This is a genomic window from Roseomonas populi (genome assembly GCF_024594815.1).
Lineage (GTDB): Bacteria > Pseudomonadota > Alphaproteobacteria > Acetobacterales > Acetobacteraceae > Roseomonas > Roseomonas populi.
Genome location: NZ_JANJOU010000023.1, coordinates 54,604 through 109,528, shown reverse-complemented (window position 1 = coordinate 109,528; position 54,925 = coordinate 54,604). Strand labels below are relative to the sequence as shown.

Sequence of the window (54,925 nt, the reverse complement as noted above, 5' to 3'; positions counted from 1 at the left end):
GCGCTCCCGCGCCGCCTCGGTCTGCTTCACCGTCTCGCGCAGCACCTTCTCCAGCTGCGAGACATCGTGCTTCACCGAGTAGAGGTGCAGCCCGGCCCCCGCGGCCGCCACCAGCGAGAGGAAAGTGAGGGGTCGAATCATGCGGCCAGCCTCTCGATGGCGCGGAGCCTTGCGGATCGCGCTCGTGGATTCGTGTCTGTCTCTGCGGTTGATGGCCGCAGGGCGGTGTTGGTGAGCAGGCGGAATTCCGCCGGCTTTTGGGCATGCACGAGGGATGCCGGATCGAAGCGGGACGCGCCCGGCGTCCGCCCCGCCGCGTCGCGCATGAAGCGCTTCACGATCCGGTCCTCGAGCGAGTGGAAGGAGACGACAACGAGGCGCCCGCCGGGGGCCAGCAGCTTCACTGCCGCCTCCAGCCCGCGCTCCACCTCGCCCAGCTCGTCGTTCACGCGCAGGCGCAGGGCCTGGAAGGAACGCGTCGCGCTGTCCATGCCCGAGGGGTCGCGGGGCATGACCATGTGGATGGCCTCGGCCAGCTGCAGCGTCGTCTCGAAGGGGGCGTCGCCGCGGGCTGCCACGATCTTGCGGGCGATCCGGCGGGAATGGCGCTCCTCGCCCAGCTCCCACAGCAGGTCGGCCAGCTCGCGCTCCGGCAGCGTGTTCACCAGGTCCGCCGCGCTGGGGCCGGACTTCTCCATGCGCATGTCCAGCGGGCCGTCGGTGCGGAGGGAGAAGCCGCGATCCGCCTCGTCGATCTGGTAGGAGGAGACGCCAAGGTCGAGCACCACCCCGTCCAGCGCCGCCACGCCGCGATCCGCCATGAGGGAGAGCATGTCGCCGAAGCGCCCCTCCACCAGGTGCAGCCGGCCGGGGAAGCGGGCCACGAGGGAGGCGCCGCGGGCGATCGCGTCGGGGTCGCGGTCCACGGCGTAGAGGGTGCAGTCGGCGGCCGAGAGGATAGCGGCGCTGTAGCCGCCGCCGCCGAAGGTGCCATCGAGAAGGGTGGCGCCGTCGCGGGGAGCGAGCGTCGCCAGCACCTCGGCCAGCATGACCGGCACGTGGCCGCCCCCGGTGGGGTCCGGGGCGACGATGGGGGTGAGGGAGGTCTCGCTCACGTACGGCCTCCCGCGGTGGCGGGAACGGTCAGGGCGCGGTCGCGCGCCCGCTGGCGGGCCAGCTCCACGCGCTGGCGGGCCGCCTCGGGCTCCCAGAGCTGGAAGGCGCGCCCGGCGCCGAGGAAGGTCACGGCCTCCGTCAGCCCGGCATGGGCGATCAGGTCCTCGGGCAGCACCACCCGGCCCTCGCCATCGGGCCGGAGCGGATAGGCGCCCGCGAAGAGGCTGAGGGACAGGTCGTCCAGGTTGTCGGAGAAAACGTCCAGCTGCTCCAGCCCCGCTGCCATGGTCTCGAAAATCGGCTGAGGCCAGGCCTCGACGCATGTGTCGCGGTGGGAGGAGCGGAGGATGATGTCCTGCGTGCCCAGGCGCTCCAGGGCGGCACGGAACGCGGCCGGGACGGAGACGCGCCCCTTGCGATCCAGCTTGCCCGTGAAGGTGCCCATGAAATGGGTCATCCGCTGGACGTCCGCCCCCTCGCGGCCGCACTGGGCGACTGGTGTGGTTCCCCCATCAGATGGCCGGCGAGGCCCCCCGACCCCGCCGGCTCACCCGACCATCCCGCCAGCCCCTCGCCCCCCTCAGGTCCGGGCCCTTGCGGGATGGCTTGGGATAACATGGGCCATTATGGGTCAACAAGCGCGATTGCGTGTGGACGACAAACTGTTGCTGCAAGGCAACGCAGGCGAAAGCTGAGCAATTCAATCGGTTAAACGCCGGAGTTGGAAGATACTATTAGGAGGAAGAGGCCAGACGGCCTGTAAGCCGGGTTCTGTCAGCCCCAGACTCTCGCCTGGAACCGGACGACCATTCCTCTGGAACCCCTGTTGCCAGGGGCTTCTCGCGGCCAACCCGGATGGCGGGGCGGGAAGCCCCTGGCGGCGAGTCCCGAAGGATTCCCGCCGGCCATCCCTATTCGGCCTTGCTCCCGGTGGGGTTTGCCGTGCCGCCCCTGTCGCCAGGGGCGCGGTGGGCTCTTACCCCACCGTTTCACCCTTGCCTGGAAGGCTTTTCGGCCGTCCGGGCGGTTTCTTCTCTGTGGCACTGTCCCTGGGGTCGCCCCCGCCGGCCGTTAGCCGGCACCGTTTTCCCATGGAGCCCGGACTTTCCTCCACCGCCCCTTTCGGAACTGGCAGCGGTCGTCCGGCCGTCTGGCCGGCGGGGTATGCGACTCGGCGGAACGAGGGTCAACCCGCGGTTCAGCCCTTCTCCGCCAGCTCCGCCTCGGCCAGCGCCGCCACGGCCTCCAGCCGGGCCAGCGTCCCGGCATCGGCCCGCCCGCCCCATTCCTCCTGCCGCCAGTGCCGCTGGAAGGCCACCAGCGCCACCTCCGGCCGCGCAGGGTCCACGGGATAGCCGATCCGCCGCAGCAGCTCCGCCGCCCGTGCCATGCCGCCTGGCACGGTGGAGAGGTCGCCTCCGTCCACGCCCTCCGGCCACAGCCCCACCCCCAGCGAGGCCAGGCCGCGCCAGTCGAACAGCTCCCCCGGGTCCCGCTTGCGGTCCGGTGCCACGTCGCTGTGCGCCACCACGTTGCGCGCGGGGATGGGGTGGCGCGAGAGGATCTCCAGGCACAAGTCCGCCACCGCCGCCATCTGCAGGGCGGGGAAGGGGCGGTAGCCGCAGGAATGGCCGGGGTTCACCACCTCGATCCCGATGCTGCGGGCGTTCAGCGCCTCATGCCCCCGCCAGTGGGAGATGCCGGCATGGGCGGCTCGCCGCTCCTCCGGCACCAGGCGGAAGACCTGCCCGTCCTCCTCCACCACGTAGTGGGCGGACACCTTCGCCACGGGATCCCGCAGCCGCTCGATGGCCGCGGCGCCGCTCTCCATGTCCGTGTAGTGCAGGATCAGCGTGTCGATCGGCACGCCCGGCGGGCGGTCGTCCTGGTTGGGGCTCGGCAACTCCCTCACGGCCAGCCCGCCCTCGGTGGGCACCAGCGGCAGCCCGCCAGCCCCGCCCTTGCGGGCACCGGGCCGGAGGCCGGGGAGGGGGCCGCGCCGGGCGGTCACGGAGGAAACCTCATATCCCGCGCTCCCGCTTGATCCGGTCCCAGGCGGCGTTGATCTCCGCCACCTTGTCGGTCGCCTTCCGCGCCATCTCCGCCGGCACCCCGCGCGCCGCGAGGCTGTCCGGGTGGTTCTCCCGCATCAGCCGCTTCCAGGTGGCGCGCACCTGCTCATCGGTCGCGCCGCGGGGGATGCCCATCACCGTGTAGGGGTCCGGCCCCTCGGGCGCGAGCGCCGGCGAGTTCGGGTTGGGCCGGCCCAGCCGCGCGCGCTCCCAGGCTGCCGCGTCCAGCCCGAAGCGCGCATGGACCCCGCCGAGGAAGGCCAGTTCCGCCCGGTTCGCCGGCCCGTCCGCCTCCGCGATGCGGAACAGGGCGCCCAGCACGTCCTCCAGCACCGGCCGCTCCTCCGCGAAGGCGGCGCCCAGGCGCTCGGCATAGGGCTCCGCGCCCTCCGCATTGTCCCGCGCCCGGTCGAAGAGCTGCGCCACCTCCCGCATGTTCTCCGGCGGCACGTGGAAAACGCGCTTGAAGGCGTCGATCTCCTCGCGCTTCACCGGCCCGTCGGCCTTGGCGAGCTTCGCCGAGAGCACGACGACGGAAACCGCGAAAAGGCTCTCGCGCGAGCCGAGCATGGCCGCGATCCGCGCCCCGTCCATGCCGGGCAGCCCCATGTTGAGGCCGCGGCCCAGCGTGCCCTCGTCGGCCGCATGGCCCAGCGCACTGCCCAGCATGGCGCCCACCGGCCCGCCCATGGCGAAGCCGACCGCGCCCCCGATGATCTTGCCCCAGAACCCCATGGGTCTGCCCGAATGCGCTCCGTCCACCGAGTCGCCTATGCCTATGCCCGGAAACACGCCGGACCGGAAGCCGCGCTTCCTTGCCCACCGCGCCCGCCTCAAGCATGGTCCGGGGATCAGGGAATCGAGGTCCCGGCAGGGCGGAGGCAGGGTGTCGATCACGGCGTGCATGGGCGGATCGGAACCGGGCGGGGCCCGGCCGGCCTAGGATGCGCCGCCCCCTCCTGGCCGGTGCGGGCCTGACCCTTCTTCTCGCCGCCATCCTCGCCATCCTCTGGGCCGCCCCCCTCTTCACGGACTGGACCGCGCGGCGGGACGGGCTGGCGGAGTTGGCCGCTGCCCGCATCGGCCGCCCCGTCTCGCTGCACGGCCCTGTCCGCCTGCGCCTGCTGCCCTATCCGGTGGTGGAGGCGGAGGGCGTGACCCTCGGCGATGCCGGGGATGGGCTCGGCTTCGCCGCCTCCTCCCTTCGGTTGCGCGTGGATGGCGGCGCCCTCCTCCTCGGGCGGATCGCCCCGCGGGAAATCGCCATCGTCGGCGCGGAGCTGCGCCTGCCCTGGCCCCCCGCCGATGCCGCCAGCCTGCCCGCGAGCCTCTCCGCCCTCTCGGCCCAGCTCGTGGACAGCCGCGTCATCATCGGTGGCGTGCGGTTGGAGAACGTCCAGGCCCGGCTGACGGCGGGCGACGCCACCCAGGGCACGCGGGCGGAGGGCCGCTTCGCCTGGGGCGGGCTGGAATGGCGGTTCGAGGCCGGCATCGGCCGCCCAGGCTATGACGGTTACACACCCGCCGACCTCAGCCTCTTCATGGGCAACGCCGCGATCGCCGCGCGGGGCGTGCTGACGCCGGACGGCGCGGTGGAGGGAAGCGTGGAGGCCTCCGGCCCCGACCTCAGCGCCCTCGTCCCCGGCCCGCCCGGTCCCTTCCGTGCCCGCGGCCGCCTGACGGTGGCGGCCGACCTGCTGGCGGCGGACGATCTCACCCTCGACATCGGCGGCAGCCCCGCGCGCGGCGCCCTGACGCTCCGCCTCTCCCCCCAGCCCAGGCTGGATGCGGCGCTCCTGGCCAGCCGCCTGGACCTGGATCCCTGGCTGGCCGCGCTCCGCGCCCGCCCCTCCGCCCTGCCGCTGGGGCTGGACCTCTCGGCCGAGGCCGCGAACTTCCGAGGCGTGGCGCTGCGCCGCCTCCGCGCCGCGATCTTCCGGGAGGGCGGTGCGGCGGGCGGCCGCCTCACCCTCTCGGACGTCTCCGCGATCCTGCCCGGGGGCACGAGCGTGGAGCTGAACGGCGCCACCGCCGGAGACCGGCTGGAAGCCGCGCTCCGCTTCTCCGGCGCCGACCTACGCGGCACGGTGGAGGCGGTCGCCCCCGCCATCTCCTCCTCCGGCGGGAACTGGACCGCCTGGCTGGCCCCGGGCCGCCTGCGCCAGGGGGAGGGAAGGGCGCGGCTGGTGCTGGAGCCCGGCTCCATCGCCGTGCCGGAACTCTCCGCCACGCTGGACGGCACCCGCATCTCGGGCGCCGGCGTGCTGCGCTTCGGCGCCCGCCCCGCCCTCGGCCTCGGGCTCACGCTGGATGCGCTCGACCTGGAGGGATGGCTGCGCCCGGGCCTGGACTGGCCCACCGCCAGCCGCCTCCTCGGCGGGATCGACGCCAACCTGCGCCTGGCGACGGAGCGCGCCCGGTGGCGCGGCGCGGTGCTGGAGCGCGCCTCGCTGGACGCGGCGCTGGAGAACGGGCGCCTCACCCTGCGCCGCCTCGCCGGAGCCCTGGCCGGAGGGGATCTCTCCGCTTCCGGCACCGCCCTGCTGGGCGCCAGCCCGCGCCTCTCGGACGCCGTGCTGGACTTCTCCGCCCGCGACGGCCGCGCCCTGCTGGCGCTGCTGCCCGGCGGCTGGCCGGACGCCACGCGGCTAGCGGGCCAGCCCATCACCCTCCGCGCCACCGGCGGTGGCCCGCCCGAGGCCCTGGCCCTGCAGTCCAGCGCGGAACTCGGCGAGGCGCGGCTTGAGGCGAACGGCACGCTGGACCTGCCCGGCCGCCGCGCGACGGGGAACCTCACCCTCCGGCACCCCGGCGCCCCGCGGCTGCTGGACGACGTGCTCGGCCTCGGCGGGGATGGATTGGCCCCCTGGACCGGGGACGGCTCGCTCTCCCTCATCGCCGCCGGCATGGCCGGGCCGCAGGGGCTCTCCGCCGAGCGCTTCGACCTCGTGGCCGGGACCCTGCGGGCGGGCGGCGCGCTGGCCCTGGCCCTGGACGGCCCCCGCCCGCGCCTGAATGGCCGGATCGCCGCCGAGACCGTGGCCCTGCCCGCCGCGCCCTGGCAGGGCAACGACCCCATCCCCTTCGGCGCCTTGCGCGCCGCGGATGCGGAGCTGGTGATCTCCATTGCCCGGCTGGAGCCCGCCGGCCTGCCCGCCGCCAGGGACCTGCGCGCCCGCCTGCGCCTGAAGGACGGCACCCTGGCCCTGGACGAGGTGGAAGCCGGGCTGGACCCGGGCACGCTGCGCGGCAGCGCCGCGCTGGACGCCACGGGCGACGCGCCGCGCCTCTCCGCCGGGCTCTCCCTACGCGGTGCCGGCATCACCGGCCCGCTCCTCGGCCTGCCGCTGGACATCATGGCGGGGGAGGCGGACGCGGATCTCCGGCTCTCCGCCACGGGCAGCAGCCCCGCCGCCCTTCTCGGCACCCTGTCCGGGGAGATTTCGCTCTCCGCCCACCGGGGCACGCTGTCCGGCCTGGACGCCGCCGCCGCCGGGCGCGCCGCCGCGGCAGGGGATGAGGCCGCCCTGCGCGCCGCCCTTTCAGCCGGCGAGACGGGCTTCGCCACCCTGTCCCTCCGCGCCGCGCTGGCGGCCGGCCGCGCCACCCTGGCGGAGGGAACCGCCACGGGCGAGGGCGTGGCCCTCTCCCTGCGGGGCGAGGTGGACCTGGCCCGCTCCGCCCTCGACCTCGCCGCCGCCGAGAAGCCGGCCGACCCCGTGCCGGAGGTTGGCATCCGCCTGACAGGCCCCGCCGCCGCGCCCCGCCGCGTGCCGGACCTGGCGGCCTGGCTGCGCTGGCGGGCGGAGCGCTGACAGGCCCTCCCTGAACGGAAATGGGCCGGAGGGGGGTGTTCCCCTCCGGCCCTTCATCGGTCCTATGGCTCGCGGATCACATCCCGATCTTCGCGAAGTTCGCGGCGATCCGCATGTCCAGGAAGTCCTTCGCCGTGATCGGCGGCTCGGACCCGGTCGGCGCCTGGATCAGCGCGTCGCGGTTGGCCTGGCAGAAGAAGGGCAGGGAGTAGCGCGGCCCGAGATACTCGTCCGCGCGCGGCATCCGCACGCGGTGCAGGTTGGACTGCAGCTTCCCGTCGCTCCAGCGCGCCAGCATGTCGCCGATGTTGCAGGTGATCAGCCCCGTCACGGGCGGCACGTCCGTCCAGGCCAGCTCGCCGCCATCCGCCTCCTTGCCCGGGCAGAGCTGCAGCCCGCCCTGGCCGGTGCGCTGGTGCAGCAGCGTCAGGCAGTCGTAGTCGGTGTGCGCGCCGGCGCGCCAGCCCGTGAAGTCCTCCGGCTTCGCGTCCACCATCGGCAGGTAGTGGATCAGCCGCTGGGTGGACTGGTACTCGGGCGAGGTCGGGTCGTGCGCCTCGGTGAAGAAGTCCGCGGGGAAGCCCAGCTTGTCGGCGAAGCAGGACAGCACCTTCATCCCCACCGCCCAGTTCGCGCGCTCGAAGGCCAGCATGCAGGCCTTGAAGCCCGGCAGCTCCTCGCCCGTGGGCCAGAGGTGGGCCATCTTCGGCACGGTGATCTGGTAGGATTCCTTGTTGTCCGCCGTGCCGGTGGAGGGGCGGACCTGCTCCTTGTACTCCCAGCCGTAGTTCGTGCCCTTGGCCATCGGGTACTTCGCCTTCACCTCCTTCGGCAGGGCGAAGAAGCGGGCCGTCATCTCGAAGGCTTCGTCGATCTGATCGATCGGGATCCCGTGGTCGGAGAGCTGGAAGAAGCCGATCTCCGTGGAGGCCTTCCAGAGCTGGTCGGCAATCTCCGCCTTGCGGGCCTCGAAATCCGCGAGGCTGATGACGGGAACCTCGCGATCCTTGGTGGTTCCCATGCCGCCGAACCCGGTCTCCCGGTTCAGCTCCTTCAGCGCGTAGGACATCCTGTTCTCCTATCGGGCGGCGCGCGAGCCGCCGGGGTGATGGAGCAATGTCAGGCGCCCCTCGGGGCGGCCGCCGCTTCTACTCCGTGAGCCGCCCGCCGGGATGGCGCGCGGGATACGTGTGTCAGGCGCCCTGTCCCCCGTGGCCATGGAAAGGCCGCGGTGCCGGATGCGATCCGGCCCGGCTGTTCATCGGAGGGTATGCAAAGGGAGCGAGCAAAGGGCACCTCGACAGGGTCGTCTGCCGGAGCAATGCCCGGGGTCCCGAAGGACCTTGGCCGCTTCTACTCGCGAAGGGAGGATTAAGACGCCGCATGCCGGGGCGGCAAGCAAAAACGGCGCCGCCTAGCCCCGCTGCGCGAGCCGCAGAGCGAGCACGCGCAGGGCGGAGGCCAGCGGCAGCGCGGGATCGTCCCGCGCCGCGTCCGCCGCCAGGACCAGGCGCAGCAGGTTTTCCCCCCGCCGCGCCGCCTCGGCTTCCAGCGCCTCCCAGAACTCGGGCTCGAGCGCGATGGAGGTGCGGTGCCCCGCGAGGGTGAAGGACCGCTTGACGAGATGCCCGGCCATCGACGTCCCGGCGCGCTAACCGACGGGCACGGGCCGGCGGGTCAGGGCGAGACCCAGTCCCAGCGCGACCATGGCAGCCCCCGATGCCTCGCGCAGGCGGCGGACCAGAACGGGCCGCCCCATGGCGCCGTTGCGGACGCGCGCAGCCGCCACGGCCACGGCAAGGTCCACCAGCGTGTTGAGCGCGACTGAGACGAGCCCGAGCACGGCGAACTGGGCCGCCACGTGGCCGGCCGATGGGTCGACGAATTGCGGCACGAAGGCGAGGAAAAAGGCCGCGGTCTTCGGATTCAGCGCCTCCACCAGCGCCCCCTCGCGGAAGGCGCGCCGGGTACCCACAGGCTGTGCGGCGCCCCCCGCCAAGGCCGCCGCGGCATTCCGCCGCGCGGTCCAAACCGTGCGCAGGCCGATCCAGACGAGATAGGCGGCACCCAGCAGCTTCACGGCCGTGAACAACTCCGCGCTCGCCAGCACGATGGCGGAAACCCCGAGGCTGCCCGCCAGGACATGAACCATGCCGCCGATCCCCGTGCCGAGGCCCGACGCGATACCTTCCGCACGCCCGCCGGAGAGGGTGCGGGCGGCGACGTAGAAAATCCCCGGGCCGGGAGTCAGGGCGAGGACGAGCGCGGCAGCGGCAAAGAAAGCGACCTGGCTGAAATCGGGCATGGCCCGAAGCCTACCAGCCCGCCGGACCCTTGCCAGCCCGCGGGCGCGCTGTCCCGCCCAGCCGGCCCGGCGATATGAGGCTCCCGGCCCGCCGATGCCGCGTGCTCAGTGCCACCCGTCGATGCGCGGCCAGCGGGCGACGGCGTTGCCGGCCCCGTCCAGCACATCGTAGGTGCCGTAGCCCCCCGCCGCCGTCAGGCAGGCGTGGTTGGGATAGACGCGCACCAGGGAGCCCACAGGCAGGCGCTCGAACCAGGATTCGTCGGGCACCGGCACCATCCCGTGCTCCTGATAGGCGTGCAGGACGTGCAGCGGCAGCGCCGCCCCCGTCTCCGCCTCCCCCAGCGTGCCGTAGGCGGTGCCGGGGGCGAAGGCGTTGGCCGTCACGTCCTTGGAGAGGGCCAGCGCCCCCGCGTCCAGCACCAGGGACATGGAGGCCCGGTTGTGCCCGATGACCGTGGAGAGGACGGAAAGGGCCAGGTCGTCCCACCCGCACTGCCCGCGCGACATCTGCGCCAGATCCCAGAACAGCCCCACCCCGGCCCGGATCTCCGTCACCCCCTCAAGGTTCCGCGCGTGCAGCAGGGTGGGGGAGGAGCCGACGGAGACGATCGGTGCCTCCATCCCCGCGCCCCGGATGGCGCTCGCGGCCGAGACGGTGGCCACCCGCTCTTGCTCCGCGACATCGGCGATCGAGGCGTGGTCGGCCGAGCCGTAGGAATGGCCGCCATGGGTCATGACGCCGGCAATCTTCAGCTTCCGGGAGCCATGGATCGCCCGCGCCACGGCCAGCGCCTTCTCCGGCGGCACGCCGGCGCGGTGCTCGCCGGAATCCACCTCCACCAGCACCTCGTGCGGCGCCTCCGCGTCGGCGTCCAGCAGCCCGGCCATCTCCGGGCTGTCCACCACCAGGATCAGCCGCGTCCCGTGTTTGCGCGCCAGGGCCTCCGCCCGCGGCAGCCGCGCCGGGACGGCGGTGGCCGCCAGCAGGATGTCCGTCGCCTGGCCGGAGGCGGCCAGCACCTCCGCCTCCTTCATCGTGGAGACGGTGGCGGGCCCCGGCGCCCCGCCATGGGCCACGCGGTGCACCTCCACCGACTTGGCCGTCTTGAAGTGCGGTCGGAACGAAACCCCCAACGCCTCCGCCCGCGCCCGCATCCGGGCCGCATTCGCCTCCAGCCGCGCCAGGTCCAGCAGAAGCCGGGGCGTATCCGCCACGCTACCGCCCGAGGAGGGGCCGCTCACGGCATGTCCCCGTAAGAGGAGATCTCGATCAGGTTCCCGTCGGGGTCGCGGCAATAGACGGAGTTGATGGCCCCCAGCGCCCCGGCCTTCTCCACCGGGCCCTGCTCGATCGTCACGCCGCACTCCTTCAGGTGCGCCGCCACGTCGTCTGCCATGACCGTCACGATGAAGCACAGGTCCTGGCCGCCGGGCAGGGCGGCTTCCCCGGTGAACCAATCCTCCTGGGAGGCGTCCTCCGGCCGCAGGTTGATCTTCTGGCCGCCGAAGCGCAGCGAGGTGCGGTTGTGCGGGCCGAAGCTCTCCCGCTCCATGCCCAGCACGCGCTGGTACCAGCTCGCCATCGTCTCCACGTCGCGGCAGGTGATGACCAGGTGGTCCAGGCGGTCCACGGCGAAGCGCATCGTTCTTGTCCTTATCGGCCCGGGAGGCGGGGAAGGGGGATCAGGGCGCGGGGGCGCGGAAGCGCGGGCGCAGGCGCGCCGTGGCCTCGATCTCGATCTTCATCTCGGGTGTCTGCAGCCCGGCATGGATGAGGGTGGAGGCGGGGCGGATCTCGCCGAAATACAGGCGCAGCACCGGCCAGCACGGCTCCCAGTCCGCCCGGTTCGGCACGATGAAGAGGAGGCGCACGATGTCCTCAAGCGTCGCCCCGGCCTGGGCCAGGGCGGCAGCGACGTTCTTCAGCGCCCTTTCGCACTGCACCTGCACATCGTCCGAGATGGTCATGGTGTCGTAGTCGTAGCCCGTGGTGCCGGAAACGAAAACAAGGTCCCCGTCCACCACGGCTCGGGAATAGCCGATCTCGCGCTCGAAGCGGGAGCCGGATGAGATCAGGCGTCGCATGTCGGCATCCCGTCGCGATGGCCCGGCAGGGATGCCCGGCGGATCAGAGATGCCGGGCAGATGACAGGGCGGGCGGGGGCGGTCAATGGCCGCCATGGTGGCCCGGCGGCCGCGCGGCTAGCCTGACGAATCGAAGCGGCAGGCCACGAAGACCGAAACGATGCCGGATACGACCTGCGGCTGCTGCGGCCTGGGCAGCTCGGGCCGCCCGGTAGGTGGCCGGCGCGGCCTTCTCTGCGCCGGCCTCGGTGGCTTGGCAGCGGCACTTTCAACCTCCGCCCCGGCCCGCGCCGCGGACCCGGTGCCCCACACCCGCCTGACCCCGGACGAGGCCCTGGCCTTGCTGAAGAAGGGCAACGACGAGTTCCGGCACGAGGAGCCCTTCACCTTCCCGCACGGGCACAAGACGCTGGAGGATCTCTCCCGCGGGCAGGCGCCCTTCGTGGTGCTGGTCGGATGCTCGGACAGCCGCGTGCCGCCGGAACTCCTCTTCGGGCGCGGCCTGGGCGAGATGTTCATCGTCCGCAACGCCGGGAATACGGTGGACACCGCGGCGCTGGGCAGCATCGAGTACGGGGTGGGCGTGCTGGGCTGCCCGCTGGTGGTGGTGATGGGCCACCAGGGCTGCGGCGCCGTGGCGGCCGCGCTGGAAATGGTGGAGCGCAACGCGGCCTTCCCCGGCGTGATTGGGGAGATGGTGCAGCCCATCCTGCCCGCCGTGATCTCCGCCCGCCGCCCGGACGGCACGATCGCGCTGGACGACGCCGTGGTGGCGAATGCCCGCCGCGTGGCCGCACGGATCAAGACCCAGAGCGTGGTGCTGCAGGACGCGATCCGCGCCGGGCACCTGAAGGTGGTCGCCGCCCGCTACGACCTGGGCACGGGCGACGTCCGCTGGCTGGACGAGGGGTGACGGCCCGCGGCGCCCTGGCGGGGCGCCGCGGACGGCTGGATCACTCCAGCCCGTCGTAGAAGTCGTTGCCCTTGTCGTCGACCACGATGAAGGCGGGGAAGTCCTCCACCTCGATCCGCCACACGGCCTCCATGCCGAGCTCGGGGTACTCCAGCACCTCCACCTTGCGGATGCAGTCCTGCGCCAGCCTTGCCGCCGGCCCGCCGACGGAGCCGAGGTAGAAGCCGCCATGCTGCTTGCAGGCGTTGGTCACGGCCTTGGAGCGGTTGCCCTTGGCCAGCATCACCAGCGATCCGCCGGCGGCCTGGAACTCCGCCACGTAGCTGTCCATGCGTCCCGCGGTGGTCGGGCCGAAGGAGCCGGTGGGCATCCCCTCCGGCGTCTTCGCCGGCCCGGCGTAATAGACGGGGTGGTTCTTGATGTACTCCGGCAGGCCCTGGCCCGCGTCCAGCCGCTCCTTCAGCTTGGCGTGCGCGATGTCGCGCGCCACTACGATGGTGCCCGTCAGGGAGACGCGGGTCTTCACGGGGTGCTTCGTCAGCTCCGCCCGGATCGCGTCCATCGGCTGGTTCAGGTCGATCTTCACGACCTCCCCGGAGTCCTCCAGCCCCTCCGTCTGGTCGGGCAGGAAGCGCGCGGGATCATGCTCCAGCTGCTCCAGGAACACGCCCTCCGGCGTGATCTTCGCCTTGATCTGCCGGTCGGCCGAGCAGGAAACGCCGATGCCGATGGGGAGCGACGCGCCGTGGCGGGGCAGGCGGATCACCCGCACGTCGTGGCAGAAGTACTTGCCGCCGAACTGCGCGCCGATGCCGATGTTCTGCGTCAGCTTGTGGATCTCGGCCTCCAGCTCCCGGTCGCGGAAGGCGTGGCCCGCCTTGCTGCCCTTCTCCGGCAGCGTGTCGTAGTAGCGGGTGGAACCCATCTTCACCGTCTTCAGGTTCGTCTCGGCGGAAGTGCCGCCGATGACGATGGAGAGGTGGTAAGGCGGGCAGGCGCTGGTCCCCAGCGTCTTGATCTTCTCCTCCAGGAAGGCGAGCAGCTTCGGCTTGTTCAGCACGGCGCGCGTCTGCTGGTACAGGAAGGTCTTGTTGGCGCTGCCGCCGCCCTTGAGGATGAACTGCAGGAAGAACTCGTCCGCGTGGTAGTCGCCGGGCGAGGCGTAGATGTCGAACTGCACCGGCAGGTTGTTGCCGGTGTTCACCTCGTCATACATCGTCAGCGGCGCCATCTGGGAATAGCGCAGGTTCGTCTCTGTGTAGGTGCGGTGCACGCCGTAGGAGAGGGCCTCCTCCTCGTCGCCCTCCACCCACACGCGCTGGCCCTTCTTGCCGAACACGATCGCCGTGCCCGTGTCCTGGCACATGGGCAGCTTGCCGCCGGCCGCGATGCTCGCGTTCTTCAGCAGGTCCAGGGCCACGAAGCGGTCGTTCGCGGAAGCCTCCGGGTCCTTCAGGATGTTCGCCAGTTGCTGCAGGTGCCCGGGGCGCAGCAGATGGGACACGTCCTTGCACGCCTGGAAGGCCAGCTCCTCCAGCACCTCCGGCCTGATCTTCAGGACCGTCCTGCCGTCCACCTCGATGGTCGAGACGCCGTTGATGTCGAGCTTGCGGTAGGGCGTCAGGTCCTCGCCGAGCGGGAACATCGGGCTGAACAGGAAGCCCGCGCTGCGCTGGGACACGGGCATGCCCGAATCCGCCTCGGCGCCGTCATGCGTGGCCACCGGCGTCGCGGCGCTGCTCGGGCCCGGCGGGATCGGCGCGTTGGCGTCCAGCGTCTGGTCGGGGGAGGAGGTGATGGGGGAGGTCACGGGACGCGCTCCAGGATTGTTGGTCCCCGGGGCGGCGGAAAGGCGGGTCCGGCGGCCGCCCACGGGGCAGGTGCCCGCGCGCGCGGCCAAGTGGCCGCGCGGCGGAAAGACCATCGCGTGTTAGCGCGGCCCCGCCCGGCGCACCAGCAGGTAGAACGCAGATGGAAACGCCGGCGGGCGTGGGTAAGGGGGGAGGGGCCGCCCCTATTCCTTCGTCGGGCGCCGCCGGAAGGCGTCCAGGCTCACCACCTGGGCGGGCGCGTCGCTGCGCGCCGGGGGCTCCTCCGTCGCGGGCGGGTCTTCCGGCTCCACCGGTTCCGGCACCGCTTCGGCGTCGGGGATCACGGCATCGCCGAAGCGCAGCCCCACCCGCACATGCGGGTCCCAGAAGGCCACCAGCGCCGCGAAGGGGATCACCAGGGTCGCCGCGACCCCGCCGAAGGAGAGCCCGACCGAGACCTTCTGCTCTCCTCGGTCCACCTTCAGGTCCCAGAACTGGTGCTGCAGGACGATGGTCATCTCCTGCGGGTAGCGGGCCTTCAGATGGCCCGGCACCTTCGTTTCCGGGTTGTCGGTGCGGAAGGTCAGGTAGAAATGGTGCTCGCCCGGCAGCCCGTTCCTCGCCGCGAACTCCAGCGCCCGGAGCGCCACGTTCCGCATGGCCTCCTCGGTCCAGCGATCATAGGGCAGCAGGCTTTCGGGAGGCGGCGCGGAATCGCTCATGCGCTGGTCGTGTCCAAGGCTGGTCCGGTCATCAAGGGTCTGTCGCCCGCAACATAAGGCAACGCGCCCGCGCGGCCTAGTTGCACAGCGTGAAAGTGCAAGATGAGGGGAGCAGCAGGAAAAGTGGGGGGATTCTGTTGCCCCGTTCCCCCCGGACGGCGCTTACCTATCTCTAGGCAGCGAGCGCCATGGTCTCGCGACCATTATCGTTGGCACTTGTGATTTAGCCCGATAACGGCGGTACAATGCCGGGCAAAGGACACGTCTTTACCGCGCGCGTCGAGCCTGTTTCGCCCCCATGCCCCGCTTCCCATGCCGGGAAGGCCCCTTGCGGGGTCCGGGCCGATAAGCCCGGTTCAGGATGGTGGAGGCGCCGGGCACTGCCCCCGGGTCCACAACGCTTATTCCACGTGCCGTTTATCACCATAGTCGCCCGAAGGCGGCACCTCAGCATATAGGCGCCGGGCCCCGGTTTGACCAGGGGCGGGAAGGGGCATCAGACCACCTTGAACACCCGAATGCAGACCGCCGCCCGCGCCGGCCGCAGGCTGTCCAGCGTGCCGACATAGACGCCGCGGTTCAGCCAGGCGTGCGGCCCTTCCGGCGCTGTGATCTCGATCGTGGACCGGGCGTAGCGCGGCCCGCCAGTAACTCCCCCCTGCGGGTCGTCCACCAGCACCTGGTTCCGCACGGTGATGACCGCGCCGTCCTCCGCCTGCAGCTCGTACAGAGCGTCCAGCCGCCGCACCCCATCCTTGCGGATAAGCTGCCGGTCGGCGCCGCCGGGCAGCACCTTGCCGCGGATGCGCGGCCCCTCGAAGGTCCCGCCGGTGATCGGCACCATCCGCCGCTCGCCCAGTGGGGAATCGCCGAGCATCAGCGTGGGCGCGAGGTCGCAGATCGCCTCGTACACGAATTCCGTGCGCGGCAGCACGAGCGGCACCGTCCCCGCCATGGGCGGCGCATAGCCCGGCGCGCCCTGGGCCGCGGCTTCACGGGCCAGGGGGATGGTCAAGGGCGCGGACATGGCGAGGCCGGCGACGAGGGCGCGGCGCCCGTGACCTCGGCCCTGGGGCGCAGAGCCTTCGGGATTGCTGGACATGTTTCTTCCTCCCTCGGTCCGCTGGACAGCGGCCGAGGACCATTAAACACTCCCTCCGGCCAGGGCCGTCGAGAGCACCAGCCAGCGGGAGGACAGCGCATGACGCGTCGAATCAACCGTCGCACCAACCACTGGGCCGGCGTCGCCGCCCTGGCTACCCTGCTCGCGCCGGCAGCCGCCGCTGCCGCGACGGAATGCGCCGCCCTGGCCTCGCTCGCCCGCCCGGACCTCCGCATCACCCGTGCCGAACCGGTCCCGGCCGGCACCTTGCCCGCCGACAATCCCGGCCGCGCCGCCCTCACCGGTGCCGCCCGGTCCGGAGCCGCTCTCCCCGCCCATTGCCTGGTCGAGGGCATGATCGCACCCCGCACCGGGGCCGGCGGCGTGTCCTTCGGCATCGGTTTCCAGCTCCGCATGCCCGAGCCCTGGAACGGCCGCTTCCTGTTCCAGGGCGGCGGCGGCCAGGACGGCGTCATCAACGAGGCGGTGGGCGCGATCCCCGTCTCCGGCTCCACTGCCCGCCCGGCACTGAACCGGGGCTACGCCGTCGTCTCGACCGATTCCGGCCATCAGGGCCGCGACAGCAGCGACTCCTCCTTCGGCCTGGACCAGCAGGCCAGGATCGACCACGCCTACGCCTCCATCGGCGCGGTTTCGCGCGAGGCCCGCGCCCTCATCGCCGCCCGTTACGGAAGGGCGCCGGAACGCGCCTATTTCATGGGCTGCTCCAATGGCGGCCGCTCCGCGATGACTGCGGCACAGCGCTTCCCCACGGAGTTCGACGGCATCGTGGCGGGCAATCCCGGCTTCCGCCTCAGCCGTGCCGCAGTGGCCCAGGCCTGGGACATCCAGGCGCTGACCGCCGCCGCGCCGAAGGACGGGGAGGGGCGGCCGGTTCTCGCCAATGCACTGACGCCGGCCGACATGAACCTCGTCGCGCAATCCATCGTGAAGGCCTGCGACGCGGCGGACGGCGTGGCGGACGGCACGGTGGAGGCCATGTCCGCCTGCCGCTTCGACCCCGCCGCCCTGCGATGCACGGGCGATAAGACCGAGGCCTGCCTGACCGATCCGCAGGTCGCCGCCCTTTCCCGCGTGTTTGGCGGCGCGAAGGACGGGCAGGGCAGGGCGCTTTATGCCGGCTGGCCCTGGGATCCCGGCATCGCCTCCCCGGGCTGGCGGGCCTGGAAGCTCGGCACTTCACAGACGGCGGCTCCAAACGCGCGCTCCGCCACCCTCACGCCTGGCTCGCTCGGCCTGTACTTCATGACGCCGCCCGTGCCGGACCTGAAGCTGGCCGAGTTCGACTTCGACCGCGACGCGCCGCGCACCCTGCAGACCGGCGCCATCAACGACCCGACCGCCACCCTCTACTCGACCTTCACCGCCCGGGGCGGGCGGATGATTGTCTTCCACGGCAATGCCGACCCGGTCTTCTCCGCGGACGACCTGCGCGCCTACTGGAAGGCGCTGGCGGCCGACAATGGCGGGGATGCCGCCCTGGCCGGCTGGGCGCGGATGTTCATGGTTCCCGGCATGACCCATTGCGGCGGCGGGCCGGCGCTGGATGATTTCGACCCGCTGACAGCGATCGAGGCCTGGGTGGAGCGCGGCGAGGCGCCGGAGAGCCTGCTGGCGCGCGGCAGCGCCTTCCCCGGCCGCAGCCGGCCCGTATGTCCCTTCCCGCAGGAGGCGCGCTTCGGCGGCGGCGATGCACAGGCCGCCGGAAGCTTCACCTGTGCAGATCCCTGAAGCGGCCGGGTGAGGTGGCGCATCCAGGAACAGCTTCCGGGAGCCGGCCCGCGACCCGATCCGGAACAAATTCGAGGCGGCACTACCGCCACAAGCGATAATCAACGGGAATGATACGCCAGCACCGCCCGACAGATAACTTTACGCACACGAAACGGTGAAAGGCCCCAGACCGGCGTAATATTTCGGCCCGGCCGCCCTAACGTGCCGCCCTCGCAACGCAGCGTGGGCGGATCCTTCCCCATGGCGTCCAGACACCCGCCGCTCCAAACCGTCGTCGAGGGCATCTACGCCGCGGCAGCGGATCCCGCCGGATGGCCGGGGGCCCTGACCCTCCTGGCCGACCATGTCGGCGGAACCGGTGCCATGCTGGTCTTCAACGCCCCGGCCGAGAAGCGCGCGGCGATCGTCACGGGGCGGCTGAGGCCGGACCTGACGGATCTCTACATGCGCGACCCGACCTACGCGGACAATCCCTGGACCACGCGGCTGACAGCGGTCCCCATGGGGCGACCGGGCATCGCCAGCCGCTACGTGGACCCCGCGCTGCTGCGGAGGACGGCGGCCTATGCCGATCTCCTGGTGCCGCAGAAGATCGAGGACCTGATCGTGCTCACCCATCCCGCCATGGCGCGCGGCCGGGCCTCGGGCGGATTCGGCGTCACCCTTTCCCAGCGCGGGGCGGAGCGGGCGGAGGACGCCGCGCACCGCCTCGGGCGCCTCGCGCCGCACCTCTACCGCGGGCTGGAAATCTCGCTCCGCATGGCGCCGCACGCCGATGGCCGGGCGCAGCTGGACACGGCGCTGCACGCCATGCCCGGCGCCGCCCTGGTCCTGGACGGAACCGGCCGCATCCTCCTCGCCAACCCACCCGCCGAGGCGCTGCTGCGCGCCTCGGACGGGTTGGTGGCCGGGACCGATGGCGGGCCGTGCCTGGCGGCTTCTGTGCCGGCCGAGACGCGCCTCCTCTCCCGCCGGATCGCGGAGGCGCTGGCCTGCACGGCGGATCCGGAGGCGGCGCTGTCCGGCCCCTTCCTCATCACCCGCCCCTCCGGAGAGGCGCCGCTCCTCGTCACCGTCATTCCCCTTCCGCCGCCGGCCTTCCCGATCTGGCAGATGGGTGCCAATCCCCGCGCCCTGGTCCTGATCACGGATCCCGCCTCCATCCGGGAGGTGAGCGCGGCGGGCCTCTGCGCCGTGCTGGGCTTCACCCCCGCCGAGGCGCGGGTGGCTGCGATGGTCACCGCCGGCGCGGGCGTACCCCAGGTGGCGGCGGCGATCGGCGTCTCGCCCGCAACAGTGAAGACGCAACTCGCGAACTGCTTCGAGAAGACGGGGCTGCACTCGCAGATGGCGCTGGCCCGCCTGATCAACGGCTTTCCGGCCTCTCCGGCGCCGACTTCTCCAGCGCCGGGTGCCCCAGCCAGGTCTGCTCCTGCGGAAGGTGCTTCAGCGCCGGCTGTTCCAGAACCGGGCGAAGAAAGCTGACCAGCCGCCCGGCCGCATCTGCCGCGATGTTGGCATCGGCCTTGGTCCGGATGCGCCCACCATTCGGCAGGGGGAGGAGGACCGTGCGGGCGCCGTAGGCCGCACCGATGTCCCAGCCGTAGCTGGCCGTCGGGTAGTCGTGCCAGCGCGTGGCCGCGCGCCCGGCGGCCGCCAGCTCCTGCCGCAGCGCCTCGCAGCTGCCGGTCGGCTCGCGCGTGTCCTGGCCGGCGACGAAAACGGCCGCTGGGGCCGGTGTCCAGGGCTGCGGCCGGGCATACCCGCCCTCCCGCAGTGCCGCGCATCCCGGGTAAAGGGCGGCATGGGCCGCGAAGCGTGCGCCATAGGCGCCGAGGACGGGATAGGTGACCTCATCCGCCCCGGCCAGCAGGGCGGAACGCCCGCCGGAGCCCAGCCCCGCCACGGCAACGCGCCTGGCATCGATCGCCGGCCGCTCGGCGAGATGCGCGAGCACGTCGGCCAGCTGCTGCGCGCTGGTCCAGTCGTCGTCCGGCATCGCGCCGGACTCCCGGGCGAAGCCGAGGGGACCTTCCGGCGCGTTGCCATCGAGGTCGATCTGGAGGGTGGCCCATCCCTCCTGCACCAGCACGTCGGAAAGCTCCGCCACGCGGCTGTCCATGGCGTAGGCATCGGCCACGAGAATGACGGTGGGGAAGGCCGTTCCGGCCGGCTTCCCTGATGGAAGGGTCAACAGCGCGGGCACGAGCCGCGGCGCCTCGGCCGCCTGGGCGAGGCGGAGCATTAGGACGGATTGGTCGGCCTCCGCGCGTGCCTGCGGCCCGCTGGCGAGCAGGGCAAGGAGGGTGGGGAGGAGGTGGCGGTGATGGCGTGACATGCGCGGAACTCCGGCCGTGGCGCCTGCCCGGAGGCGTATCCCCTCGGGAGAAGCGCCCCAGCCTCCGCCCCCGGGCCTTGCCCGCGCATCCCCCGATCGGGGGAGCGCGGGCAAGGCGGCACGCGGCCTATGGCGTGCCGCCGTCCCGCGGGCAGGGGATCTCCCCCTCCACCAGGAAACCGTAGGTGTCGCGCTCGGCAAGGCCGGTCACCTCCCCCACGGCCTGCGGCGTGGACGACAGGATGGGGCGGAGCGTGCAGGTCTGGTTGAACGGGAAGCCGATGGTATCCCGCTCCGGCTGGCCCGTGACGTTGCCGACCGGGACGGGGTTTCCCAGCGCACCGGGCGGCATCGAGGAAGGTGCCGGCCCCTGGGCCAGGGCCGGCAACGCGGCAAGGGTGGCGAGGACTATGCCCATCCAGGGGGCGCGCCTCTTGGTGCTGGCGTTCATTAGGAATTCTCCCGGAGAGGCCGGAGCGTTCCGCCCGACCTGGACCGAGGCTGAAGGGCGCCGGTGTTCCCGGCATCACCCGATCGGATGAGGCACCGCGCCGGATCCTCCGCGGCGCGAAGTGGCGGAGCGGATGAACCCCTGGCCGTCGGCGGCGTTCGAGGGGCAGCGCCACTGATCCCAGCCGCCAACCGCCAGTGAGGTTCCCGATGGCCGCCACCCTCTCCCTGCCGCGCGCCGCCTCCGCCCTGCTTCTCCTCGGCCTTGTCGCGGGGTGTGCGAACGAGGCCGGGCGCTCCGTGGCGCCGGTCCCGCCAGGCCTGAACACGCCCCAGCCGCCGGAACAGCGCTCGGGAACGCTGCCCTCGGGCAACAGCACCAACCCCGGCACCTCGGCGAACACGCGCTGAGCCCCCGATAGCCCCGGCCCGGCTGGCGAACGGCCCCCCGCCCCGGTAAACCCCCTGCCCAGGCTGGGGACAGGGGCAGGGGGACAGCGAATGGAATTGACCGAGACGCAGCGACAGGAGCTGGCCGAGGCCGAGGCCCAGCGTCACGAGACCCGCCGCCCCGTCTCCCCGGGCTTGGAGGCGATGCTCTTCCGCCCCGCCCCCGTGCTGGACCACGGCTTCGTCCGGGTGGTGGACTACATGGGCGACGATTCCGCGGTGGTGCAGGCCGCCCGCGTCTCCTACGGGCGCGGCACCAAGGCGGCGAACGAGGATCGCGGCCTGATCCGCTACCTCATGCGCCACCGGCACTCCACGCCGTTCGAGATGTGTGAGATCAAGTACCACGTGAAGCTGCCGATCTTCGTGGCGCGGCAGTGGATCCGCCACCGCATGGCGAACGTGAACGAGTACTCCGCCCGCTACTCCATCCTGGACCGCGAGTTCTACCTGCCCGCCCCGGACCAGCTCGCCGCCCAGTCCGCCGTGAACCGCCAGGGCCGCGGCAGCGTCCTCCAGGGCGATGAGGCCGCGCGCGTGCTGGACCTGCTGCGGGAGGACGCGACCCGCAATTACGACCACTACCTGGAGATGCTGAACGAGGACGCGGAGGGCCGGGTGACCGACGAGGGCCGGCGCGGCCTGGCACGCGAGCTTGCGCGCATGAACCTCACCCTCAACGCCTATACGCAGTGGTACTGGAAGACCGACCTCCACAATCTCCTGAACTTCCTCTCGCTCCGCGCAGACGCCCACGCCCAGTACGAGATCCGCGTCTACGCGGAGGCGATGCTGGACACGGTGAAGGCCTGGGTGCCGCTGACCTATGAGGCCTTCCGTGACTACCGCCAGGGCGCCGTCACCTTCTCCGCCCAGATGCTCGCCGTGGTGCGCGGCATGGTGGACGGGGAGGACCCTCAGCAGGAAGGCAGCGGCCTTTCCAAGCGCGAGTGGCGTGAACTGATGGCGATGCTCGGCCGCGAGGCCTGATCCCGCCCCGGCGCGCCATGGGCAAGCCCCCCGTCCGCGCCGCCGGCGCGCCCGCCAAGCCCCCCGCCGGGCCGAAGCCGGCGCGCCCGCGCGTGCCCACCAAGGCGCCCGCGAAGCCGAAGGCGGCCGGGAAGCCCAGGACCGCCGCCTTTCCCGCCGCGCGCGGCGGCTGGCTCGCGCGCCTCTTCGGCGGCGCGTCCTGGCTCGGGGTCGCGGTGATCGTTCTCTCCATCCTCGTCATCCTGCCGATCGCCGCCGCCGTGCTGGGCGATATCTGGGCCGTTATCCTCGCCGCCCTGATCGGCGGCTTCGCGCTCGGCCGCGCCACGGCGCGCTAATCCCGGACCACTCCGGCCGCCCGACACGCTCCTCCCCCCGGGGGCGAAGCCCAGCCGGCTATCGGGCGGAAGCATCCCCGCTGCTCACCGGGCGGGCACGACCCTCGCCACCTCCCGCGCGTTGTCGTGCCGTAGCGGAGCGGAGGCGATGATGGCGGACAAGGTGGTTCTGGTGACGGGCGCGGGCTCCGGCATCGGCGAGGCGACGGCCCGCCGCTTCTCGCGGGACGGCTACGCGGTGGTGCTTGCCGGCCGCACGAAGGAGAAGCTGGACCGCGTGGCGGCGGACCTGCCCGCCGACCGCACCCTGGTGGTGGTGGCCGACGTCTCCGACGAGGAGCAGTGCACCTTCCTCGTCAACCGCGCCGTGGAGCGCTTCGGCCGGCTGGACGTGCTGGTGAACAACGCCGGCGTCCACGCCACCGGCCCTGTGGCGGAGGCGAAGACCGCCGACTGGCGGAAGGTGATGGGCACGGACCTGGACGGCGTCTTCTTCCTCACCCGCGCGGCCGTGCCGCACCTCGTGCCCACCGGGGGCAGCATCACCAACGTCTCCTCGGTCTCCGGCCTCGGCGGGGACTGGAACATGAGCATCTACAACGCCACCAAGGGCGCCGTGACGAACTTCACCCGCGCCGTGGCGATGGAGCTGGGCCCGAAGGGCGTGCGCGTGAACGCCGTGAACCCCGCCCTGACGCTGACGGACATGACGGAGGACATGAAGGGCGACGAGAAGCTGCTGGCGAAGTTCCGCGAGCGCACGCCGCTCGGCCGCCCCGCCGACCCGGCCGACGTCGCGGACGTGATCGCCTTCCTGGCGAGCCACGATGCCCGCTACGTCACCGGCGTGAACCTGCCTGTGGATGGCGGCCTCTCCGCCTCCAACGGCCAGCCGCCCCAGGCCTGATCCCACCGGTGTCCCAAGGGCGCGGCGCGCTGCTTGCGGGCGGCGCCGCGGCGCCCGAAAACCGCGCATGCCCGTCACCGTCTTCGGTTCCGCCAACGCCGACCTCGTCTTCCCCGTGGAGAGCCTGCCGGCCCCCGGCCACACCGTGCTCGGCGGCCCGTGGCGGGCCCTGCCGGGCGGCAAGGGCGCGAACCAGGCGGTGGCGGCCGCGCGGGACGGTGCGGCGGTGCGCTTCGCAGGCGCCGTGGGGCGGGACCCGATGGCCTCCATCGCCCTTTCCGCCCTGCGCGCCGCCGGGGCCGATCTCTCGGCCGTGGCGGAGAGGGATGCGCCCACCGGTGCCGCCTGCATCTGCGTGGACTCCGCCGGCCGCAACCAGATCGCCGTCTCCCTCGGCGCCAACGCCCTGGCGCGCGCGGCCCAGGTGCCGCCCCTGGTGCCGGGCGAGGTCGTGCTGATGCAGATGGAGGTCCCGCCGGACGAGAACGCCGCCCTGATCCGCCGCGCCCGCGCCGAAGGGGCGCTGCCCGTTCTCAACCTCGCACCCGCCGCGCCGATGGAGCCGGGTGCCCTCCGCGCCCTGCATCTGCTGATCGCGAACGAACACGAGGCCGCCTGGCTGGCCGCCGCCCTGGGCTGCCCGGCCTCCGCAGCCGGGCTGCGCGCCGCCCTCGGCGTCACCGTCGCCGTCACCCTCGGCGAGGCCGGGGCGGAGGCGGCGGGGGAGGGAGGGCACTGGCGTGTCTCCGCCTTTCCGGCCCGCGCCGTGGACACCACCGGCGCCGGAGATGCCTGGTGCGGCGTCCTCGCCGCCGCTCTCTCCCGCGGGGTGTCACTGGAGGCGGCCATGCGCCGCGCCTCCGCCGCCGCCGCCCTGTCCTGCACGCGCCCGGGCGCGGCCGAGGCCATGCCAATGGCGGCCGAGACGGAGGTGCTGCTCGGCGTGGGCTGACCTAGCCCCGCAGCAGCGTCAGCCGGATCGCCAGGCCGCGCAGGTCACCGGCCTCCGCCTTGTCCAGCGCGCGCAGCAGCTGGCTACGGACCGTGGAGATCTGTACGCCCCGCATTTCCGCGATCTCCTTGGGCGATGACCCGGCCGCCAGCGCCAGGGCCACCTCGGCCTCGGTCCGGGTGAAGCCGAAGAGCTGCTGGGCGCGGCGCAGGGTCTTCTCGCTCGTGGAGACGGCCTCCGGCGTGACGACGACCAAGGCCAGTCCCGGCCCGGCAACGAGGCGTGAGAGCGGGGAAACCGTCACCCGGCACTGCCCGGCCGGCCCCAGTTCCAGGACCGCCTCCATGCCCGCGCCGCCGCGCGCCGCATTCCCGATGGCGGCGCGCAACGTGCCGGTGGCGCGTTCTTCCGGCAGGGTCAGCAGGCGCTGCGGCACGGCGCCGCGCAGCCGCAGAGCCCCCACCGCGTCCAGCCGCTCCGACTCCGCATTCGTCACCAGAACCCGCCCGTGGCCGTCCGTGGCGATGGCGGCCGCCTGCAGCGCCTGCAGCATCGCCGAAATGCCGGCGGTCCAGGCCGGGGCCGCGGTGTCCCCGCCCCGCGCCAGCTGCTGCCCCGTCTGCCATGCGCGCCTGAGATGCGGCAGCAGCCGGCGCAGCCGGGCCGATTCGCCGGCCGCGAAGCCCTCCATCCCCTGTGGGCGGATGATGGAGACGCGCCCCACCGGGGAGGACGGGTCGCGCCCGATCGCGACGCAGGCGCCGATGAGGTGGAAGGTCTCGATGCGCCGCCCGAAATCCGCGTAGTACTCGGTCCGCCGCAGCGCCGCGTCCGCGATCAGCTCGGTCCCGAGCTGGACCGTGTCGAGCTGCAACGCGTTGATGGCGGTCCGCCACGGGTCGATCCGGTGGTAGTAGGAGCGGTAGAGCGGTTCCGTCTCTGAAGGCAGGTTCGTGACCATCGGGGAATCCGGCATCCCCGTGCGGGGATCCAGCGTCCAGAACGCCGCCTGCACCCCGCCCACGAGCTTCGCGAGGGCGGAAGGGAGGGAGTCGCGTGCCTCCCGGTCGAGCGGTGAGAGATAGATCCGGCCAAGCAGCCCATCCCAGTGCGTCTCATCGTCCATGCAACCACGAGACTAGTCTGAAAACGCCGTTCCGGAATGATCCGGGCTGCGAAGATGTTCTCCTGGGTGGGGCCGGGAGCCTCGGCCCCTCAGTCCCGCAGCAAGGTCAGGCGGATCGCAAGGGCCCGCAGGTCGCTCGCCCCCGCCTTGTCCTGCGCGCTCACCAGCTGGCTGCGGATGGTGGAGATCCGCACGCCGCGCGCCTCCGCGATCTCTCCCGGGGATTGCCCGGTCGCCAGGGCCAGCGCCACCTCTGCCTCCGTGCGGGTGAACCCGAAAAGGCGCTGCGCCCGCTGGAGGGTCGCCTCGTCAGAGGCCAGCGCCTCCGGCGTGATCAGCACCAGCGTCCAGCCCACGCATCCCGGCAGCTTCTGCAGTAGCGGCGAGACGGTGATGCGGCATGGCCCGGCGGCGCCGAGCGGGAGCAGGCATTCCAGCCCGGGCCCGCCGCGTGCCGCGTCGGCGATGGCAACGAGGAGGCGTTGCGTGTCCTCCTCCCGCTCCAGCCGAAGCACTCGGTCGGGTGGCGCGCCACGCAGGATCAGGGCTCCGGCAGTGTCAAGGCGCTCTGCCGCGGGATTGGTCAGCCGCACACGCCCGTAGCCATCTGTGACCACCGCTGCCGTCCGGATGCCCGCCAGCACCGCTGCCACGCCGAGGTCCCAGTTCAGCGATGCGGCTGGCCCACCCGGGCTGGCCAGCTGCATCGAGACCTGCCACGCGCGCCTCAGATGGGGCAGCAGGCGCTGCAGCCGTGCCGCCTCCGCCGCCGCGAAGGCCTCCTTGTCCTTGGGCCGGAGAACCGCGAGTGCGCCGAAGGCAGCCGTGGGATCGGTGCCCAGCATCAGGCGGGTGCCGACCACATGGAAGGTCTCCATGTGGCGCCCGAAATCATTGTAGTACTCGGATCGCGCCAGTTCCGCGTCCGGGATGAGTTCCGACCCGTGGGTCACCTCATTCCAGGCCATCCGGCTATTGTGGGCCATCCAGGGGTCGAGCCGGTGGTAGTGCTGGCTGTAGAGCGCCGCCCCCTCGCGCGGCAGATTGGTCAGGACATCCGATGCAGGATTTCCCGTCCGGGGATCCACCATCCAGAGGGCTGCCGAGGCGCCGCCCACTGCCCGGGCCAGGGCGGCGGGCACGCGCGCCCTTGCTGCCAGATCCGTTGCCGACAGGTAGATGTCGGCGATCAGGGATTCCCACGCCGCTTCATCGTCCATACGACTCCGAGCATAGGCCCGGCGTCGCAGGGCAACAATCGCACCTGATAATCTCCGAGATCCCTCAGTCCACGACAATCCGCGGCCCGGTGCCCGCCCGCGCCCCGCCCGCCTTCGCCCAGACCCGGTCCGCGATGCCGCGGTAGAGCGCTGCCTCGTGGCTCTCCGGCGCGGCCAGCACCACCGGCCGCCCCGCATCCGCGTGCTCCCGGATGGAGAGGGTCAGGGGCAGCTCGCCCAGGAACTCCACCCCCAGCCGCTCCGCCTCCGCCCGCGCCCCGCCATGGCCGAACACGTCGCTGCGGTGGTTGCAGTTCGGGCAGCAGAAGTAGCTCATGTTCTCCACCAGCCCGAGCACCGGCACGCTGACCTTCTCGAACATGCGGATGCCCCGGCGCGCGTCCAGTAGCGCCACGTCCTGCGGGGTGGAGACGATCACAGCGCCCCGCAGCGCCACGCGCTGAGAAAGGGTGAGCTGCGCGTCCCCCGTGCCCGGCGGCATATCGATGATCATGGCGTCCAGCGCGCCCCACTCCACCTGGGACATCATCTGCTCCAGCGCGCCCATCACCATCGGGCCGCGCCAGATCATCGGCTGCTCCTGGTCCACCAGGAAGCCGATGGACATGGCCTTCAGCCCCCAGGCCTCCACCGGCATGATCCGGTTGCCGTCCGTCCGCGGCCGCTCGTTGGCGCCCAGCATCATCGGCAGGGAAGGGCCGTAGATGTCGGCGTCCAGCAGCCCCACGCGCAGTCCCTTCTGCGCCAGGGACACGGCCAGGTTCACCGCCGTCGTGCTCTTACCCACGCCGCCCTTGCCGGAGGCGACCGCGATCACCGCACCCGCCTCCTGCAACAGCATCCCGCCGCGCGGGCCGGCACCGGGGCCGCCGTGCCCAGCACCCTGTCCAGCACCCTGGCCACCACCGGGGCCGTGGGCATGGCCATGGGCCGGCGCGGGGGAGGGTGCCCCGCGGTGCGCCGTCAGCACCGCCGTCGCGGCTCGCACGCCCGGCACCGCCCGGGTCGCCGCCTCGGCCGCCGCGCGCACCGCCTCGTACTCCCGCGCCCGCTCGCGCGGCACGCCGATTTCCACCTGCACCATCCCGTCGCGCACCGCGATGCCGCCCAGAAGTCCCGCCGAGACGATGTCCCGCCCCGTCGCCGGATCCCGCACCCCCGCCAGCGCCGACCGCACCGCCGCCTCCAGACCGCTCACCATCGCTTGAAAACCCCCGCACCCCGGCCAACATGGCGACCTGCCCGGCCCACCCCCCGTTCAAGGGGGCGAGGGCCGCGAATGCCATATGGGCGGCCCCGGTCCCGTTCAACCCACCCTGGGGAAACCCATCAGGTGGCAAGCGGGCGGGGCCGCCGTGTTACCGAGGGGAGAGTGACCACCCGATGCCGTGGAACAACAGCGGCGGCCCGAATCCCTGGGGATCGCCCGGCGGCGGCAACAACCGCCCGCAGGGTCCCTGGGGAAGCCCGCCGCCGAATGGTGGGAACAATGGCGGCCTCGGGGGCCGTGGGCCGGACTTGGACGATGCAATACGCCAGGCGCAGGATGCGGTCCGGCGCTGGATGCCGCGCCGCTTCCCCGGCGGGAGCGGTGCCTCCGGCGGCAAGGGCATTGCCATCCTCGCCGTGCTGGCCCTGGCCGCCTGGGGAGCCTCCGGCATCTATCGGGTGCAGCCGGACGAGCAGGGCATCGTCATGCGCTTCGGCGCCTATAACCGCTGGACCGGGCCGGGCCTGAACTACCGGATCCCCTGGCCGGTGGAGAGCGTCACCACGCCCCGCGTCACGCGAATCAACCGCGTGGATGTCGGCTTCCGCAGCGCCGTGGATTCCGGCGCCGTCGCCCAGCGCCCCACCCCCAGCCGCGACGTGCTGGAGGAGAGCATGATGCTGACCGGGGACGAGAACATCATCGACATCGACTTTGCCGTGTTCTGGCGCATCCGTAACGCCGGCGAGTACCTGTTCAACACGCGCAACCCCGAGATCACCGTGAAGTCCGCTGCCGAGAGCATGATGCGCGAGGTGATCGGCCGCACCCCGATCCAGCCCGCGCTGACCGAGGCGCGCGCGCAGATCGAGCAGCAGGTCCGCCAGGGCACCCAGGCCATCCTCGACCAGTACGGCGCCGGGGTGGAGATCACCCAGATCCAGCTGCAGAAGGTCGATCCGCCCCAGGCCGTGATCGAGGCCTTCCGCGACGTGCAGCGCGCCGCCGCCGACCGCGAGCGCGCCCGCAACGAGGCCGAGGCCTACCGCAACGACATCATCCCCCGCGCCCGCGGTGAGGCGGAGCGGATGGTGCAGGAGGCCCAGGGCCAGAAGGACAGTCAGATCGCCCGCGCCAAGGGCGAGGCGCAGCGCTTCATCTCCGTCCTCTCCTCCTACCAGGCGTCGCAGGACGTCACGATGCGCCGCATCTACCTGGAGACGATGGAGGAGATCCTCCGCAAGAACCCGAAGATCATCGTGGATGACCGCCTCCAGGGCCTCGTGCCCCTGCTGAACCTCGACGCCGGGCGCGCCCAGCCGCCCGCACGCGGTGCCGCGCCGCCGCAGCCGCCCCGGGCGACCAGCGCCGCGCCTGCCACCACGCAGGGGGCCGCCCGATGAACCGCCTCACCATCGCCCTCGTGGCGGCCGTGGTGGTGGTGATCACCGCCGCCTCCAGCCTCTTCACCGTGCACCAGACCCAGCAGGTGCTGATCACGCAGTTCGGCGAGCCGCGCCGCGTGATCCAGACCCCGGGCCTGCACGTGAAGGTGCCGTTCATCCAGAGCGTGATCGCGCTCGACCGCCGCCTGCTGGACTACGAGGCGCCGGGCGAGGAGCTGATCCTGGGCGACCAGCGCCGCCTGATCGTGGACAGCTTCACGCGCTACCGCATCACCGACCCGCTGCTGTTCTTCCAGACGGTGGGCGTGCAGGAGAACGGGATCCGGGGCCGCCTGGCCTCGATCGTCTCCTCGTCGCTGCGCCGTGTGCTCGGCAGCGAGTCCCTGCTCAACGTCCTCTCGGCCGGGCGCCTGCGGATCATGAACGAGATCCGGGACCAGGTGAACCGCGAGGCCAAGAGCTTCGGGATCGAGGTGGCCGACGTGCGGATCCGCCGCGCCGACCTGCCGGAGGAGAACACCCAGGCTATCCTGTCCCGCATGCAGTCCGAGCGCGAGCGCGTGGCGCGCGAGGCGCGCGCGGAAGGCGAGGAGCAGCGCGCCCGCATCCGCGCGCTTGCCGATCGCGACCGGACCGTGCTGCTGGCCGAGGCCACCGCCCAGGCCGATATCCTGCGGGGCCAGGGCGAGCAGGAGAGCATCCGCACCTTCGCGGACGCCTTCCAGCGCGACCCGGAGTTCTTCAACTTCTGGCGGAGCATGCAGGCCTATCGCGAGGCCTTTGCCGAGGGGGGGGAGACCCGCCTCCTCCTCTCCCCGGACAATGAGTTCTTCCGCTTCTTCCGGGAGCTGCCGGGCACCCAGCGCTGATCGGCTCTGGAACCCTGATCGAACGGCCCGTCCCCACCCTGGGGGCGGGCCGTTCCGCGTTTCGCCCTTGCTCTGCACCCAGAGGTGATCGGTCCGGTCGCCCTTTGTAACAGGCAGGCCCTTCCGCCCGGCGGGGAATGGTCCAATCTGCGATCGAGACGCTTCCCGGCCCCTTCCGGCCGCCGGGCGCCGCGTCCCGATGCCATGAAGACCGAAGGGACACTGCCAGTGCGCCTCCGCACCCCCATCGCCGCCACCCTCGCCCTCATCGGGGCGATGGCGGCGGTGCCCATGACGCCCGTTCTCGCGCAAGTGCCGATGCAGAACGCGCCGACCTCCTTCCGCCCGCTGGCCCAGCAGCTCCTGCCCGCCGTGGTCAGCGTGCAGGTCTCCACCAGCCCGGCCGCCCGCAACGCCCAGCGCCCTGACGCGCCGGACGCCCCGCAGGCGCCCCCCGGCAGCCCCTTCGAGGAGTTCTTCCGCGACTTCCTGGAGCGCAACCGCCCGCCCGGCGGCGGCGGACAGGGCGGCCCCCGCCAGCAGCCGCAGCGCCGCGGCCAGTCCCTCGGCTCCGGCTTCATTATCGACGCCGAGAAGAAGTTCGTGGTCACCAACAACCACGTCGTGGACGGCGGCACCGAGATCAACGTGGTGCTGAGCGATAACACCACCATTCAGGCCGAGCTGGTCGGCACCGACCCGCGCACGGACATCGCGCTGCTCCGCCTCAAGACCGACCGCCAGCTCACCGCCGTGCAGTTCGGCAACTCCGACGAGGCGCAGGTGGGCGACTGGGTGCTGGCCATCGGCAACCCCTTCGGCCTCGCCTCCTCTGTCTCGGCCGGCATCGTCTCCGCCCGGTCGCGCGACATCCGCCAGGGCCTCTACGACGACTTCATCCAGACGGACGCCGCCATCAACCGCGGCAACTCCGGTGGCCCGCTCTTCGACATGCAGGGCAAGGTGGTCGGCATCAACACCGCCATCTACTCGCCCTCCGGCGGCTCGATCGGCATCGGCTTCGCCATCCCCTCGAACCTCGCGCGCGGCATCGTCGCCCAGCTCGAGGATGGCGGGCGCGTGCGCCGTGGCTGGCTGGGCGTGAACATCCAGCAGGTCACGGACGAGATCGGCGACAGCCTTGGGCTCAAGCCCGCCCGCGGCGCCCTCGTCGCCCGCGCGCAGGAGGACGGGCCGGCCGCGAAGGGTGGCATCCGCAACGGTGACGTGATCCTGCGCTTCAACAACCAGGAAGTGCGGGAGATGCGCAACCTGCCGCGCATCGTCGCCGAGACCCGCGTGGGCACCGCCGCGCCCGTGGTGGTGTGGCGCGACGGCAAGGAGGAGACGGTCACCGTCACCATCGCCGAGCTGCCGGCCGAGGAGGCGCAGGCCCAGAACCAGTCCCGCCCCCGCAGCGAGGTGGTGGACCTGGCCGGGCTGGGCCTGAAGGTCGGCCCCATCACTGGCGAGGCGCGCGAGCGCTTCAGCCTGCGCCCCGAGCAGCGCGGCGTCCTCATCACCGAGGTGGATCCGAGCGGTGCCGCCTCCGAGCGCGACCTGCGCCCGGGCGACGTCATTGTCGAGGTGCAACAGGAGCGGGTGAACACGCCGCAGGAGGTGCAGACCCGCATCGAAGCCCTGCGCCGCCAGAACCGCGCCACCGCGCTGCTTCTGGTGGAAGGCCAGCAGGGCCAGCGCTTCGTCCCGCTGCGCATCCGTGAGGAAGGGAACCAGCGGCGTAACTAAGGCCGGGCAAGGCCAGGGGGCTCTGCCCCCTGGACCCCCACCAGGAGTTTGAGGCTCCTGGACCTGCGTCAGGCTGCCGCAGGACTGACCTGAAGCGGGGGCTCTCTACACCAGGGCTAAGTCTTGCCCTTGCAGTCGCCTCGGGTCACCGGCCCGAGGCGAACCACCAGCAAGATCATTCCACCGATTAGAAAAAGATGATGGAGAGGGGGCCGGGGAGAGGAAGCATTCCTTCTTCCTCTCCCCGGGACATCCCGTCAGCCGAAAGTCAGACCCGCTCGTAGAGCAGCCGCGCGCGCACCGTACCCGGCAGGGCGCGCAGCTCCTGCAGGACCGTCTGGGCGTCGCGCAGCCCTTCCGCGTCCACCACCACGTAGCCGATCTCCGAATCGGTCTGCAGGTACTGGCCGGCGATGTTGGCGCCGTGGCGCGTGAACACCTCGTTGATGGCGGAGAGCGTGCCGGGATGGTTCCCGTGCACGTGCAGGAAGCGCGCCCCGCGCGCCCGGGCCGGCAGGACCGCCTCCGGGAAGTTGACGGCGCCGAGGGTGGAGCCCGTGTCGGAGTAGTCGGTCAGCTTGCGCCCCGTCTCCTCGCCGATGCGGGACTGCGCCTCGACCGTGCTGCCGCCGATATGCGGCGTCAGGATCACGTTCTTCAGCCCCTGGAGCGGGGAGACGAAGGGATCGTCGTTCTTCGCCGGCTCCTCGGGGAAGACGTCGATGGCCAGCCCGTGCAGGTGGCCGGATTCAACCCCGGCCTTCGCCGCATCCAGGTCCACCACGCGACCGCGGGCGTTGTTGATGAGCACGGCGGAGGGCTTCATCAGCGCGATCTCCTCCGCGCCGATCAGGTTCTGCGTCTCGTGCGTATCGGGCACGTGCAGCGTCACCACGTCCGCGCCCGCCAGGAGCGCCTTGAGCGAGGGCATGGACTGCGCGTTGCCGTGCGGCAGCTTCGGGATCGGGTCGTAGTAGGTCACGCGCATGCCGAAGGCCTCGGCCAGTACGGAGACCTGCGCGCCGATGTTGCCGTAGCCGACGATGCCGAGGGTCTTGCCCCGCACCTCCCGGCTATCGGCCGCGGACTTGTCCCAGACCCCGTTATGGGCGGCGTTGGAGCGCACGGGGATGCCCCGCAGCAGCATCACGATCTCGCCCATCACCAGCTCGGCGACGGAGCGGGTGTTGGAGAAGGGGGCGTTGAAGACCGGGATGCCCCGCCCCCGCGCGGCTGCCAGGTTCACCTGGTCGGTCCCGATGCAGAAGCAGCCCACGGCGATCAGCCGGTCCGCCGCTTCCAGCACCGCCTCCGTCACCTGGGTACGGCTGCGGATGCCCAGCAGGTGGACGCCCTTGATGGCCTCCTTCAGCGCCGCCTCGTCCAGCGCCTTCTTCTCGCGCCGGATGTTGGAGTAGCCGGCCGCGTGGAAGGTCGCCACCGCGCTGTCGGAGATCCCCTCCAGCAACAGGATGCGGATCTTGTCCTTGGCGAGGGACAGGGGGGCGTGGCCGGGCAGGGCGTCAGGCATGGTGCCGCAGGATTGCCGCATTCCCCCGCCCCGGCGCAACCGCGCTGGAAGCGGGGCAGGGCCGCCCCCCGCCTATGCCCCCGCCTGTACCCAGGTGGAACCTGCCCCTAGCCCAGCTGGCCACGGATCGCCGCGGCCATCTCCTCCGGGCTCACCCCCGGCCGGAACAGCGACTTCAGCGAGCCGTCCCTGCCCATGAGGTAGGTGAAGGCGGAGTGGTCCATCAGGTAGTCCGAGGAGCCGGGCGGCGTGACCTTGGCGTAGTAGACCCGCCAGGCCCGTGCCGCTGCCGTCACCTGCTCCTTCGTGCCGGTGAGCCCGATGATCGCGGGGTGGAAGAGGGAGACGTAGTCCTTGATCTTCGCCGGCGTGTCCCGCTCCGGGTCCACGGTGATGAAGACCGGCCGCACCTGGTCCGCCTGCGGCCCCAGGAGGTCCATCGTCTGCGCCACGGCCTGCAGCTCCGTCGGGCAGACGTCCGGGCAGAAGGTGTAGCCGAAGAAGACCAGCGCCAGCTTCCCGCGCAGGTCCGCCTCCGTCACCGTCTTCCCGTCCCCGTCCACCAGGGTGAAGGCCCCGCCCACGGAGACTCCGCCCGGCATCGCCACCCCGCCCGCGCTGGGCGCCGGCGCATTGCTCATCAGCCGGGCGAAGGTGGCCCCCATTCCTTCCCCCGGCGTCCGTGCCAGGAAGGCTGCACCCCAGACTGCACCCAGGCCGAGGATGAGAAGGAGGACGGCGATGCGAACTGCGCGGGTCATGGCCCGTCATATAGCGCATCAACCGCAACGGGGGACGGGGTACAGACGTTTATCGACCTGTCGTTCCGCCAACCCCCTCCAGAAAAGCCGGAATCCGCAGGCCAGAAAGGAATGTGAGACGATGCCCGACCGGGACCCCGCCCTCGAGACCCTGGCGGAGATCGCCAACGACAACCTGGCCGACCGGATGCGCCACGAGGCGGCCGCCCGGATCCTCGTTGCCGCGCGCCGCGTCCACGCCCTGCTCGACCGCCGCGGTGGGGAGCATCTGGTGGACCACCTCGCCACCGGCTGGGATCCCCGTGCGGTGACCGCGCTGGAATATGCGGAGACGCTGCCGGTGCGCGTGCTGGACGGGCTGCTGGGCGCCGCGCCCCGCTGGGCCCAGGCGATGCGCGACCTCGTCGAGGCCCCGCCCTCGGGCGCTGCCGCGGCCTGACCGCGGCCGGGCGCCTGCCCGTTCCGGCGGCGCCCATCAGGATTATGCGCGGCCCACTCGGCACTGCCGGGCAGGCGTCCTCTTCGCCTCCCCGGCGCTCCGGGCCAATACGATTTCAGCGCCGGCACTAAGTCCTTCTTAACCAGCCCCGACGGAAGTTCCCCGCGTCAGGAAGACGCGAGCGGAGCGAAGAATGCCCGTCGTTGCCACGGGCACGATGCCCGCCACCATTCTCGAGACCGAGGGCGCGGCCGATTGGTCCGCGACCTTCACCCTTTCGGGCGTACCCGACGTCACGGACGTCGTACTGACGGGCCGCAACGCCGCGCTCTTCAATGCCTCGCTCGACTCCCTCGGCCGGCTCGTCGTCACCCCGACCGGTGCCATCGACCGCGAGGCCTTCCCTGCCGACGCGGACCCCGTGCTGCGCTTCAGCTTCTCCGTCCTCTCCGAGGGCGTCTGGACGGCTGCGGCCCGCAGCTGGTCCGTCACCCTCCTCGGCGTGGACGACACGGCCCCATCCGGCCTGCGCTTCAGCACGGGCGGGCAGGTGCTTGAGAATGACGTGGGCGGCTTCATCGGCAGCCTCGTGGCGGACGACCCCGACAGCCCCGCCGAGAGCCTGGAATACCGTGTGCTCTGGCCGGACTCCGCCTGGTTCGAGTTCGTCGGCACCACGCTGAAGCTGAAGGACGGCGTGGACCTGCTGCGGGAAGGCGGCACCACGCGCGAGGTGATGATCGCCGTCTCCGACGGACGGAACGAGGCCGCCTTCAGCCTCGCCTTCGCCGTGGTGAACGTCACCAATCAGGACGGAAGCCTTCCGGCCTCGCCGCCTCCCGCCTCGCCGCCCGTGGTCTCTCCCCCGGTCTCGCCGCCGCCCTCGCCGCCCGTTTCGCCGCCGCCCTCGCCGCCGGTGGTCTCCCCTCCGCCCTCGCCACCGCCTTCGCCACCGATGGCTTCCCCCCCGGCCTCGCCCCCCCCTTCGCCGCCGCCCTCGCCACCGCCGCCGCCCTCGGCGGAGATCGTGGTCACGCACACCGGCAGCGCCACCGACGTGGCGGAAGGCGGGGCGAACGACACCTTCACCGTCAACCTCGCCACCAGGCCCACCGCCACGGTCACGATCACCCTCACCGTGGACAGTTCGCTGAACCTCCAGCGAAGCGTGAACGGCGCCTTCACCAAGACCGTCTCCTTCGCCATCGCGCCGGCCGACTGGGACAAGCCCCGCACGGTCATCGTCTCGGCGGTGGACAACTCTGCCTATGACGGCGCGCGCACCTCCCGTGTCTCCATCGGTGTTTCCAGCGCGGATGCCAGCTACGCCGCCCTGACCGGCCGCGGCCTGGACGTGACGATCACGGACAACGACCCGCCGCCATCCCCGCCGCCGCCGCCCCCAGTGCCGCCGAGCACGCCGCCCGGCCTCGTCCTCGTCCAGACCGGCAACGCCACCGCGGTGGCGGAGCGCGGCGCGGGGGACAGCTTCACCATCGCGCTGGCCAGCCGGCCGGTCGCGCCGGTCACCATTACCCTTTACGGCGGGGCGGACCTCCTCCTCGCGACGAGCGGAGGACCGGCCGGCTCCTCCATCACGATCACCTTCACCAGCGCGGACTGGGCCGCGGTCCGCGCCGTGATGGTCAGCGCCGTGGACGACGGCATCGTGGAAGCGACGGAGATCGCCGGGATCTCCTTCTCCCTCAGCAGTGCCGACCCCGGATATAACCGGCTGCCCGTCTCCGCCCTGCCAGTGGTGGTCATTGATGCCCCCATCTCGCCCCCGGCCTCGCCTCCCGCTTCTCCGCCCGCCTCCCCACCTCCGCTGCCGCCGGCCTCGCCGCCCGTCACCACGATCCTCGGCCCGGGGGCCAACACGGGCTCGGGCGCGATGTCCGGCTCGGGAAGCGCGGTGTTGATGCACGCCGCGAACGAAGCGACAAGCGTAACCAGCCGGGAGGACGGGGTTCTCGTCACTTGGCGAGACGGCACGAGCACGCTGCTGACGGGCGCCACCAGCATCGCCTTCTCAGACGGCCACGTCGTCTTCGACGGCACCTCGGCCGGCGCCCGCGCTCTACGCGCCTACGAAGCTATCCAGGGCTTCACGCCCTCGGCCGGGTCCTTGGCCCACACCGCGGCGCTGCTGGAGAAGGGCGTCTCCATGCTCGCCGTCACCGCCGCCCTGCTGGACACGGCGGAGTGGGCAAATCGCTCCATCTCTCTGGATATCGTGCAGAAGATCCAGCTGATCTACCAGGACACGGTCGGCTACTCGCCGCCGGCGGCGGCGCTGGGCTACCTCGTGGGCGCCGTCGGCCTCGGGGCGAGCTTGGCAGAAATCGCGGCGATGCTGATCGACACGCCGGAGGCGGCCGCCTTCACCCAGTCGCAGAACCCCGCCGGGATCTGGGTGGCGCAACAGACCCAGCGCGAGGTGGTGCGCGCCTACGACGCCGTGCTGGACCAGGCGCCCGACCCCGCCGCCCTGGCGCGCTGGTCCTACCTGCTGGATGCCGGCTACGTCTCGCTGCGGCAACTCTATGCCTACATCTCCTCCTCGGACCTCTTCGCGGCACGGACCGAAGGGACTTCCAACGCCGACTTCATCGCCATCGTCTTCGAGCAGGCCCTGGAGCGCACGCCGACCCTTGCCGAGCACAAGGGGTGGCAGTCGCTCCTCGAATCCGGCGAGATGACGCGGCTGGACGTCCTGCAGAACCTCGGAAGCCTGCAGGGCGGCATCGGCGAGGCTCCCGGGAGCGCCCATGTGGAGCAGACCGTCTACCTGACGGATCAGGCGGCCGGCGACGTGCTGATGCGCGGCCAATCCCTCTCCTACGCCGCCAATTCCGCCTCCGGCCATGCGGTGACCACGCGCAGCGCCGCCGAGCTGGCCAGGATCGAGGTGGCCCCGAATGGCATCGCATTGCACTGGCTGGACGACACGGATCTGCGCCTCGGCGGGGTGCAGGAGCTCTCCCTTGCCGATGGCCGGCTCGACGTGAGTGGCACCTCGCGGGAGGCCTTGGTGGCCCGCCTCTACACGGCAACGATTGGGCTGGACATTTCCGGCGCAGGCGCCGCCAGCTTCGCCGGCCTGCTCGATGCTGGCATCTCCCTCGACGCGATCACCTCCATGTTTCTCGGCACGGACCAGGCCCGTGCGCGCTTCGCCGGGCTGGATGCGGGAGGGCAGGTCAGCCTCCTCTACAAGGCCTTGATCGGCCATGCGCCAGCCGCGGACGCGGTCGGCTATCTCAAGGGTGTCATGCAGCTGGGGATCGGGCTCTCGGGTGTCGCGACCTGGCTTGCCGAGCTGCCAGAGGCGAGCGCGGCCTTCGTGCGCAGCCACCCCGGCGGCTTCTGGATGCCGGATACCGCGGCCGCGGCGGTGGTGCGGGCCTTCGACGCCACGCTGGACGTCACGCCCGATGCCGCCAGCCTCTTCATCTGGAAATCGGCGGTGCCGGCCCCCGGCACGCTGCACCTCCTGTACGAGACCCTGATGGGCACGGAAATGTACGCCGCCACCTATGGCGGCATGAACGACACGGAATGGGTGGCCGCCACCTACCGGGCCGCGCTGGAGCGTGATCCCACCCCCGCCGAGCTAGCCCATTCCGCCGGCCTCGTGAGCGCCGGGATCTCCCGCATCGACATGGCCATGGCAATTGGCGAGCTGCAGCCTCTGGTCGAGCCGACGCGGGTGCAGACGACGAGCAGCGTGGACCTGCTGTGAGGAGAGCGCCTCAGGGCACGGCGGAGACCTCGCGTTTCAGGCAGCGCAGCGCAAAGGCGCTGCGCGTATGCCGTACGCCGGGCAGGCGGTAGATCTTCTCCCGCAGCAGCGCTTCGTAGCCCGCCGTGCCACCCACCGCCGCCTTGATGATGTAGTCGTACTCCCCGGTGACGAGGTGGCACTCGAGGATCTCGGGGATGCCGTGCACGGCCTCCTCGAAGCGGCGCAGCGCGCTCTCGTCGTGCTTCTCCATCATCACCTCCAGGAACACCGTGTCCGGCATTCCCAGCGCCGCCTGGTCCAGCAGGGCGGCGTAGCCCTTGATCACCCCGGCTGCCTCCAGCCGCTTCACCCGCGTCCAGCAGGGGGAGGCGGAGAGCCCCACCTCCTCCGCGAGTTCCGCGTTGGAGAGGCGCCCGCGCCGGGCCAGGGCCCGGAGGATCCGGCGATCGGTCGCGTCCATGTTTCCCCCGCTTCGTAGAAGCTTCTTCTGTCCCTTCGGCGGTGCACAACGAAAAACAGGAGAGAACCGCCGGGATTTCCAGGCCATCCTCCCCCATATCTCAGAAGAGAACGAGCCCCCGCAGAGGGGCTCCGGGAGATCGTCCATGGGTAGCGTGCAACGGGCCACGATGCGTCTGGAGGATCGCTGGGAATCCAGCGAGGAGCCGGTGCTCATGACCGGCATTCAGGCCCTGGTCCGCCTCCCCCTGGAGCAGCGCGCGCTGGACCGTGCCGCCGGCCACGACACGGCCGGCTTCGTCACCGGCTACCGCGGCAGTCCGCTCGGCACCTACGACAAGGAGTTGCAGAAGCAGGCGAAGCGCCTGGCCGAGGCCGGGATCGTCTTCCAGCCCGGGCTGAACGAGGATCTCGCCGCTACCGCCGCCTGGGGCACGCAGCAGGCCAAGCTCTTCAACGACGGCACGAAGCAGGGCGTCTTCGGCATCTGGTACGGCAAGGGCCCGGGCGTGGACCGCAGCGGCGACGCGCTGCGCCACGCCAACATGGCCGGCACCGCCCCGCTCGGCGGCGTGCTGGCCCTGGCAGGCGACGACCCCTCCGCCAAATCCTCCACCGTCGCGAACGCCTCCGACCACGCCTTCATGGACCTGGAAATTCCATTCCTGGACCCGGCGGGGGTGAACGAGATCCTGGAGTTCGGCCTCAAGGGCATCGCCCTCTCGCGCTTCGCCGGCACCTGGGCCGCTATGAAGTGCGTGGCGGACACGATGGACGCCAGCGCCAGCTTCCGCATCCGCCCCTGGGCTCCCATCATCCCGGAGGGCGACTTCGAGGGCGAGGACGGCCGCCACATCCGCCTGCGCGACGTGGTGCTGGCGCAGGAGCGCCGCCTTCGCCGCACGCGCCTGCCCGCGGCGGTCGCCTTCGCCCGCGCCAACGGGCTGGACCGCGTGGTGCTGCACTCCCCGCGCGCCCGCTTCGGCATCGCGGCCCGCGGCAAGGCCTACGCCAATCTCCGGCAGGCCATGCTGGACCTCGGGATCGACGACACCGCCGCCCGCCTGCTGGGGGTCCGCATCTGGAAGGTCGGCCTCGCCTGGCCGCTCGATGCCGTCGCCGCCCGCGTTTTCGCCGAGGGCCTGGAGGAAGTCCTCGTCGTCGAAGACCGCCGATCCTTCCTTGAGGCCCAGCTCCGCGACGCTCTCTACGGCACGCCGAATGCACCTCGCATCACCGGGAAGCGCGACGAGACCGGCGCCCCGCTCCTCTCCGACCTCTCGGAGCTTGATGCCGCCGCCATCGCGCGCGCCCTGGATGCCCGCCTGCCGCGCGAGCCGCGCCCGGAAGGCATGGCCGCGCGCCTCGCCGCACTCACCGCCCTGGCGGATTCCGCGCGCGCGCCCGTCGCGCTGCGCCAGCCCTGGTTCTGCCCGGGCTGCCCGCACAACTCCTCCACGAAGGTGCCGGAAGGCTCCCGCGCCATGGCCGGCATCGGCTGCCACTACATGGTGACGTGGATGGACCGCGACACCGAAGTCTTCACCCATATGGGCGGGGAGGGGATGCCCTGGCTCGGCCAGAAGGACTTCGTGAAGACCGGGCACGTCTTCGCCAATATCGGCGACGGCACCTACTCGCATTCTGGCAGCCTCGCCATCCGCGCCGCCATCGCGGCGAAGGCGAACATCACCTACAAGATCCTCGTCAACGGCGCCGTGGCCATGACCGGCGGCCAGACGCCGGAAGCCGAGATGACCGTGCCCCGCATCGCCGCGCAGATGGCGGCGGAAGGTGCTGCGCACATCGCCGTCGTCTCCGACGATCCCGAGCGCCACCAGAACGACCCGATGATGCCCAAGGGCATCGCGTACCATCACCGCGACAGCCTGAACGCCGTGCAGAAGGACCTGCGCGAGCGGCCCGGCGTGACGATCCTGATCTACGATCAGGAATGCGCCACGGAGCGCCGCCGCCACCGCAAGCGCGGCACCGCCGCCGCGGCCACGAAGCGCGTGGTGATCAATCCGCGCGTCTGCGAGGATTGCGGCGATTGCGGCGTGCAGTCCAACTGCCTCGCCGTGCAGCCCGTCCAGACGGAATTCGGCCAGAAGCGCGCGATCGACCAGTCCGCCTGCAACCAGGACTTCTCCTGCCTGAAGGGCTTCTGCCCCTCCTTCGTCACGTTGGAGGGCGCGGAGCCCGCGGCCCACCCGCAGGCCGCCGCCATGCCGGAGAACCTGCCCGAACCCGCGCGGCCCGCCCTGCGCAGCGAGGCCTGGAACGTCGTCCTTGCCGGCATCGGCGGCCAGGGCGTCACCGCGCTCGCCGCCATCCTCGCCACCGCCGCGCATATCGATGGCCGCCCGGTCCGCAGCATGGACCAGCTCGGCCTCGCCCAGAAAGGCGGCGGCGTGCAGGCGCAGATCCGCATCGGGGCGGAAGGGGCCGCGCCCGAGACCCTCGCCGGCCCGCGCATCGGCACCGGCCAGGCCGATCTCCTCATCGCTGCCGACGCCATCGGCGCGCATGGCGCTAATGTCCGCCCGCTGCTCTCGAAGGACCGCACCGCCGCCGTGGTGAACGCGGAGATTGCCGCCACCGCCGGCTTCCTCCTCGGCACGCCGCGCGCCGACACATCGGCGGTTCTGGAAAGCCTGCGCGCCACGTCGCGCGACCTCCTCGCGCTCCCCGCCGCGCACCGCGTGGAGGAGACGCTGGGCGATGCCATCTTCCTCAACGTCTTCCTCCTCGGCACCGCGTTCCAGCGCGGCCTGCTGCCGCTCTCTCTCGCCGCGATCGAGCGCGCGCTGGAGCTGAACGGCACGGCGGTGGAGCGCAACAAGGCGGCCTTCGCCCTCGGCCGCGCCGCCGCGTTGGAGGCCCCCGCCACTGCAAAGCCGCCGGAGACGCTGGACGACCTCATCGCCCGCCGCGTCGCCGACCTCACCGCCTACCAGAACGCCGCCTATGCCCGGGACTATGCCGGCTTCGTCGCCCGCATCCGCACGGTGGACGAAGGCCTCGGCCATGCCGTCGCCGTCCAGCTTCACCGCCTGATGGCCTACAAGGACGAGTACGAGGTCGCCCGCCTCCACGCCGACACCGCCTGGCAGGCCTCGCTGGATGCGGGCTTCACCGGCACGAAGCGGAAAGTCCTGCACCTCGCCCCGCCCGTCCTATCCCGCACGGACCCGGATACCGGCCGCCCGGCCAAGCGCAGCTTCGGCCCCTGGATGATCCGCGCCATGGGCCTGCTGCGCCACTGCAAGATCCTGCGCGGCACGGCTCTGGACCCCTTCGGCCGCACGGAGGAGCGCCGCACGGAGCGCGCCCTGATCGGCGAGTTCCGCACCCGCCTTGAAGCCCTCCTCGGGAGCCACCCCCCGGCTGCCCTTCGGGAGTGGGTGGAGGCCTGGGGCGGCATCAAGGGCTTCGGCCCGATCAAGGACGCCAATATCGGCAAGACCCGCGACCGCCTTGCCGCCATCGAGACCCGCCTCGCCAAGCCGGCCCCGCTGCCGGCCATGGCGGCGGAGTAAGGGTGCCCTACCGCCGCGGCGCCACCGTCCCGAAGGTCAGCACGCCCTGCGTCCCGGCCTTCGGATCGGCATCCCCGGTGAAGGCCAGGGCGATGTCCGGGCGCCCTGCCTGCCCGGTGGAGAGGCGATAGGTGATCTGCCGCGCCGCCCCGGCGCCCGGAACGGGCACGCTGCCATCGAAGGCGCGCGTCACCGTCAGCCCCGGCCGGGCGGCCCGCTCGGCCAGGCGCACGAAGAGCGGCTCGGCCGTCTCCACGTCCATGCGCTGCAGCCGCAGCGAACAGGCCACCGGGCGCCGCGCCAGCACCAGGACCATCGCCCCCACGGAGGCCCCGCGCGCCACCAGCACCTGCCCCTCGCCGCCGCGCAGCACCGCCGCCGCCTTGTCCGCCGGCAGCGCCGCGAATCCTGCCTCCCGAGCCGCCCCGGCGCTGTCGCCGCCGGTCAGCACACGGGCGCAGATCTGCATGAAGCTGCCCATGGCCGCCGCCGTCTCCTCGGTCAGTGGTGCGGCGGCCCGGGCGGGAAGGGGGGCGAGCGCCAGCAGCGCCAGCAGAACTGGACGCCGTGCCGCGCGCGCGGTGGGATAGGGCAAACGAGGAAACGACATCATGCCGCTGGATAACGCCTTCGACCTGCCGGAGGACACCCGCGCCCTGCAGGAGGTGGCCCGCGACTTCGCGCGCGACGTCCTCGCCCCCCGTGCCCTGGAATGGGACGCCGCCCGCCACTTCCCGGTGGAGGAGATGCGCCAGGCTGCCTCTCTCGGTATGGCCGCCCTCTATGTGCGGGAGGAATCCGGCGGCTCCGGCCTCACCCGCCTGGACGCGGCCGTGGTGTTCGAAGCCCTCTCGACCGGCTGCCCCGTCACGGCCGCCTTCCTCTCCATCCACAACATGGTCGCCTGGATGATCGACCGCTGGGGCAGCGAGGCGCAGCGCGCGGAACAGTTGCCATCTCTCGTCACCATGGAGCGTATCGCCTCCTACTGCCTGACGGAGCCGGGATCGGGCAGCGATGCCGCCGCGCTGCGCACGCGGGCCGCGCGGGACAACAGCGGCTACGTCCTCAACGGCTCCAAGCAGTTCATCTCCGGCGCCGGCACGTCGGACCTCTACCTCACGATGGTCCGCACGGGCGGGGAGGGGCCGGATGGCATCTCCGCCCTGCTGGTCCCGAAGGACACGGAAGGCCTCTCCTTCGGCGCCAACGAGAAGAAGATGGGCTGGAACGCCCAGCCCACGCGGATGATGACGTTCCAGGACGCGCGCGTTTCCGCCGATGCCCTGCTGGGCGAAGAAGGCCAGGGCTTCCGCATGGCGATGGCCGGCCTGGATGGCGGCCGCCTGAACATCGCCGCCTGCTCGATTGGCGGCGCGCAGCGCGCGCTCGACATTGCACTGGACTATGTTCGGGAACGTCGCGCCTTCGGCAAGCCTGTCGCGGATTTCCAGGCCACGCAGTTCCGCCTTGCCGACATGGCGACGGAGCTGGAGGCCGCCCGCTCCCTTCTCTGGCGCGCCTGCGCGAAGCTGGACAGCAAGGCGCCCGACGCCGGTGCCTTCTGCGCCATGGCGAAGCGCTTCGCTTCCGACACCGGCCACCGCGTGGCGGACGAGGCGCTGCAGCTCCTCGGCGGCTACGGCTACCTGCACGACTACGGCGTGGAGAAGCTGGTGCGGGACCTGCGCGTCCATCGCATCCTGGAGGGCACCAACGAAATCATGCGCGTCATCGTTGCCCGCCACCTGCTCGGCCGGCGCGAATCGGCCCGCGACTCGCGTTGACTCACGCCGCCGTGAGTCCGCATCTTCAGCGACAAGGGATTGCAGGCCGGCAGCCCGCGCCAGGACGGCGGTAGGAGAGACGATGCATCGCGGGTCCATCACGCGCTCCGGGCCCGTTGCCCTGGCGGTCGCGGCCCTCCTTCTTCCGCCCCTCGCTCCGGCGGCCCGGGCCCAGGGCGAGATCCGTAGCGTCGTCGTCCCGGCCGAGGGCGCCGTGGTCATCCCGCCCCGCGGCACGCCGCGGCTCGCGGCCCGCCCGGCGAGCGCCGGCGCGGGCGTGCCCATCTCGCCCGGCGGTACTGCAACGCGAAGCCCCGTCCTCCTGCCGGATACCGGCACCGGTCTCGCTGCCCCCATTCTCGGCTTCGCCCTGCCGGCCATTGCCGGCGCCCTGCTCGGCGGCACCATCGCCGGTTCCAAGAGCGGCAGTTCCGCCCCCGCGCGCACGCGCTGAGCCCTCTTCCGGGATAGCCGCTAGGAGCCGCAACGGTTCCGCATTATGTGCGGGTCTGGCGACCCGAACGCGCCCGAGGAGGCAACGACCATGTCCACCCAGGACTCCCCGCTCACCCGCCGCCTGGCGCTCGGCGCCGGCCTCGGCGCCGTCGCCGCCGGCCTCGCGCCCGCCGCGCGCGCCCAGGGGGCATATCCGAATCGTCCCGTCACGATGATCGTCGGCTTCCCGCCGGGCGGGCAGACGGATTTCGCCGCGCGCATCGTGCAGCCCGGCCTCGCCCAGAACCTCGGCCAGTCGGTCGTGATCGACAACCGCGGCGGCGCCGGCGGCAACATCGGCACGGAAGCCGTGCTGCGCGCGCGGCCGGACGGCTACACGCTGCTGGCGGGCAACTCCTCGCCCATGGCGATCAATCCGCACACCTTCCCGAACATGACCATCAACCCGCTCGACCTCGTGCCGATCGGGCTGACGCTGCAGAGCTCTATGGTCCTCTGCGTCCACCCCTCCGTGCCCGCCAACAACGTCCGGGAGCTGGCCGCCTGGATCAAGGCGCAGAAGGGCGGCGTGAACTACGGCTCGCCCACCGCCGGCAGCCTCTCCCACTGCGCGATGGAGCTGTTCCGCGACCGGATCGGCAAGCCTGAAATGGAGAGCGTGCCCTATCGCGGCTCCGGCCCGGCCATCCAGGACTTCGTGGCCAACCGCTTCTCCGCGATGTTCGACGCCGCCTCCGTCCTCTCGCCCTTCATCAAGTCCGGCCAGCTGAAGCCCATCCTCGTCAGCGGCGCCACCCGCGCGCCCGCGCTGCCGGACGTGCCGACCGCGGCGGAGCAGGGCCTGCCGGACTTCGTCTTCACCGCCTGGATCGGCCTCTTCGCGCCGAAGGGCACGCCGGACGAGGTGATCCAGCGGGTCCACGCCGCGCAGGACGCCGCGCTGAAGGATCCGGCGGTGCGCGAGAAGATCACCGGCCAGGGCGACGAGCCCGGCGGCGGCTCCATCGAGGACTTCGCGAACATGGTCCGCCGCGACCACGCGCGCTGGGGCCAAGTGGTGAAGGAGAACAACATCACCGCCGCCTGAGCGCGCCCGGCACGGCCCGCCGCGGGGAAGCGGCGGGCCTTCGCTCAGCGCGCGCGCGCGCCCTCCGCGCTCGCCATCGCCTCGTTCAGCGAGAGGGAGAGCGCGGCGGCCAGGTCCTCTGCGCTCATCCCTGCCGGATCGATCGGCCTGCCGACCACGGCCACGCAGCGCGCGAAGGGCATCGGCAGGATCATCCGGTCCCACGAGCCCAGACGCCGGGCTGGCGAGGCGAAGGCCCCGCAGGGCACGATCGGCACGCCGGCCATGGCGGCCAGCCGGCCTGCCCCGTCCGAAACCTGGCGACGCGGGCCCCGTGGCCCGTCCGGGACCACGACGGCCACGTTGCCCGCACGCACGCCGCGCAGCAGCACGCGCCCGGCATTGCCGCCCCCGCGCGAGGAACTGCCGGCCACCACGGTCAGCCCGAACCGCGCCAGGGATGCCGCGATCATCGTGCCGTCCCGGCTGCGGGAGACGAGCACCAGGCCGGGCTTTCGGGGCACGTCAGCCGGCATCGTCGCCCAGAGCCGTGCCCAGGCCGCGGGCATGAGCGGCAGGCATTCATGCCAGAACGCCATGACGAAGCCCCTTGGCTCGGCCGCCATCTCGCGCAGCGGTTCCGCGCCCAGGATCTCCCAGCGCGCCGTGCTCTGGCAGAGCCGGAGATACCACCCAATCGCCTGCGCGAAGGGTAGGCGGCGCGTGATGGCCTTCACGGTACGGGCGACAGGGCTGCGCTTTCTCGAGGTCGGCGACGGCATCGGCATGGCTTCCGTATCCGGGATCGAGGCGGCTTGAAGCACCTGCATAAGTGAATTCCGTGGGAAAAATTCCCACCACCAGTCTGGGTCAAGCTTGTGGCTTTGTCGAGGCAACGGCCCGGTACGCCGTTCGACAAAGCGTATCGTCGGGGCTCTCCCGCCCTGCCGCCATCGGGCCTATTGGATGGGCCAGATCCAAAGGAAGGCTCACTGTTCATGTCCAGCACCGCCGGGTCCGGCCGCGACGCCGCCATCGCCCGCGCCACCGCCGAGTTCGATAGCGGCGCCTTCCGCGAGCGCCTAGCCGCGCTGATCGCCATCCCCTCCACCTCGCAGGACCCCGCCGCGGCCGCCGAGTGCCAGCGCTACCTGGAGGAGGGCATCCAGCCCTGGGTCGCCCGCCTCGGCTTCACCTCCTCCATCCACGCGAACCCCGAGCCGGACTGCGGTCCCATCCTCATCGCTGAGCGCATCGAGGACCCGTCGCGCCCCACTGTCCTGCTCTACGGCCACGGCGACACGGTGCGCGGGCTGGAGGACCAGTGGAGCGACGGCATCAAGCCCTGGGCCGTCACGGAGAAGGACGGCCTCTGGTACGGGCGCGGCACCGCCGACAACAAGGGCCAGCACATCATCAACCTCGCGGCGCTGGAAGCCGTGCTGGCGGAGCGGGGCGGGGTGCTCGGCGCCAACGTGAAGCTGGTGCTGGAGATGTCGGAGGAGCTGGGCTCCAAGGGCCTCCGCCCCTTCGTGGAAGCTCATAAGGAAGAACTCGCCGCCGACGCCCTCATCGCCTCGGACGGCCCGCGCGTGGAACCGGCGCTCCCCACCATCGCCGCTGGCTCCCGCGGCAGCTTCATGTTCGACCTCGTGGTGAAGCTGCGGAACGGCGGCGTGCATTCCGGCCACTGGGGCGGCCTCACCACCGATCCCGCCATCCTCCTCTCCCACGCCATCGCCAGCATCGCCGATCAGCACGGCAAGATCCTCGTCCGCGACTGGCTGCCCGGTGAGACGGTGCCCGCCAATATCCGCGCCGCGCTGGAGGGCTGCCCCGTTGGGGGAGGGGAGGGCGCCGCCACCATCGACGAGGGCTGGGGCGAGCCCGGCCTGACCCCGGCCGAGAAGATCTACGGCTGGGCGAGCTTCATCGTGCTGGCGATGATTAGCGGCCGCCCGGAGGCCCCGGTGAACGCCGTGGCCCCCGACGCCCGCGCCGTCTGCCAGATCCGCTACACCGGCGATTCCGATCCCGCGAAGTTCGAGCCCGCCCTGCGCGCCCACCTGGACGCCCACGGCTTCCAGAAGGTCGCCATCGAGAAGACCGGCATCCGCATGCCCGCCAGCCGCACCCCGCCGGACAGCCCCTGGGTGCTCTGGACAAAGGCGAGCATGGAAAAGTCGCTGAACACCCGCGTGCAGGTCACCCCCAACGCCTCGGGCGGCCTGCCGGGCGATGTCTTCGTGGACCTGCTGGGCACGCCGCTCGTCTGGGTCCCGCACTCCTACAACGGCTGCAAGCAGCACGGCCCGGACGAGCACGTGATCCCCGCCATGATGCGCGAAGGCCTGGCCGCCTTCGCTGGCATCTGGTGGGACCTGGGCGAGCCCGGCACGCCGGCCCGCTGAACCCTGGACCGCGCGGGGCGGACTACGCCCCGCGCAGCCCGGGAAGCGTGAGGAACTCCTCCATCACGTGCCAGATCCGGTGCCGGTTGGTGCCGAGCACCGCGACATGCGCGATGCCCCGCATCATCGCGAACTGCTTGTCCCGGTTCGGCAACTGCCCGAAGAAGTCCAGCAGCTCCGCGTCCGTCGCGTTCCCGTCCGTCTCCGCCCGGCACATCAGCACGGGGCAGGGGATGCGCTTCGGATTCACCATCGGCATGTTCGCGGCCATGTCGAGATAGGTGCCGCTCGGCGCGCGGTCCGTCAGCGCCAGCTCGTAGTCGGCCAGCGCCTGCGGCACCGCGGCCTCGAAGGTGGAGGGGTTGTCGCGGCTGAAGATGCCTACGAAGGACTCGCGGTTCATCATGCGGTAGTTCCGCGCGCGGTAGCTCGCCACCGCGTCCCGCCGCCGCATGATCTCCGGCGCGCCCTCTCCGGTATAGGTGAAGGCGTCCAGCACCAGCCGCTCCACCCGGTCCGGCACCTCGTTCGTGAAGCGCCCGGCGCGGATCGCGCCGGAGGACTGGCCATAGACCATCAGGGCGCGCTGCCCCGTCACCTCCTCCACCTTCGCGAAGCCGGCCTTCAGGTCCTCCACGCCGGAGCGGATGTCGGAGTTGCTCTCCGTGCGGGAGGACTTGCCGTAGTTCTCGTGGTCCATCGTCCACACGTCGAAGCCCAGCCCGGCGAAGTGCTCCATCATCGAGTAGCCGGGATGGCCGGGCACCTGCAGGTCGAATCCGCCGCGCCCGGAGAAGGAGGATCCGTGGACGAGGAAGAGCACGGGCTTCTTCGCCGCGCCGTCCCCGGCCGCGCGCCGGCGCCAGAGATAGAGGTTCACCTCGCCCTTCTTCGCCCAGTGCTCCTCTCCCTGGATGCGGGGCGCGTCACCGGCGGCGAGTGCGGGCGCGCCGGTGGCGAGGGCCGCGAGCGCGGCCGCCCCGGCAAGGCCGCGGCGCGGCAGGGCGTGATGCTGCGACATGGTACGCTCCTCCAACCCTTTATCGAGGAGAAGCTTGGGCCCGGTGGACGCCGCCTGCCAAGCGCCTATCCGCCGGCCGGCCGGAGGGGGACTTCCCCGTTCAGTGCTCGAATTCCATCGCCAGCTCCGCATGGCCGCCCGGCCGCGCCGCCGCGCGCACCCGGTCCGCCAGCCGGGCGATCAGCGTTGCGGAAACGCGCCGCATCGCGGCGTCCAGCGCGTCCTCGTCCCCCTCCATCAGCGCCGCGGCATCCGGCAGGGCGGCGTCCCCCAGCGGCAGGGGCGGCCCGGCATGGACCAGCCGGCAACGCAGGTTGAATTCGTCGAAATCGGCCGAGAGCGTCACCGGCCCCGCCGTGCCCGCCTGGCGCAGCGCCTCCAGCGCCTCGCCCAGCGCGACGCCGGCGCGCGTCACCACCTCCGCCCGCGCGCCCCAGGCCCGGCCGCGCGCCTCCAGGAACTCCGCGGCCTGCTGCCCTTCCTCCGCCGGGTCCAGCACAAGCTCCGCCGCCTTCCGCACCCCGATCCGCAGCAGCGCGTTCAGCGCCACGGCGGCAATCGTGCCCATGGTGAGGCCGGAGGAGACGATGATCCGGCTCCAGTCCGGCGAGGCATGAGCCAGGGCGGGCAGCAGCATCACCCCCGTGCCGCAGACGATCGCCAGCCCGACGATGAAGCCCCGCCGCGCATCCATCAGGCGCGAGGTGGCCAGGCCGATCCCGGCCACGATGAGGTAGGAGGCGGTGTAGATCAGGATGCCCCCGATCACCGGCCCCGGCGTCAGCGCCACAAGCCCGGAGATGGCGGGAAAGAAGGCGGTGACCATCAGCATCACGCCCGCCGCCGCCCCCACGCGCCAGGCCGTGATGCCCGTGGCCGCCGCCAGGCCGAGATTGGCGGAGGAGGTGGCGCTGGTCAGCACGCCCGCGATGCCCTGCAACACCTGCATCAGCCCCGTCCCGGTCACGGCGCGCGCCACCTGCCCCATGTCCACCCGCCGCCAGCGGGCATTGTCCATCTTGTCCATCGACAGGGCGCTGCCGAAGAGGTCCATCACCCCGATCAGCTCGGTGACGAGAAACACGGCGATCGGCACCAGCAGGAACTCCGGCGCCGGCAGGTCCAGCCCCAGCAGGGGCAACGCCACGGGCGGCAGCGCGGCCAGCGCCTCCAGCCCGCCCGCCGTGGTGACACCCAGCGCCATCGCCAGCAGGGTGCCCGCGATGGCCCCGGCCAATACGGCCATGCGCCGCAGCCCCGGCCCTCCCCAGAGGGAGGCGGCAACGATCACCGCCAGCGTCAGCGCGGCTACGGCCAGGGCGGGCGGCGAGGCATCGCCCGCCGGCGTCAGCCCGACCCCCCGCGTCAGCCCGCCCGCCACGAGGGACAGGCCGAGCATCACCACCACCACCCCGATCACCTCCGGCGGGAAGAAGGCGCGCAGGCGGGGGATCAGCCGCGCGAAGAGGATGGAGGCCAGCGCCGCGACGATGGTGGCCCCCATCGTCGCCCCCAGCCCGTAGGTCGTCGTCACCGCGACGAAGATCGGCAGCCGCGCCGGGGCGGGCAGGCCGACGAGAAGCAGCCCCGCCCCGATCCGGCTGGGTATCGCCTGTACCAGGGTGGCCAAGCCGACGAGGAAGACCGTGGCCGAGACGAAGCGGCTGGCCGCCGCAGCGTCCAGCCCGATTCCCTGGGCCGCCACCACCGCGTAGAGCACGAACATCAGCGAGAGCGCGGCGTGCTGCGCCCCCATGCCGAGCAGGATGCCGAGCGGGGGCTTCTCGTCCACCGCGTAGAGCAGTTCGTCGGGCCGCTTGCGCCGCTGCGGGGTCGGCGGGGGAAGAAGACGGTCCAGCAATGCGGGCAAACCGGATGCTCCGAGGTCCAAACCAGGGAATGACTTGAAATTGTCGCCCGCGGATTAGGCCACTCTCTCGCGCCTTTGTGGAGCGCCGGCCTGCGCGTCACGCTTCATCACCAAGGCCGGCTCGGGGCGTTACACGGCACGTCCCATCCTCGGGATGGACCAAAGGAGAACCAGTCTTGACCCATGATCGCAAAACCACCCTGACGGCCCTGGCCGTCGCCCTCGGCCTGGGCGCATCCGCCATGCCCGCCCTGGCCCAGCCGGTTCCTCCTCCGCCCGGCCCTGGCCCGGCGCAGGCCATTCCCATGGGCCCAGGCGCGGAACGCATGCTGCAGGAGGCCGACGCGAACCGCGATGGCCGGGTGACCGAGGCCGAGGCCTGGGACGCCCTGGCCGCCCGCTTCGCCGCGGCTGACGCCGATAAGGATGGCGGCCTCACCTGGGAGGAGTTCCGCGCCTACGCCTTCTCCGCAGGGCCGGCCCGCCGCGTCGATCCCGCGCGGATGCAGCGGTTCGAGGAGCGCGCCCAGGCCATGTTCCGCGCCGTGGACGCCGACCGCGACGGCCGCGTGACGACCACGGAGCTGCGCCCCTTCGCCGAGGCCATGTTCCGCTCCCGCGACGTGAATGGGGACACGGCCCTCTCGCGCGAAGAGCTGCGGCCGCAGCGCGTCCGCCCCGCCCCGGGGCCCTCCCGCGTGCAGGCGCCCCGCGCGGAGTAGCCATTGCCCGGTCGCGCGACGTTCCCGGCGCGCGGCCGGACATGGTGGCGGGCCACCCGCGCGAAGGCGGCGTGTGGAAAGCCTGGATTTTGCTGAAGTCCCCACGGGAAGGGGAAGTGGTGGGCGCGACAGGGATTGAACCTGTGACCCTTCGCGTGTGAAGCGAATGCTCTCCCGCTGAGCTACGCGCCCGGAGTGGCGCGGCATATCCCCCACCCGGCCCGGCCTGTCAAGCGGCCCCGGCGCTTGTTCCGCTGGGGTTCCGGCGCCACCCTCTGCCTGTGCCGGACGTCGCCTTCCACATCGCGCCCGCCGCCTCCGCCGGGGACCTGGCCGAGGTGGCCCGACTCTTCCGCGAGTACGCGGAAGGCCTGGGCGTGGACCTCTCCTTCCAGGGCTTCGAGGCGGAGCTGGCCTCGCTGCCCGGCCGCTACGCCCCGCCCGCGGGCGCGCTCCTCCTCGCGCGCGGGCGGGATGGCACGCCAATGGGCTGCGCCGCCCTCCGCCCGCTCGGCGATGGCCTCTGCGAGATGAAGCGCCTCTTTGTCCCGCCGCGCGCGCGGGGGCTCGGCCTCGGCCGTGCCCTGGTGGAGGCGGTCCTCGCCGCCGCCCGCGCCGCCAGGCACCGGGAGGTCCGGCTGGACACGCTGCCGGGAATGGCGGAGGCCGTCGCCCTCTATCGCAGCGTGGGCTTCCGCCCCGTCCCGCCCTATTACGAGACGCCCGTGCCCGGCACGATCTTTCTCGCCCGCGCGCCGTAGCCCCGGGCGACCCCTGTTCAAGACGTAACAGCGACACGATCTGAGCGGGATCATCGAAGGACACCGCATGAACCCGGTCCGGCCTGGTTGCTCCGCCCTCCTCGCCCTTCCGGCCCTGCTGTTCCTGGCCGCGCCCCCGCCCGCCCGGGCAGAGACCATCGCCGCCACCTACACGGTCCAGGCCGTGGGCATGACGGTGATGGAGCTGAACGCCACCCTCGACATCACGGATGCCGGCTACACGGTGGAGTTCCGCACCCGCACCCGCGGCATGGCCGCGGCCTTCTCCAGCGGCAACCTCGTCACCCGGGTGGAGGGCGTCTGGGAAGGCGACCGGGCCCGCCCACGCCGCTACGTCTCGGAAGGCACCTGGCGCGGCGAGCCCCGCCGCACGGTGATCGAGTGGCCGGGCAACCAGCCCGTGATCCGCGCCATGGTCCCGCCCAACGACACGGAGCGGGAGACGGTGCCGGATGAGGCGCGCCGCAACACCGTGGACAACCTTTCCGCCGTGGCCCAGCTCGTCCGCCAGGCCCGCCGCACCGGCAAGTGCGACGGCGCCGTGCGCGCCTTCGACGGCCGCCGCCTGAGCGAGACCGCCGCCCAGACCCGCGGCCAGGAACGCTTCGCCCCCGCCCGGGACGAATGGTCCGGCACCGCCCTGCGCTGCGACTTCGAGGGACGTTTCCTGGCCGGCTTCCGCAAGGGCGAGGACGTGGAGGCCGCGCGCCGCCCGCAGAACGGCACCGCTTGGCTCGGCGAGGCCGCGCCAGGCCAGCCCCTCATCCCCGTCCGCGTCGAGACCGTCAGCCGCTGGTTCGGCACCATCTCGGCCCGGCTGGCCAGCCTCGGCCCGCCCGGGCAGGCGCGGGCGGTGAACTGAGCCGCTACTCCGCCGGCGGCTCCATCCCCTTCGCCCGCAGCACCGCGCGCCCTTCCGGCCCCGCCAGGCGCGCCAGGAAGCCTCGCGCCGCCCCGCCCGCCGGAGAGGGGGAGGGGGCGAGGGCGCCGGAATAGACGGTCCAGGACTGGATCTCCGCCGGCAGCGGCCCCACCAGCGCCACTCCCGCCACGGGCAGGATCTCGCTGATCTGGTGGATCGCGAGATCGGCCGATCCATCCGCCACGCGCTCCGCCACCAGCCCGCCTCGCACCAGCACGCGCCGGTCCCGCATGGCTTCCGCAATCCCCAGCCGCCCCAGCAGCCCTTCCACATAGGTGCCGCTCGACCCGCCGGAGGCCGGGTCGATGTAGGCGATGCGGGGCGCGGCCAGCACGGCGGCCCGGAACGCCTCCACGCTGCCGATGTCCGGGCGCGGCGCATCGTCCCGCACCCCGACCCCCACGCCCACCCGCGCCAGCGGCACCGCGCCGGGTGCCACGTGACCCGCGCGCGCCAGCGCCTCCATCTGCGCGGGCGGCACGATCAGCAGGTCGAAGCCCTCGCCCCTCGCCACGCGCCGGGCGAGGGCGCCGGCCGTGTCATTCTCCACGACCAACCGGTGCCCGGTTTCGCGCTCCCACTCCGGGGCGGCCGCCAGGACGACCTGCTTGAAGGCCCCGGCCGTCAGCACCCGAACATCGGCCGCCGAGGCCGGGGCGCCCGCCAGCGCCACCACGGCCACCGCCAGCCACAGCGCCATCCGCATCATCATCGGTTCTGCCCCTGCGAAGCCGCGATCCTGCGGCCCCGCGCCCGGTGCGGCAACGGCGATCAGCCCCGCAGGGCGGCCTCCACCAGCGCCCGCGCCGCCCAGCGCGCCGTCGCCTCCATCGCCGCCTCGTCCTGCCCGCAGACGTCGCGCAGCACCACCACCGTCTCGATTCCCGCGAAGAGGGAGAGCCCGGCCACCAGCCGCTCGAACACCTCGGCCGGCACCCGGCCGCGCAGCGGCGCCAGGGCCTCGGAGAGCCACACGACCCGCCGCCCGCCCCGGCGCGGCGCCGCGTCCTCCTGGCCTTTCACGGACTCGGCCAGGAAGGCGCGGAACAGAACCTCGTTCCGCAGCACCATGGCGAGGATCGCGGCGACCATGCCCTCGGCGGCCTGCGCCGGGTCGCCCTCCGGCGCCGTGGCCGGCACGCCGTCCATCGCGGAGGCCAGCGCGTCCAGCACCGCCTCCTGCACCATGGCTTCGGGCGTGGAGAAGTACCGGTAGGCGCTGGATCGGGAGATGCCGGCATGGTCGGCCACCTCCGCGACCGAGGGCGCCCGCCCTTCCGCCACCAGGGCCCGCGCGGAGGCCAGCAGCACCCGCCGCGTGCGCTGCTTCTGCCGCACCCTTCCGGATCCGGATTGACCGCTCACCGCCGTCCTCTTATGAGACGTTTGTCTCGTGAAGGAACAAGTGTCCCACGAACACCCCGGAATCGCCAGCCACAAGGCCCGCCGCCATGAGCGCCCCGACCGTTCACCTGCTGGGAAATCTACTAACCTTCCGTGCCACCGCCGCGACGACGGAGGGCGGCTTTTCCCTCGTCGAGTGCCGCACCGCCCCCGGCCAGGGCTCCCCGCCCCACCTGCAGCGCCATGACGTGGAGGCCTTCTACGTGCTGGAGGGCCGCTACGAGTTCACCCTGGCCGGCGAGACCCGCACGGAAGGCCCCGGCGGCTTCGTCCTCATCC

At 72.1% G+C, this 54,925-nt stretch carries 51 protein-coding genes, 1 tRNA gene and 2 other RNA genes (2 of these 54 running past the window's edge); 23 read left to right on the top strand and 31 right to left on the bottom strand.

The annotated features are described in order from the left end of the window. The 6 genes from ftsL to NRP21_RS22030 all read right to left on the bottom strand — a co-directional run. On the bottom strand, positions 1–141 hold the 5' end (the start) of the coding sequence (gene ftsL, locus NRP21_RS22055; protein WP_257718397.1) for a cell division protein FtsL. It extends 906 nt beyond the left edge of the window; the window shows 141 of its 1,047 coding nt (coding positions 1–141); its start codon is at positions 139–141; its stop codon lies off the left edge, out of view. Further along, positions 138–1,049 (bottom strand): 16S rRNA (cytosine(1402)-N(4))-methyltransferase RsmH, encoded by a 912-nt coding sequence (gene rsmH / locus NRP21_RS22050; protein ID WP_257718402.1) that lies wholly within the window; start codon positions 1,047–1,049, stop codon positions 138–140. Before rsmH ends, ftsL begins: the two co-directional genes overlap by 4 nt. 62 nt (positions 1,050–1,111) lie before the next feature. Continuing rightward, positions 1,112–1,573 carry a division/cell wall cluster transcriptional repressor MraZ gene (gene mraZ, locus NRP21_RS22045; RefSeq protein ID WP_257718396.1) on the bottom strand — a complete coding sequence of 154 codons (462 nt, stop codon included), beginning with the start codon at positions 1,571–1,573 and terminating at the stop codon, positions 1,112–1,114. Positions 1,574–1,860: 287 nt separating this feature from the next. Further along, an RNA gene (gene rnpB / locus NRP21_RS22040) (RNase P RNA component class A) lies at positions 1,861–2,270 on the bottom strand. 44 nt (positions 2,271–2,314) lie between these two features. Next, the gene (locus NRP21_RS22035) at positions 2,315–3,019 is read right to left on the bottom strand and encodes an N-acetylmuramoyl-L-alanine amidase (protein ID WP_257718401.1); all 705 of its coding nucleotides are present in this window, start codon (positions 3,017–3,019) and stop codon (positions 2,315–2,317) included. A 118-nt stretch (positions 3,020–3,137) separates the two neighbouring features. Then, positions 3,138–3,923 carry a TerB family tellurite resistance protein gene (locus NRP21_RS22030; RefSeq protein WP_257718395.1) on the bottom strand — a complete coding sequence of 262 codons (786 nt, stop codon included), beginning with the start codon at positions 3,921–3,923 and terminating at the stop codon, positions 3,138–3,140. A 209-nt stretch (positions 3,924–4,132) separates the two neighbouring features. Between NRP21_RS22030 and NRP21_RS22025 the strand changes: the two genes are divergently transcribed. Continuing rightward, on the top strand, positions 4,133–7,003 hold the full coding sequence (locus NRP21_RS22025; RefSeq protein WP_257718394.1) for an AsmA family protein: 2,871 nt from the start codon (positions 4,133–4,135) through the stop codon (positions 7,001–7,003). A gap of 76 nt (positions 7,004–7,079) precedes the next feature. On the opposite strand, the gene NRP21_RS22020 is transcribed toward NRP21_RS22025, so the two are convergent. From NRP21_RS22020 to NRP21_RS21995, 6 genes are all read right to left on the bottom strand, one after another. Further along, positions 7,080–8,072 (bottom strand): isopenicillin N synthase family dioxygenase, encoded by a 993-nt coding sequence (locus NRP21_RS22020; protein WP_257718393.1) that lies wholly within the window; start codon positions 8,070–8,072, stop codon positions 7,080–7,082. Between the two features lie 345 nt (positions 8,073–8,417). Continuing rightward, positions 8,418–8,639 carry a ribbon-helix-helix domain-containing protein gene (locus tag NRP21_RS22015; RefSeq protein ID WP_257718392.1) on the bottom strand — a complete coding sequence of 74 codons (222 nt, stop codon included), beginning with the start codon at positions 8,637–8,639 and terminating at the stop codon, positions 8,418–8,420. Positions 8,640–8,654: 15 nt separating this feature from the next. Then, positions 8,655–9,308, bottom strand: a complete 654-nt coding sequence (locus NRP21_RS22010) for a LysE family translocator (RefSeq protein ID WP_257718391.1) — start codon at positions 9,306–9,308, stop codon at positions 8,655–8,657. Between the two features lie 105 nt (positions 9,309–9,413). After that, positions 9,414–10,553, bottom strand: a complete 1,140-nt coding sequence (locus NRP21_RS22005; protein ID WP_257718390.1) for an alanine racemase — start codon at positions 10,551–10,553, stop codon at positions 9,414–9,416. Further along, on the bottom strand, positions 10,550–10,954 hold the full coding sequence (locus NRP21_RS22000; protein ID WP_257718389.1) for a VOC family protein: 405 nt from the start codon (positions 10,952–10,954) through the stop codon (positions 10,550–10,552). The genes NRP21_RS22005 and NRP21_RS22000 overlap by 4 nt, the downstream gene beginning before the upstream one ends. Positions 10,955–10,994: 40 nt before the next feature. Continuing rightward, positions 10,995–11,396 carry a RidA family protein gene (locus NRP21_RS21995; protein WP_257718388.1) on the bottom strand — a complete coding sequence of 134 codons (402 nt, stop codon included), beginning with the start codon at positions 11,394–11,396 and terminating at the stop codon, positions 10,995–10,997. 160 nt (positions 11,397–11,556) lie between these two features. On the opposite strand from NRP21_RS21995, the gene NRP21_RS21990 reads away from it, so the two are divergent. Continuing rightward, on the top strand, positions 11,557–12,309 hold the full coding sequence (locus NRP21_RS21990) for a carbonic anhydrase (protein WP_257718387.1): 753 nt from the start codon (positions 11,557–11,559) through the stop codon (positions 12,307–12,309). Between the two features lie 40 nt (positions 12,310–12,349). Here NRP21_RS21990 and NRP21_RS21985 read toward each other — a convergent pair whose 3' ends face one another. The 4 genes from NRP21_RS21985 to NRP21_RS21970 form a co-directional block, all read right to left on the bottom strand. Further along, on the bottom strand, positions 12,350–13,996 hold the full coding sequence (locus NRP21_RS21985; protein WP_308219926.1) for a fumarate hydratase: 1,647 nt from the start codon (positions 13,994–13,996) through the stop codon (positions 12,350–12,352). A gap of 327 nt (positions 13,997–14,323) precedes the next feature. Then, positions 14,324–14,842 carry an SspB family protein gene (locus NRP21_RS21980; RefSeq protein ID WP_257718386.1) on the bottom strand — a complete coding sequence of 173 codons (519 nt, stop codon included), beginning with the start codon at positions 14,840–14,842 and terminating at the stop codon, positions 14,324–14,326. A gap of 122 nt (positions 14,843–14,964) precedes the next feature. Further along, positions 14,965–15,326, bottom strand: a transfer-messenger RNA (tmRNA) gene (gene ssrA / locus NRP21_RS21975). A 12-nt stretch (positions 15,327–15,338) separates the two neighbouring features. After that, complete coding sequence (locus NRP21_RS21970; RefSeq protein ID WP_257718385.1) at positions 15,339–15,944, bottom strand: DUF3237 domain-containing protein; 606 nt, start codon at positions 15,942–15,944, stop codon at positions 15,339–15,341. Between the two features lie 99 nt (positions 15,945–16,043). Between NRP21_RS21970 and NRP21_RS21965 the strand changes: the two genes are divergently transcribed. Both NRP21_RS21965 and NRP21_RS21960 read left to right on the top strand, forming a co-directional pair. Further along, the gene (locus NRP21_RS21965; RefSeq protein ID WP_257718384.1) at positions 16,044–17,696 is read left to right on the top strand and encodes a tannase/feruloyl esterase family alpha/beta hydrolase; all 1,653 of its coding nucleotides are present in this window, start codon (positions 16,044–16,046) and stop codon (positions 17,694–17,696) included. Positions 17,697–17,939: 243 nt separating this feature from the next. After that, on the top strand, positions 17,940–19,184 hold the full coding sequence (locus tag NRP21_RS21960; RefSeq protein WP_257718383.1) for a helix-turn-helix transcriptional regulator: 1,245 nt from the start codon (positions 17,940–17,942) through the stop codon (positions 19,182–19,184). Here the strand turns inward: NRP21_RS21960 and NRP21_RS21955 are convergent. Further along, positions 19,066–20,037, bottom strand: a complete 972-nt coding sequence (locus tag NRP21_RS21955) for a dienelactone hydrolase family protein (protein ID WP_257718382.1) — start codon at positions 20,035–20,037, stop codon at positions 19,066–19,068. The genes NRP21_RS21960 and NRP21_RS21955 overlap by 119 nt on opposite strands. 127 nt (positions 20,038–20,164) lie before the next feature. Beyond that, positions 20,165–20,488 carry a hypothetical protein gene (locus tag NRP21_RS21950; protein ID WP_257718381.1) on the bottom strand — a complete coding sequence of 108 codons (324 nt, stop codon included), beginning with the start codon at positions 20,486–20,488 and terminating at the stop codon, positions 20,165–20,167. Positions 20,489–20,697: 209 nt separating this feature from the next. On the opposite strand from NRP21_RS21950, the gene NRP21_RS21945 reads away from it, so the two are divergent. The 5 genes from NRP21_RS21945 (at position 20,698) to NRP21_RS21925 (ending at position 24,124) form a co-directional block, all read left to right on the top strand. Continuing rightward, entirely contained in the window at positions 20,698–20,898 is a 201-nt protein-coding gene (locus NRP21_RS21945) for a hypothetical protein (RefSeq protein WP_257718380.1), read from the top strand. A 90-nt stretch (positions 20,899–20,988) separates the two neighbouring features. Further along, entirely contained in the window at positions 20,989–21,927 is a 939-nt protein-coding gene (thyX, locus tag NRP21_RS21940; RefSeq protein ID WP_257718379.1) for an FAD-dependent thymidylate synthase, read from the top strand. Positions 21,928–21,944: 17 nt separating this feature from the next. Continuing rightward, positions 21,945–22,265: a hypothetical protein gene (locus NRP21_RS21935; protein ID WP_257718378.1), complete on the top strand. Its 321-nt coding sequence runs from the start codon at positions 21,945–21,947 to the stop codon at positions 22,263–22,265. Between the two features lie 148 nt (positions 22,266–22,413). Next, positions 22,414–23,172: an SDR family NAD(P)-dependent oxidoreductase gene (locus NRP21_RS21930; protein ID WP_257718377.1), complete on the top strand. Its 759-nt coding sequence runs from the start codon at positions 22,414–22,416 to the stop codon at positions 23,170–23,172. Between the two features lie 67 nt (positions 23,173–23,239). Next, complete coding sequence (locus NRP21_RS21925; protein WP_257718376.1) at positions 23,240–24,124, top strand: PfkB family carbohydrate kinase; 885 nt, start codon at positions 23,240–23,242, stop codon at positions 24,122–24,124. 1 nt (position 24,125) lies between these two features. On the opposite strand, the gene NRP21_RS21920 is transcribed toward NRP21_RS21925, so the two are convergent. The 3 genes from NRP21_RS21920 to NRP21_RS21910 form a co-directional block, all read right to left on the bottom strand. Next, positions 24,126–25,250 (bottom strand): helix-turn-helix transcriptional regulator, encoded by a 1,125-nt coding sequence (locus NRP21_RS21920; protein WP_257718375.1) that lies wholly within the window; start codon positions 25,248–25,250, stop codon positions 24,126–24,128. Positions 25,251–25,339: 89 nt separating this feature from the next. Beyond that, positions 25,340–26,470, bottom strand: a complete 1,131-nt coding sequence (locus tag NRP21_RS21915; RefSeq protein ID WP_257718374.1) for a helix-turn-helix transcriptional regulator — start codon at positions 26,468–26,470, stop codon at positions 25,340–25,342. A gap of 64 nt (positions 26,471–26,534) precedes the next feature. After that, the gene (locus NRP21_RS21910) at positions 26,535–27,692 is read right to left on the bottom strand and encodes an Mrp/NBP35 family ATP-binding protein (RefSeq protein WP_257718373.1); all 1,158 of its coding nucleotides are present in this window, start codon (positions 27,690–27,692) and stop codon (positions 26,535–26,537) included. Between the two features lie 362 nt (positions 27,693–28,054). Here NRP21_RS21910 and hflK point away from each other — a divergent pair, with 362 nt between their 5' ends. From hflK to NRP21_RS21895, 3 genes are all read left to right on the top strand, one after another. Further along, positions 28,055–29,104 (top strand): FtsH protease activity modulator HflK, encoded by a 1,050-nt coding sequence (gene hflK / locus NRP21_RS21905; protein ID WP_308219925.1) that lies wholly within the window; start codon positions 28,055–28,057, stop codon positions 29,102–29,104. After that, on the top strand, positions 29,101–29,976 hold the full coding sequence (gene hflC / locus NRP21_RS21900) for a protease modulator HflC (RefSeq protein WP_257718371.1): 876 nt from the start codon (positions 29,101–29,103) through the stop codon (positions 29,974–29,976). Before hflK ends, hflC begins: the two co-directional genes overlap by 4 nt. Before the next feature lie 228 nt (positions 29,977–30,204). Further along, positions 30,205–31,725 carry a Do family serine endopeptidase gene (locus NRP21_RS21895; protein WP_257718370.1) on the top strand — a complete coding sequence of 507 codons (1,521 nt, stop codon included), beginning with the start codon at positions 30,205–30,207 and terminating at the stop codon, positions 31,723–31,725. A 268-nt stretch (positions 31,726–31,993) separates the two neighbouring features. On the opposite strand, the gene serA is transcribed toward NRP21_RS21895, so the two are convergent. Both serA and NRP21_RS21885 read right to left on the bottom strand, forming a co-directional pair. Next, positions 31,994–33,256: a phosphoglycerate dehydrogenase gene (serA, locus tag NRP21_RS21890; protein WP_257718369.1), complete on the bottom strand. Its 1,263-nt coding sequence runs from the start codon at positions 33,254–33,256 to the stop codon at positions 31,994–31,996. Positions 33,257–33,363: 107 nt separating this feature from the next. Then, positions 33,364–34,017 carry an SCO family protein gene (locus NRP21_RS21885; RefSeq protein ID WP_257718368.1) on the bottom strand — a complete coding sequence of 218 codons (654 nt, stop codon included), beginning with the start codon at positions 34,015–34,017 and terminating at the stop codon, positions 33,364–33,366. Between the two features lie 121 nt (positions 34,018–34,138). Here NRP21_RS21885 and NRP21_RS21880 point away from each other — a divergent pair, with 121 nt between their 5' ends. Both NRP21_RS21880 and NRP21_RS21875 read left to right on the top strand, forming a co-directional pair. Beyond that, positions 34,139–34,456 (top strand): hypothetical protein, encoded by a 318-nt coding sequence (locus tag NRP21_RS21880; protein ID WP_257718367.1) that lies wholly within the window; start codon positions 34,139–34,141, stop codon positions 34,454–34,456. A gap of 193 nt (positions 34,457–34,649) precedes the next feature. Then, on the top strand, positions 34,650–38,201 hold the full coding sequence (locus NRP21_RS21875) for a DUF4214 domain-containing protein (protein ID WP_257718366.1): 3,552 nt from the start codon (positions 34,650–34,652) through the stop codon (positions 38,199–38,201). Positions 38,202–38,211: 10 nt separating this feature from the next. Here the strand turns inward: NRP21_RS21875 and NRP21_RS21870 are convergent, their stop codons facing one another. Continuing rightward, positions 38,212–38,664 carry an Lrp/AsnC family transcriptional regulator gene (locus NRP21_RS21870; RefSeq protein ID WP_257718365.1) on the bottom strand — a complete coding sequence of 151 codons (453 nt, stop codon included), beginning with the start codon at positions 38,662–38,664 and terminating at the stop codon, positions 38,212–38,214. 145 nt (positions 38,665–38,809) lie between these two features. Here NRP21_RS21870 and NRP21_RS21865 point away from each other — a divergent pair, with 145 nt between their 5' ends. After that, positions 38,810–42,205, top strand: coding sequence for an indolepyruvate ferredoxin oxidoreductase family protein (locus tag NRP21_RS21865; protein ID WP_257718364.1), 3,396 nt, complete (start codon positions 38,810–38,812; stop codon positions 42,203–42,205). A 7-nt stretch (positions 42,206–42,212) separates the two neighbouring features. Here the strand turns inward: NRP21_RS21865 and NRP21_RS21860 are convergent, their stop codons facing one another. Further along, positions 42,213–42,800: an NMCC_0638 family (lipo)protein gene (locus NRP21_RS21860; RefSeq protein WP_257718363.1), complete on the bottom strand. Its 588-nt coding sequence runs from the start codon at positions 42,798–42,800 to the stop codon at positions 42,213–42,215. Between the two features lie 16 nt (positions 42,801–42,816). On the opposite strand from NRP21_RS21860, the gene NRP21_RS21855 reads away from it, so the two are divergent. The 3 genes from NRP21_RS21855 to NRP21_RS21845 all read left to right on the top strand — a co-directional run bounded on the left by NRP21_RS21855 (position 42,817) and on the right by NRP21_RS21845 (position 45,535). Then, on the top strand, positions 42,817–43,992 hold the full coding sequence (locus tag NRP21_RS21855) for an acyl-CoA dehydrogenase family protein (RefSeq protein WP_257718362.1): 1,176 nt from the start codon (positions 42,817–42,819) through the stop codon (positions 43,990–43,992). 82 nt (positions 43,993–44,074) lie between these two features. Next, positions 44,075–44,446, top strand: coding sequence for a hypothetical protein (locus NRP21_RS21850; RefSeq protein ID WP_257718361.1), 372 nt, complete (start codon positions 44,075–44,077; stop codon positions 44,444–44,446). A gap of 90 nt (positions 44,447–44,536) precedes the next feature. Then, the gene (locus NRP21_RS21845) at positions 44,537–45,535 is read left to right on the top strand and encodes a Bug family tripartite tricarboxylate transporter substrate binding protein (protein WP_257718360.1); all 999 of its coding nucleotides are present in this window, start codon (positions 44,537–44,539) and stop codon (positions 45,533–45,535) included. Positions 45,536–45,579: 44 nt separating this feature from the next. On the opposite strand, the gene NRP21_RS21840 is transcribed toward NRP21_RS21845, so the two are convergent. After that, positions 45,580–46,296 (bottom strand): lysophospholipid acyltransferase family protein, encoded by a 717-nt coding sequence (locus NRP21_RS21840; RefSeq protein ID WP_257718359.1) that lies wholly within the window; start codon positions 46,294–46,296, stop codon positions 45,580–45,582. A 216-nt stretch (positions 46,297–46,512) separates the two neighbouring features. On the opposite strand from NRP21_RS21840, the gene NRP21_RS21835 reads away from it, so the two are divergent. Continuing rightward, positions 46,513–47,925, top strand: coding sequence for a M20 family metallopeptidase (locus NRP21_RS21835; RefSeq protein WP_257718358.1), 1,413 nt, complete (start codon positions 46,513–46,515; stop codon positions 47,923–47,925). Positions 47,926–47,947: 22 nt separating this feature from the next. Here NRP21_RS21835 and NRP21_RS21830 read toward each other — a convergent pair whose 3' ends face one another. Continuing rightward, complete coding sequence (locus tag NRP21_RS21830; RefSeq protein ID WP_257718357.1) at positions 47,948–48,946, bottom strand: alpha/beta hydrolase; 999 nt, start codon at positions 48,944–48,946, stop codon at positions 47,948–47,950. Positions 48,947–49,046: 100 nt separating this feature from the next. Next, complete coding sequence (locus NRP21_RS21825) at positions 49,047–50,816, bottom strand: uracil-xanthine permease family protein (protein WP_257718356.1); 1,770 nt, start codon at positions 50,814–50,816, stop codon at positions 49,047–49,049. A 176-nt stretch (positions 50,817–50,992) separates the two neighbouring features. Here NRP21_RS21825 and NRP21_RS21820 point away from each other — a divergent pair, with 176 nt between their 5' ends. Then, the gene (locus tag NRP21_RS21820) at positions 50,993–51,538 is read left to right on the top strand and encodes an EF-hand domain-containing protein (protein ID WP_257718355.1); all 546 of its coding nucleotides are present in this window, start codon (positions 50,993–50,995) and stop codon (positions 51,536–51,538) included. Positions 51,539–51,655: 117 nt separating this feature from the next. Here NRP21_RS21820 and NRP21_RS21815 read toward each other — a convergent pair. After that, a tRNA-Val gene (locus NRP21_RS21815) sits at positions 51,656–51,730 on the bottom strand. A gap of 89 nt (positions 51,731–51,819) precedes the next feature. On the opposite strand from NRP21_RS21815, the gene NRP21_RS21810 reads away from it, so the two are divergent. Both NRP21_RS21810 and NRP21_RS21805 read left to right on the top strand, forming a co-directional pair. Beyond that, positions 51,820–52,299 carry a GNAT family N-acetyltransferase gene (locus NRP21_RS21810; protein WP_257718354.1) on the top strand — a complete coding sequence of 160 codons (480 nt, stop codon included), beginning with the start codon at positions 51,820–51,822 and terminating at the stop codon, positions 52,297–52,299. A 67-nt stretch (positions 52,300–52,366) separates the two neighbouring features. Beyond that, positions 52,367–53,182: a DUF3108 domain-containing protein gene (locus tag NRP21_RS21805; RefSeq protein WP_257718353.1), complete on the top strand. Its 816-nt coding sequence runs from the start codon at positions 52,367–52,369 to the stop codon at positions 53,180–53,182. Positions 53,183–53,186: 4 nt separating this feature from the next. Here NRP21_RS21805 and NRP21_RS21800 read toward each other — a convergent pair whose 3' ends face one another. After that, on the bottom strand, positions 53,187–53,954 hold the full coding sequence (locus NRP21_RS21800) for a substrate-binding domain-containing protein (RefSeq protein ID WP_257718352.1): 768 nt from the start codon (positions 53,952–53,954) through the stop codon (positions 53,187–53,189). A gap of 59 nt (positions 53,955–54,013) precedes the next feature. Beyond that, entirely contained in the window at positions 54,014–54,580 is a 567-nt protein-coding gene (locus NRP21_RS21795) for a TetR/AcrR family transcriptional regulator (protein ID WP_257718351.1), read from the bottom strand. Positions 54,581–54,693: 113 nt separating this feature from the next. On the opposite strand from NRP21_RS21795, the gene NRP21_RS21790 reads away from it, so the two are divergent. Continuing rightward, positions 54,694–54,925 carry the 5' portion of a cupin domain-containing protein gene (locus tag NRP21_RS21790; protein ID WP_257718350.1) on the top strand. 212 nt of this gene lie beyond the right edge of the window, so the window shows 232 of its 444 coding nt (coding positions 1–232); its start codon is at positions 54,694–54,696; its stop codon lies off the right edge, out of view.

Coding starts and splice junctions, on each gene's coding strand:
- NRP21_RS21950 (WP_257718381.1), bottom strand. CDS start 20,488: ATGAACGCCAGCACCAAGAGGCGCGCCCCCTGGATGGGCATAGTCCTC.
- NRP21_RS21960 (WP_257718383.1), top strand. CDS start 17,940: ATGGCGTCCAGACACCCGCCGCTCCAAACCGTCGTCGAGGGCATCTAC.
- NRP21_RS21835 (WP_257718358.1), top strand. CDS start 46,513: ATGTCCAGCACCGCCGGGTCCGGCCGCGACGCCGCCATCGCCCGCGCC.
- NRP21_RS21930 (WP_257718377.1), top strand. CDS start 22,414: ATGATGGCGGACAAGGTGGTTCTGGTGACGGGCGCGGGCTCCGGCATC.
- NRP21_RS21980 (WP_257718386.1), bottom strand. CDS start 14,842: ATGAGCGATTCCGCGCCGCCTCCCGAAAGCCTGCTGCCCTATGATCGC.
- NRP21_RS22025 (WP_257718394.1), top strand. CDS start 4,133: ATGCGCCGCCCCCTCCTGGCCGGTGCGGGCCTGACCCTTCTTCTCGCC.
- NRP21_RS21985 (WP_308219926.1), bottom strand. CDS start 13,996: ATGCCCGTGTCCCAGCGCAGCGCGGGCTTCCTGTTCAGCCCGATGTTC.
- rsmH (WP_257718402.1), bottom strand. CDS start 1,049: ATGCTGGCCGAGGTGCTGGCGACGCTCGCTCCCCGCGACGGCGCCACC.
- NRP21_RS21875 (WP_257718366.1), top strand. CDS start 34,650: ATGCCCGTCGTTGCCACGGGCACGATGCCCGCCACCATTCTCGAGACC.
- NRP21_RS21995 (WP_257718388.1), bottom strand. CDS start 11,396: ATGCGACGCCTGATCTCATCCGGCTCCCGCTTCGAGCGCGAGATCGGC.
- NRP21_RS21935 (WP_257718378.1), top strand. CDS start 21,945: ATGGGCAAGCCCCCCGTCCGCGCCGCCGGCGCGCCCGCCAAGCCCCCC.
- NRP21_RS21800 (WP_257718352.1), bottom strand. CDS start 53,954: ATGATGATGCGGATGGCGCTGTGGCTGGCGGTGGCCGTGGTGGCGCTG.
- NRP21_RS21885 (WP_257718368.1), bottom strand. CDS start 34,017: ATGACCCGCGCAGTTCGCATCGCCGTCCTCCTTCTCATCCTCGGCCTG.
- serA (WP_257718369.1), bottom strand. CDS start 33,256: ATGCCTGACGCCCTGCCCGGCCACGCCCCCCTGTCCCTCGCCAAGGAC.
- hflK (WP_308219925.1), top strand. CDS start 28,055: ATGCCGCGCCGCTTCCCCGGCGGGAGCGGTGCCTCCGGCGGCAAGGGC.
- NRP21_RS21880 (WP_257718367.1), top strand. CDS start 34,139: ATGCCCGACCGGGACCCCGCCCTCGAGACCCTGGCGGAGATCGCCAAC.
- NRP21_RS21840 (WP_257718359.1), bottom strand. CDS start 46,296: ATGCCGTCGCCGACCTCGAGAAAGCGCAGCCCTGTCGCCCGTACCGTG.
- NRP21_RS21845 (WP_257718360.1), top strand. CDS start 44,537: ATGTCCACCCAGGACTCCCCGCTCACCCGCCGCCTGGCGCTCGGCGCC.
- NRP21_RS21920 (WP_257718375.1), bottom strand. CDS start 25,250: ATGGACGATGAGACGCACTGGGATGGGCTGCTTGGCCGGATCTATCTC.
- NRP21_RS22000 (WP_257718389.1), bottom strand. CDS start 10,954: ATGCGCTTCGCCGTGGACCGCCTGGACCACCTGGTCATCACCTGCCGC.
- NRP21_RS22020 (WP_257718393.1), bottom strand. CDS start 8,072: ATGTCCTACGCGCTGAAGGAGCTGAACCGGGAGACCGGGTTCGGCGGC.
- NRP21_RS21850 (WP_257718361.1), top strand. CDS start 44,075: ATGCATCGCGGGTCCATCACGCGCTCCGGGCCCGTTGCCCTGGCGGTC.
- thyX (WP_257718379.1), top strand. CDS start 20,989: ATGGAATTGACCGAGACGCAGCGACAGGAGCTGGCCGAGGCCGAGGCC.
- mraZ (WP_257718396.1), bottom strand. CDS start 1,573: ATGACCCATTTCATGGGCACCTTCACGGGCAAGCTGGATCGCAAGGGG.
- NRP21_RS21990 (WP_257718387.1), top strand. CDS start 11,557: ATGCCGGATACGACCTGCGGCTGCTGCGGCCTGGGCAGCTCGGGCCGC.
- NRP21_RS21865 (WP_257718364.1), top strand. CDS start 38,810: ATGGGTAGCGTGCAACGGGCCACGATGCGTCTGGAGGATCGCTGGGAA.
- NRP21_RS21965 (WP_257718384.1), top strand. CDS start 16,044: ATGACGCGTCGAATCAACCGTCGCACCAACCACTGGGCCGGCGTCGCC.
- hflC (WP_257718371.1), top strand. CDS start 29,101: ATGAACCGCCTCACCATCGCCCTCGTGGCGGCCGTGGTGGTGGTGATC.
- NRP21_RS21945 (WP_257718380.1), top strand. CDS start 20,698: ATGGCCGCCACCCTCTCCCTGCCGCGCGCCGCCTCCGCCCTGCTTCTC.
- NRP21_RS21855 (WP_257718362.1), top strand. CDS start 42,817: ATGCCGCTGGATAACGCCTTCGACCTGCCGGAGGACACCCGCGCCCTG.
- NRP21_RS21870 (WP_257718365.1), bottom strand. CDS start 38,664: ATGGACGCGACCGATCGCCGGATCCTCCGGGCCCTGGCCCGGCGCGGG.
- NRP21_RS21925 (WP_257718376.1), top strand. CDS start 23,240: ATGCCCGTCACCGTCTTCGGTTCCGCCAACGCCGACCTCGTCTTCCCC.
- NRP21_RS21970 (WP_257718385.1), bottom strand. CDS start 15,944: ATGTCCAGCAATCCCGAAGGCTCTGCGCCCCAGGGCCGAGGTCACGGG.
- NRP21_RS22015 (WP_257718392.1), bottom strand. CDS start 8,639: ATGGCCGGGCATCTCGTCAAGCGGTCCTTCACCCTCGCGGGGCACCGC.
- NRP21_RS22030 (WP_257718395.1), bottom strand. CDS start 3,923: ATGGGGTTCTGGGGCAAGATCATCGGGGGCGCGGTCGGCTTCGCCATG.
- NRP21_RS21955 (WP_257718382.1), bottom strand. CDS start 20,037: ATGTCACGCCATCACCGCCACCTCCTCCCCACCCTCCTTGCCCTGCTC.
- NRP21_RS21805 (WP_257718353.1), top strand. CDS start 52,367: ATGAACCCGGTCCGGCCTGGTTGCTCCGCCCTCCTCGCCCTTCCGGCC.
- NRP21_RS22010 (WP_257718391.1), bottom strand. CDS start 9,308: ATGCCCGATTTCAGCCAGGTCGCTTTCTTTGCCGCTGCCGCGCTCGTC.
- NRP21_RS21915 (WP_257718374.1), bottom strand. CDS start 26,470: ATGGACGATGAAGCGGCGTGGGAATCCCTGATCGCCGACATCTACCTG.
- NRP21_RS21910 (WP_257718373.1), bottom strand. CDS start 27,692: ATGGTGAGCGGTCTGGAGGCGGCGGTGCGGTCGGCGCTGGCGGGGGTG.
- NRP21_RS21830 (WP_257718357.1), bottom strand. CDS start 48,946: ATGTCGCAGCATCACGCCCTGCCGCGCCGCGGCCTTGCCGGGGCGGCC.